Here is a 56,935-nt window from a genome sequence, read left to right as displayed (position 1 = left end):
TATCGATAGCGGAGCTAAAGGCGATACAGACATGTGAGCTTTACGCTGGCCAGCCCTTGAAGACCGGCTGCGTGATCAGGGCCGGCGCATGCTCCGGGCCAGGTCCAGCTGTCCCCGCTGCTCCAGGGCCTGGACTGCACCAAGCCGGTCGCGCTGCTGCTTGTTCTGGCTCAGCTTGAACTTGGCTTCCAGGCGGTCGACAGTAATTTCCAGGCCCACGATGGCGCCGAGCATGCGTTGCAGGTAGTCGGGCGGAGCGTCGCTCATCTTCCATGGGGCTTCGGCATTGTTGCTGGCCTCGTGGCGGCGGGTGAGCCGGCCCACCACGCCGCGCACGAACTTTTCATCGTCGCGCACGCTGATGCGGCCGTGCGCGTGGACCACACGGTAGTTCCAGGTCGGCACCTGCTCGTGGGTCTCGTGCTTGCTGGGATACCAGCTGGGAGAGATATAGGCCTGCTCGGCACGGAAGATCACCAGCACGGAGTTGTCGTCCCGGATCTGCTGCCACACAGGATTGGCGCGTGCCACGTGGGCGATCAGTCGCAGCATGCCATCCTCGTCCTGCAGCAACTCGAATGGCAGGTGATTGGCATCCAGCCCCGCATCGGACTGGGTGACCAGGCAACCCAGCGGGTGAGCCTGGATCAGGGCATGCAGGGCGGTGGGGTCGTCGACCTTGAAATGGCTGGGGTTGTACATGAAGGCTGCTGCAATGAGTGGTGCAAAAACGAATGAGCTTTTATGAGCTTGTTTATACCGTCATGCAGGCTGCGCGCCGAGAAGCCGCCTGCATGGCAGGCGGCATGGCACGAAGGCGAGTGGCGTTTCAGCGGTGCTCTCGATCCCCGCGCGAGCGGCCCTCGGAGCGCGCCGCTTGCATGCGAGCCTGTTGCTCGGCCTGGTGCTGCTGAGCCTGCTGGTGGCGTTGGGCCTGTTCCTGCGCCCGTTGTTGCTGCATCTGGGCTTGCTGCTGGCGTTGCTGCTGCTCACGAGCCTGTTGCTGCTGCATTTGCTGCTGGCGCTGAGCCTGCTCCTGGGCACGCTGTTGCTGCATTTGTGCTGGCGCTGAGCTTGTTCCTGGGCGTGCTGCTGTTGCATCTGCTGCATCTGGGCCTGCTGCTGGCGCTGCTGTTGTTCACGGGCCTGTTGCTGCTGGCGCTGAGCTTGCTCCTGAGCGCGCTGCTGTTGCATCTGGGCTTGCTGCTGGCGCTCCTGCTGCTCTCGGGCTTGCTGCATTTGCTGCTGGCGCTGGGCCTGCTCCTGGGCGTGCTGCTGTTGCATCTGGGTTTGCTGCCGATGCTCTTGCTGTTCACGGGCTTGCTGCTGCATTTGCTGCTGGCGCTCCTGCTGCTCTCGGGCTTGCTGCATTTGCTGCTGGCGCTGGGCCTGCTCATGGGCCCGCTGCTTTTGCATCTGCTGCATCTGGGCTTGCCGTCGCTCCTGTTGCTCGCGGGCTTGCTGCATTGGCTCCTTTGGGCGTTGCTGCAAGGCTTTCTCCGTCATGGCAGCCTGCATCTGTGGTGCCTGCGGCGGATGGCGATCATGTGGGGCTTGCGGTTGCATCAAGGCATTGCCATTGGATGCGCGCGGCCCGCCTGGAGCCTGGCTGGGGCCCTGGGCAAAGTCCGGCCGCCCCTGAGGCTGTGTCGCCAGGGGGCTTGATGCTGGTTGGCGCTGGTTCAGGACATGGCCGCCGGCTGCGAGGGCGGCGGCACCGACGGCTGCGCCCGCTGCTGCGCTCGCGGCCATCGTGCCAGGCCCAGTAAGCACGCCTGCTGCCTGGGGCTGCCCGGCCGGCTCGCGGCGCTCGCCTGAGGCATTTTCATGGATGTTGTTGATGTAGGTGTTGTCCGTGCGATGGATGTTCTGCACCACGGTTCGCGACTGGGATATATAGGTTGTGTTGTTGTAGACCACAGCCGGACGTGCCTGCGGGGGCGGGGGGCGCTCGCCGTGACGCCAGGGCCTTTCAGGATTGCCCCAGTGCATATTCCAGGCATTCCAGCCCCAGGACGGATGCCTGTCCATGGACCCGGCCAGCACGATGGCGGTGCCAAAGCCCAGCAGGCCGGCCATCACGGGCACGCCGGCCACGGGAGCCGGAGGCTGCACCTCCACATAACGGTAGCCGCCATATACGGGCAGCGGCTGACCGTAGACCGCAGCCGGGTCGTACTGAGGAACGTAGACCGTATCCACCTGGGAGGGGCTGATTTCAATGAACTGCTCCGGTGGCTCTATGACCGGGTCGGGCAGCGGTGTGACCACGGCTCCTGGCGTATAGGCCACGGCGGCGGGCGTGGACGCCAGGTTGACCTTGAGCTGGCTGGAGGTCTTGAGCGTGCCGGCCTTGTAGGCCCGGCTGCGCATGACCTGTATGGCGTTCATCACATCCGAGGGATCGTTGTAATAGGCCTTGCCTAGCGCCGTGGTCCAGGGCAGGTTGGAGGCCAGCTGTTCCAGCACGTTGGGAAACTGGGTCAATGATTTGACGGACGGGTCCCAGTTCTGGGCGTTGACGGCATTGCTCAGCGCCGTCCTCTGCAGACCGGGGTTTTGCCCCAGCCAGGTTTCGGCGGCGCTGATCTGGTCTGGATAGGTGGCACCGGCCAGGATCTGGGCCACCAGCTTGTCCGGGTAAAGCGCAATCGGCGCCACCATCCGGTAGAGCGCGTCTGCATCGGGTGGCACATATGCTGCGGGCTGAGGCTGTGCGGCATCGGGCATGGCAGCCGGTGCCAAGGCCGATGGCGCACTGTCCGCCTTGATCGGCGAATCCTTGTCGTTGCAGGCGCTCAGCGCCATGGCGGCGGCCAGGGCGATCACGCTCGGGTGCCATAGGCGGGCGACCGTGCTTGGCTGCTGTTCCGGCTGCTCAGGCCGGGTCCGGGGGAAATGCGACATCTGACGCTCCTTGCGCCGCACAGTGCAAGTCACGGTGCTATGGCGGATGCTGTTTTAACGCCAGTGTTGAGCCGTTGTTGACAGAGTGTTGTAAGCAAATAAAGCGTGTGGCGGCAGTCCGTGCTCAGAGAGGAACTGGTAAATTTTGATAGCTGTTATCGCAGTTTGAGTAATGCTTTGATGCTAAAAATAGTGAAAATTTAGGGCAGAAAATGCAAGGGTGGCTTCTCGGCTGAGTCACCAAGCTCGGGGCACTATCTCCCATGAAAAAGGCCTGCGCGAGGCAGGCCTTGGAGCTATCCGTGAAGCAGCACGCCGGTCACATTATTCGGTCATGGTGCCCATGAGCGTGCTCGTGCCCATAGCGTCCAGCGGCTTGCCGTTGACCTGGAATTCACCCTTGGCATAGACGATCTCGGTGCGCATCTTGCCGTCCTTGTCCTCGAAGATGCCTTGCTCCTTGAGCATGTCAAGGCTGGCTTGAGTCTGGGCCTTGGCAGTTTCCTCGATATCTTCGGGCTTGTACTCGTTCTCGCCTTCAAACACGGCCAGCAGGCTGGAGCGCCTGCGCGAGAGCATCATGTTTTCCATGAAAGGCTTGGGCATATCGGCCTTGAGGCTGACCTTCAGGTCCTGCAGCAGAGTGCCCATCTTCTGGCCATCGCCCAGATATTGAATGGCAGCCGCGAATTCGCTCACGCCATCGGGGGTGCGCATGGACAGGCGTTTGAGTTCGATCACGGGCTGGCGAGCCAGGGCCTGTGTGAGCGACTTGAGCATTTTCTCGCGCAGATCGCCGCTTTGCTGCTCGTCGGTGTCCTCACCGTCCCCAGCTTCGCCAGCAGCACCGAGCAGCGGGTTCTTGCGCTTGCTCATTTCCACAACCTGGTTGATCCAGTTGGCATCGACATTGTTGAACGCCATGTCCAGCACTAGGTCGTCAGCCTGCTTGTCTTCGAGTTTGGCGGTCTTGATGCCGGTCTTGAGCGTCATTTCCACGACCTCGCCCTTGAGGATGGTGTCCGAATCCATGGTGATGCCTTCGAAGTGGCTGGCAGAGCTCTTGCCTTCCTCTTCCTGCTTGGTGGCGGCAATCTTGGCAATCGTCATGGCAAACGGACCGGTCCAGAACTGCTGGCCCGAGGGCTGCTTCATGTCGAAACGCATATCGGCCTTGTCCAGCGTCACGCTGCCTTCCTCGTCCTTGAACTGCAGGCCGGCGAAGCTGCCCGTGCCCTTGGCGGCCTTCATGTCGGCGGGCATGTCCCAGACGATCTTCATGCCGCCCCAGTTCATTTCGCTGTCCTTGATCTTGCTGCTCACGGCCGGCGATGTCATGACGTTGGAGCTGCTGCGGCCCCAGCCGACCTTGGTGTCGACTTCCAGCGGAGAGCGGCCGTTGAGCGCAGTCTTCAGCTCCGGGTCTGCATTCTCGGGCAGATTGAAGCTGGTGTGAATCTCGGCGGCATGGCCCAGGGGGAGCGGTCCGTGGCTGATCTTGTGCTCTGCGGTGAACTGGACGGGCTCGTCGCCACTGTCCAGCGTCCATACCGTTTTGGCAGTGGAAGAAAAAGCACCGCGGTCATAGCTGGTGACCTGAATCTTCACGCCATGCTCGCTCCACTTGTCCAGACCTTCGGTAAAGCTTTGCTGCAGCTTGCCGCCCATGTAATAGCTGGTGCCCAGTGTTCCTGCCACGATCACGGCGACGGCCGCTGCAATGCCTGCTCCTGCTTTTCTGTTCATTATTGACCTTTGATGAAAATAAAAAATCCGCGAATGAATTGCGGATTGGTAATGTTGTGGTGAGCAGGATTCTAGAAAGAAAGTAATCAAATGCTCTGAATTTCAGAACATTTTATGCAAATGTTTATCGAGTATTGAAAATCAATACCGACGGTATTCATTTCAATATGTAACCGTGATTCAGGGGTGCTATCCATTTCTCGGTCGGAGAGCCGAATAGCTGTTCTCGGAATAAATGCCGCAGCGGTATGCGCAATAAAAAAGGCTGCCAGTGAATCCTGGCAGCCTTGCTGAAACCGACTGGAGCGTTTACTTGCCCCAGCTGTCCTTGAGTCCGGTGATCTTGTTGAACACGGGCTTGTCGCTGCGGTGATCCTTGCGGTCGGCCACAAAGTAGCCAAAGCGCTCGAACTGGAACTTGTCATCAGCCTGTGCCGCCTTGAGCGAAGGCTCCACATAGGCGGTGACGACCTTGAGGCTGTCGGGGTTCAACAGGCTCAGGAAATCCTTGCCGCCGGCATCGGGTTGCGGGTCGGTGAACAGACGGTCGTACATGCGCACTTCGGCCTGCAGGCCGTCGGCCACGCCCACCCAGGTGATGGCTGCCTTGACCTTGACGCTGTCGGCGCCCGGTGTGCCGCTCTTGGTGTCGGGCACCACGGTTGCCAGCACCTTGGTCACATTGCCGTCGGCATCCTTTTCGGCGCCCGTGCATTCGATCACATAGCCGCCCTTGAGACGGACCTTGTTGCCGGGGAACAGGCGCTTGTAGCCCTTGGGCGGCACTTCGGCAAAGTCTTCGCGCTCGATCCAGACTTCACGGCCAAGGGTGAAACGACGCTCCGGCACGGTTTCACCTTCTGCAGCGTGGGGCAGGGCGGGCAGGTGGCAGTCCTCCAGGTGTCCGGCGCTGCCAAAAACCTCGGCCCAGTTGCTGAGCTCGAGCTTGACCGGGTCCAGCACGACCATGGCGCGGTGTGCCTTGTTTTCCAGATCTTCACGCAGGCAGCCGTCCAGCGTGCCGTAGTCGATCCAGGCGTAGTCCTTGGTCACGCCGATGCGTTCGCAGAAGTTGCGAATGGACTCAGGCGTGTAGCCGCGGCGGCGCAGGCCGACCACGGTGGGCATGCGCGGGTCGTCCCAGCCTGTGACGAACTGGTTGTCCACCAAGTGCTTGAGCTTGCGCTTGCTGGTGATCACATAGGTCAGGTTCAGGCGCGAGAACTCGTACTGGCGGGGCTGAGGGGCATCGATCAGACCGCCTTCGCGCAGGTGGTTCAGCAGCCAGTCATAGAAAGGGCGCTGATCCTCGAACTCCAGTGTGCAGATGGAGTGGGTGATGTGCTCGTAGGCATCCTCGATGGGGTGCGCAAAGGTATACATCGGGTAGATGCACCACTGGTTGCCGGTGTTGTGGTGCTCGGCATGGCGCACACGATAGATGGCCGGGTCGCGCAGATTGATATTGGGTGCGGCCATGTCGATCTTTGCGCGCAGCACGGCAGCGCCATCGGCGAGCTTGCCGTCCTTCATGTCGGCAAAGCGCTGCAGGTTTTCGGCCACGGAGCGGTCGCGGAAGGGGCTGTTCACGCCGGGACGGGTGAAGTCACCGCGGTTGGCCTTCATCTCGTCGGCCGACTGCTCGTCCACATAGGCCAGACCTTGCTCGATCAGGTAGACCGCACAGCGGTACATGAAGTCGAAGTAATTGCTGGCGAAATAGAGGTTCTCGTGTCCGTCGGCATCCTTCCAGTCAAAGCCCAGCCAGCGCACGGCATCGATGATGCCGTCCACATATTCCTGATCTTCCTTTTCCGGATTGGTGTCGTCGAAGCGCAGATGGCAGACGCCGCCGAAATCGCGTGCCAGACCGAAGTTCAGGCAGATGGACTTGGCGTGGCCCACGTGAAGATAGCCGTTGGGCTCTGGCGGAAAGCGGGTGCGGATCTTGGCTTCGTCGACCTGGCCGCTCTGGTGATGCTGGGCATCGCCGGGCGCGCCGCCCCAGTGACGGGTGGCATAAGTGCCCTTGTCCAGATCCGATTCGATAATCTGGCGCAGGAAGTTGGTGGGCTTGACCGCTTCGGAGGCGGAGTCGTTGGATTTGGAGGCGTCAGCAGAGCTCATCGCACCATTTTAGGCCGGCTGCCATGACCTCATGTCGATCTGCGGACACTGCAGCTTTGCCTCGTGTGCATTTGGACACAATGTTTTTGAGGAATCATGCCATCCTGACGGGACTCTGAAACGTTATATCCCCAAGGGCCGAAGGCGCTGCACAGGTTTGCAAGCTTGCCCCCGGTGACTCATAAACAGAGGAGAGATTGTGATGTCCAGAACAACTTCCCCCCGCATGGCCAAGCTGCTTGCTGCTGGCTCTATCGTTGTGGCAGGCCTGATGGCTGCCGCAGGCGCCCAGGCGCATGGTGGCGTCAGCCTGTCGGTCGGTATCGGCGTGCCCGGCGTGGCCGTGGGTGTCGGCGCTCCCGTTTACGCTACGCCCTATGTGGCACCAGCTCCGGTCTACATGCCGCCACGCCCCGTCTACTATGCGCCTCCGGCACCGGTCTACTATGCGCCGCCGCCGCCCGTGTATCGTCCCGCACCCGTGATGGTTGTTCCCGGCCCGGTCTATTACGGTGGCGGCCCGCGCTGGCGTGGTCATCGCCATCATCATCACTATCGCTGATGGCATCGATGACAGAGCCCTGAAAGACTCTGCACCACAGACGGCTGCCCAGGCAGCCGTTTTTTATGCCTGCGGGTCGGGTGCCGCGCTCGCATAATCCGGGGCAGTCCTCAAAAACCAGGAGAGTGCTTCCGTGAAAACCGTCTATGTCCTCAATGGCCCGAATCTCAATCTGCTGGGCATGCGCGAACCCGCCATCTATGGCTCGGCCACGCTGGCCGATGTCCAGAAGCTCTGCGAGCAAGCTTGCGTGCGCCATGGCCTGAAGCTGGAGTTCCGTCAGAGCAACCATGAGGGCGAACTGGTGGACTGGATTCACGAGGCGGGCCGTCTGCACGCCAAGGGAGAGTTGCAGGCGCTGATCATGAACGCCGCAGCCTATACCCATACCAGTGTGGCAATTCTCGATGCCGTCAAGGGCACGGCCGTGCCGCTGGTGGAACTACACATCAGCAATGTCCATGCGCGCGAGAGCTTTCGGCACCATTCCTATTTGTCAGCCACGGCGCGCGCCGTGATGTGCGGCTTTGGTGTGGCCGGCTACGGCCTGGCCATCGATGCGGTGGCGCAGTGGTGACATCGGCGGTTGAAGCAGCCTGTTCCCTGGAGCAGGTCTCGCAGGAGCTGGGTGTCGACGTGCCACCAGCGATTGCCCGGCTGCAGGCCACGGCGCAGCGCGTGCAGACCCGGCTTGGCGAAGCCGCCGACAGCGGCGCGATGATCTGGCATGGCTGGCAGCCCCCGGCCGGGGTGGCGCAGCGTGGCTTGCCGCTGGTGCTGCTGCATGGCGGCAGCGGCAGCTGGACACATTGGTTGCGCGTGATCGAGCCACTGGCCGAGGCGGGCTACAGCATGTGGCTGGCCGATCTGCCGGGTTTTGGCGAATCCGATGGCGTGCCCGGGGGCATGGATGTGGACACCATGCTGGAGCCTCTGGCCTATGGCATCCGGCAACTGCTGGGCAATGCCGGTGCAGGCCCTGTCTGCGATCTGGTCGGTTTTTCCTTTGGCGGCATGACCGCCGGTCTGCTGGCCGCCGAGCATTCGGAGCTGGCCCGCAAGCTGGTGGTGGTCGGTGCTCCCGGCATGGGTATGACCGAAGGACGCAGCGTGCGCCTGCTGGGCTGGCGTCATCTGCCGGGGCTGGAGGCGCAGATGCAGGCCCATCGCCACAATATCACGGCCCTCATGCTGCATGACGCGGCGCTGATCGATGAAGAGACGCTGGCGCTGCATGCACTCAATGTGGCTCGTGACCGGCTGCCGCGCAGACGGCTGTCGCGCACCGATGTGCTGGCCCGGGCCCTGACCCGTATCAAGGTGCCGGTGGCGGCGATCTATGGTGAGCATGACCCTCTGTATGCGGGCTGCTTGGCAGATCTGCAACTGTTGATGCAGCAGCAGTGCCAAGGTGAGCTGGACTGGCAGGTGATGCGAGGTGTCGGCCATTGGGCCCAGCACGAGGACCCTACCGCCTTCTGCGCCGCGCTGCAGGAGGCTCTGTCGTGAGCAATGCTGCCACCTTCGAACTGACCGAGGCCGATGTGCAATGGAGCGCCGTGCGCTCTCAAGGCCCTGGTGGCCAGAATGTGAACAAGGTGGCCAGCGCCGTGCATCTGCGCTTTGATGTCCGGGCCTCGCGTCTGCCTGCCGATGTACAGCAGCGCCTGCTGGCGCTGGGCGATTCGCGCATCACCACCGACGGGGTGGTTGTCATCAAGGCGCAGAAGTACCGCACCCAGGAACACAATCTGTGGGATGCACTGCAGCGCCTCAATGCGCTGGTAGCGACGGTTGCCAGGCCGCCACGCCCGCGCAAGCCCACCAAGCCGACCTGGGGCTCGCAGCAAAGACGCTTGCAGGGCAAAAGCCTGCGCTCCGGCATCAAGGCCTTGCGCGGCCGGGTGCATGACTGAGCTTATGTAGCGGCAAAGCCACGCTCAGGCCAGTCAACTGTATCAAAAAGCATGTGCGTACCCTGTCGGGCCGGGTGCGGATCGGTCAGCCGGCTGCGGGTCTGCGCTATATTGTTTTGATAGCTGCAGTCGCAGAATGCAAAAGCGCTACAGCCTGTTTTCCCATCAAATTCCGTGCTGCCTTCGGGAGTTGTCCATGAGCACATTGCCTTTGACTTATCTGGAGCGGCCCGCGCAGCTTGCCGCCGATCAGCCTGCCTGGCTGCTGGTGCTCATGCATGGCGTGGGCAGCAACGAGCAGGACCTGTTCGGCCTGGTGGCCTATGTGCCGCCGCAGTTTCATGTGCTCAGTCTGCGCGCGCCCTTTGCCATGGGAATGGGCGCCTATGCCTGGTTTCAGTTCACTGTGGATGCCGATGGCACGCGCCATATCAATGTGCCGCAGGAGCAGCAGGCGCGCATCTTGCTGCAGCAGACGGTGGAGCAGGCCGCGCAGCAACTGGACATCCCGCCCGAGCGGGTGGTGCTGGGTGGCTTCAGCCAGGGCGGAATCATGAGTCTGAGCCAGTTGCTGACGCAGCCCCAGACCTTGCGTGCCGCACTGGTCTGGCACAGCCGTCTATTGCCCGAGATTGCTTCGCTGCATGCGCCCGCTGCTGCATTCGAGGGCAAGTCGGCCTGGGTCAGCCACGGTACTTATGACAATGTGATTCCGCTGACCAGCGCCCATGCCGTGCGTGACCGCCTGGCTTCCTTGCCCCTGCAACTGAGCTATCACGAGTATCCGGGCGCCCATGAGATCCGGCCCGAGGAGCTGCTTGCCAGCATGCAGTGGCTGCAGGATCTGACGCAGTCAGCGGAGTACTTCGGGGGCGAGGGCGATCAGTGACCGGCGGTCTTTGAAAACAGATTGATCACCAGCACGCCGCCGACAATCATGGCCATGCCGGCCAGGGCGGGGGCATCGAGCTTCTGGCCCTGCCAGAAATAGGCAACGGCAGAGACCAGCACGATGCCCACGCCGGACCAGATTGCATAGGCCACGCCCGTGGGAACGGTGCGCAGCGTCAGCGACAGCAGATAGAAAGAAATCGCATAGCCCACCAGGGAAACAGCAGTAGGGCCGAGCTTGGAGAAGCCTTCCGACCTGGCGAGGAAGGAAGTGGCAATCACCTCGCAGATGATAGCCAGGCCCAGATACAGGTAATTTGTCATGCCGGGCACTGTAGTGCGGCCTGGGCCGGGCTGTTTCCAGGCTGGCTCCAAGACCCCGGGCGGCTTCTGGCCGTTATTGCCAAAATCCAGCGGCTGTGCGCACATCGCCGAGGGCAATATGCGCGGCTTGCCGCGCTTGATCAGATGGCTGGGTACTCGCCTGTACCCTCTGGCCAGGGGGTCAGCACCTCAAATCCAGTCTCCGTCACCAGCACCATATGCTCCCACTGGGCAGAGAGCGATTTGTCGTTGGTGATCACGGTCCAGCCGTCAGACAGTTCGCGCGTGGCGGCCTTGCCGGCGTTGAGCATGGGCTCGATGGTGAAGATCATGCCAGGCTGCAGCATCAGTCCCTGGCCGGGCGTGCCGTAGTGCAGCACCTGGGGCTCGTCGTGATAGACCTTGCCGATGCCGTGACCGCAGTACTCGCGCACGATGGAAAAGCGCTCACGCTGGGCCACGGTCTGGATGGCATGGCCCACATCGCCCAGCGTGGCTCCAGGCTTGACTGCGCGGATGCCGGCCACCAGGGCTTCATAGGTGGTGTTGACCAGGCGCCTGGCCAGATTGCTGGGCTGGCCCACGTAGTACATGCGGCTGGTGTCGCCGATCCAGCCTTCGGGCGTGGTCACTGCGACGTCGACATTGACGATGTCTCCGTCCTTGAGGACCTGCTTGGCATCGGGGATGCCGTGGCAGACCACATGGTTGACGGAAGTGCATACGGTCTTGGGGAAGCCGTAGTAGCCCACATTGGTGGGCGTGCATTTCAGCTCGTTGACGATGTAGTCGTGACAGATCTTGTCCAGCTCCTCGGTGCTGACGCCGGGCTGCACATGGGGCGTGAGCATGGCTAGCACCTTGGCGGCCAGGCCGCCGGCCTTGCGCGAGAGGTAGATGTCGGTGGCGTCATGAATGGGCACGACTTTCTGCTTGCCGCGCTTCATTGCATGCCTCCCACAAGGCGCACCGGACGGGGGCGGCGCACGGCGGCCTCGGCTTCATGCGCGCTGACTAGCTGCAGCTCACGCTCGGCTTGCTGCAGCAGCAGGGCGCAGATGCCTTCGTAGTTGAGCTGGGGGTGATGCTCGGCCAGCTGGCCTACACGCAGCCAGTGCTCGGCCTGGGCATTGATGGAGCGGCCGAGGGCCGCGCTGGAGACACGAATCTGGTCGTGCAACTGGTCTGAAATTTTGACGATTCCCATGGCCGAGCATCATAAGGTCTGTATACGTTTCGTATATTGACAAACGCAAATTGCATGGTTGAAGCAGCGGTTTTGCCACTGCTTGACAAGCGCTGTTCGTCGAATGGGGTTTTAAGGCCACGTCGTACGACATGGCGCTCAAGAAGTTGATAGCGCTCTGTGCTTGATTGACATTGCTTGCAGCCATGGTTGTTCAGAAAATTGAAAGCTTTTAAGGCAGGCCTTGCATTCGTGCAGCTCAAGTCTTATAAAAGATATATATCATCAGTATTTGCCTTGTCCATATTGCGTTTCCTGCTATAAAAATTGAAGAACAATCAATGCGTGCCAGACATCTTGAGATGTTCTGGCGTCCGGTTACAACAGACGCAGAGTCAGGGTCGTTCATGGAAAACGCAGTCAACCAAGCAGAGCAGGGCGAGCAGCCCGTCACCGAATCCCAGGAGCCGCAAGCTCGAAAGCCACAGCATCCACGCAATGGGCATGCGGCCCGCATCGTGGTCGTGGGCGGCGGTGTGGCGGGGCTGGAGGTGGCCACTGCCCTGGGCAAGCTCAAGAGCGAGAGCATTGACACGGTGACGCTGGTGGACAGCGACTCCGCCCATGTCTGGAAGCCCATGCTGCACACGATTGCCGCCGGCACCCGCGATCTGGCTCAGCAGCAGACCACTTATCTTGCCCAGGCCACCGATGCCGACTTTGCCTACCAGCCCGGCGAGATGTGCGGCCTGGACCGCGAGGCACGCGAAATTCTGCTGGCCCCCATCTATGCCCCTGATGGTCGCGAGCTGGTGGCGGGGCGGCGCCTTGCGTATGACAAGCTGGTGATTGCGGTGGGCAGCGGTGCCAACGACTTCGGCACGCCCGGCGTGCACGAGCATTGCTTCATGATCGATTCGCGCCGCAAGGCCGATGCCTTCAACCAGGAAATCCGGCTGCGCATGGTGCGCTGCATGACCAGCGGCGAGCAGCTGCAGGTCGCCATCGTGGGCGGCGGCGCCACGGGGGTTGAGCTGGCGGCAGAGCTGGTTCAGCTCGCGGAAAGTGCCACGGCCTACGGCGCATTGGGCGAGGCGGCCAAGTTCCGCATCGTGCTGATCGAGGCAGGTTCGCGCCTGCTGCCCAGCTTTCCCGAAGAAATCTCCGAAGCCACGCGCGTGCGGCTGCAGGCCCTGGGCGTTTCCGTGATCGTCGGCGGCCGCGTCAGCCGTGCGACGGAGCAAGGTTTTGAGCTGGCCAATGGAGAGCTGGTTCCCGCCAGCCTGCGTGTCTGGGCGGCCGGGGTCAAGGCGCCGGAATTTCTGATGCAGCTGGGTTTGCAGACCACGCGCAGCAATCAGCTGCTGGTCAATGACGAGATGCAGACCAGCGACCCCGATATCTATGCCCTGGGCGACTGCGCCAGCTATACCTTGCCGGGCAAGCAGGAGGCCTTGCCTCCCACGGCCCAGGTCGCCCACCAGCAGGCCCGCTATCTGATCGAAACCCTGCCCCATGTGCTGGAGCGCCCCGGTGCCAAACCCGTAGGCTTTGCCTATCGCGACTTTGGCGCGCTGGTGTCCCTCGCGCATTACGACGCCTATGGCTCGCTGGGAAAATTCGGCCTGTTCAACGGTGGTGTGATCCGTGGCCGCATGGCCATGCTCAGCCACATCATGCTGTACCGCTCGCACCAGGCGCGGCTTTACGGCTTCTGGCGCGGTGGCCTACTGTGGCTGATCGATCTGATGAACGCGCGGCTGCGTCCCTCCATCCGTCTGGACTGAGCTACAAAAGCCCTTCGATGGGCAGCCAGCTCAACACCCGCACCATGAAGCGCTGCCACCAGCTGGTGCCGGGGTCGGCACTGAAGGTCTGGGTTTCATGGGGCGGCTGCGGATTCTGGCCCGTCCAGCTCAGCCTGCCCTGCGGGTCCAGTTGCACCTTGTAGGCCATGCGCGGCAGATGCTGGTCCAGGCTGGTGCTGACCTGCTGGCTCAGGGCCGGGTCTTGGATGACCACGCCCATTTCGGTATTGAGCATGGCCGAGCGCGGATCGAAGTTGAAGGAGCCGACAAACAGCTGCTTGCCGTCGACCGCGAAGGTCTTGGCGTGCAGGCTGGCGCCGGAGCTGCCCGTGGTGGCCGAGCTGCCGCTCAGCGCGGCGGGTGACGGGGCTTCGCGCTTGGGAGCCTTTTCGGCAGGATCGCTCTTCCGGGTCTTGTCTGGCTCGTTGGCTGCGGGCTGACTGCGCAGATCGATCTGGCGGCGCATTTCGTAGAGTTCCACACCCATCTTCAGCAGCGGCTTGCGGTATTTCTCGTAGCCTGCATGCACCACAGCCACATCGGTTGCCTCCAGGCTGTTGGTCAGAATGCGCACCCGCACCCCTTGCTGGCGCAGGTGAGCAAAGGCGTCGACTCCGGCCTGGGTTGGCACGAAATAGGGCGACACCACTTCCAGCAATTGCTGTGGCTGGCCAATCACCGGCTGGAGCTGGGACAGCAGCAAGTCCTCGGGCGCTGCTTCGCGCAGGACCTTGGCCGGGTCGTCGCTGACCTGGGTGGTCTCAGCCCATTGCAGCGGCAGCCGACCCGCCAGCAAGTCGGTGCTGAAGCGGCTGCGGCTAACGGCCTGCACATAGGCCTGGGACTCCTGGCGATTCACATCAGCGTGCAGGCTTGCATAGACCTTGTCCACGGCCTGCTGTGGCATGGCGGGCAGCAGGCTGGCTGCCGGGTAGGCGGAGGGGCTGCTCCAGTAACGGTCGAATTCCGCTGCAACCTCGCTCACCACCGAGCCTGTAGCCACCACATCGAGGTCGGCGAACAGTACGCCATCGGAGGCGGCAAAGTACTCATCACCGATATTGCGCCCGCCAACAATGGTGGCGGCGGAGTCGGCCGTGTAGCTCTTGTTGTGCATGCGCCGCTGGGTGCGCGCGAAGTCCGTTACATAGCCGATCGCCTTGGGTGTGCGCAAAGCGAAGGGGTTGAACAGCCGCACCTCGATTTGCGGATGTTGGTCCAGGGCTGCCAGCATGGCGTCCATGCCGCCGGTGCCGCCATCGTCCAAGAGCAGGCGTACGCGCACGCCGCGGTCTGCCGCGAGCAGCAACTCATCGAGCAGCAAATGGCCTGTGGTGTCGTTGCGCCAGATGTAGTACTGGACATCGAGCGTGCGCTGCGCAGCCCGGGCCAGCAGCGCACGGGCCGCATAGGCGTCATGGGCGTCGGCCAGCATATGGATGCCGCTTTGCCCGGGATGCGCCTGCTGTAGCGGCGCCAGCGCCTGGCCGAGCCGGGTTTGCAGGGCCTGCTCAGCGCTCAGGGCCTCGCTGGCCATGCGATCCGGCAGGGGAGGCAGACCGCAGCCCGACAGCAGTCCGGCGATCAGCAGGGCGGCCGCTGTACCGCGCCACAGGGGAAGTTCGGGTCTCGAGGCCTGTGTGTTTTGCATGATCCGAGTATGCCGCAGCGCATCAGGCGATCTTCACAGGGCCGGCTCGGCGATCTTCCACCACAAAACGTGCCAGCGTATAGAGGCTGCTGTCGGCCTGGAGCGGGTTGCTCACGGCGCGCAGCTCGGTGTTCATGGACTGCGGCGTGATCTCCACGAGGCTGTAGCCACGTTCCTCGCAGCGTGCGAAAACCACCTGGGGGTTGTGGGCCACGATGGCATCCACCCTGGCCTGTGTCGTGCCGCTGTGCGAGCTGATGGAGGTGCCGCAGAATTCGCTGGCAAGCACCGGATTGGCCTTGTCCGGGGCCTGGTCGGGCTGGGCCGAAATGGCGCAGACATAGTTTTGGTGAATGTCTCCACCGAGCAGCACGCTGTTGCGTGGCTGGCTCTCGGCAATCTGGCGCACCAGGCGCTGGCGGGCCTGAGGGTAGCCGTCCCAGCTGTCGGTCGACTGCCGGCCATTGGGATGCTTGCGGGCCGCGAACAAGGTGGTCTGCACCACGGTGCTCCAGCGGGTGGCGTCGACCCTCTCGCGTGCATCGCCCTGCAACTGCCGGGCCAGCCAGCGCTCCTGATCCCAGCCCAGAAAGCTGCGCGCCGGATCTTGCAGGGCAGGGCATTCGGCCGGGTCCACGGTGCCGGTGCTGGCCTTGCCCTCTGGGCGGCAGGCCTGCAGATCGCGGTACTGGCGGCCGTCCAGCAGATGCAGTCTGGCCAGCTTGCCCCATTGCAGGCTGCGGTACAGCGCCAGGCCTTGAAAGTTGCGCTGCAATGCGCTGCCACGCAGTGGCATGTTTTCATAAAAGGCCTGCCAGGCCGCCATGCGTCTTGCTAAGAAGTGAGCGCTGTCCCCTCGTCCGTACTGGGCCACATAATCGTTTTCAACTTCGTGGTCGTCCCAGATGACGGACCAGTTGCACACGGCATGGGCGGCCTGCAGATGGGGGTCGCTCTTGTGCAGTGCATAGCGGTCGCGGTAGTCCTGCAAGGTCTGGGCGGTACGCAGCGGCTGCGCACGCGCCAGTCCATCGGGCTTGGCCGGTTGCGCATATTCATAGATGTAGTCGCCGAGAAACAGCACCAGATCGGGCGAGGCCTGCGCGGTATCGGCCCAGGCGCTGTAGAAGCCATGCTCCCAGCGCTGGCAGGAGGCCACGGCCAGACGCAGCTTGCGCACATCGGCGCCGGCCGTCGGGGCGGTGCGGCAGCGTGCCGTGGTGCTGAAGGCGTCGCCACAGCGGAAACGGTAGAAATACCAGCGGTCAGGGCTCAGGCCGTTGACCTGCACGTGGACGGCATGGCCCCATTCGGCCCTGGCCTGAGCTTGGCCATAAGCCACGGGCTGGCGGAACTGGGCATCATGGGCCACTTCCCAATGCACGGTCTGTGCTGCCAGGTCGGGCGCGGCCGCTGTACCCAGATAGGTCAGAGGTGCTGTCAGCCGCGTCCAGATCAGGATATTGTCGGGTTCCGGGTCGCCGCTGGCCACCCCCAGTGTGAACGGATTGTGGGCCAGTGATTCCGTGGCGCGGGCCCAGGCCGGCAGGGCGCCTACGGCCGTGGCAAGGCTGGAGGCAATCAGAAAGCGCCGGCGATCCGGCGCGGGCGTGTGGACAGGAGAAAACATGGCGATGCTGTGGTGTCGGGGTTTTGTAGCCAGTGGCAGGAAGTATCTCCCCGACCTCACAGTCATCGCTGCGGTTTACTGCAGCTTTACGCGTTGACCAGCACCAGCTTGCCCTGCACCTGGCGCGAGCCCATGCGCTCATAGGCGGCGAATAGCTCGCTCATGGGCATGGTGCGGTCGATCACGGGCTTGATCCTGCCCTGGGCCCACCATTGCGACAGCTCCTGCATCATGGCAGCGTTGTTCTGCGGCTCGCGCTTGGCAAAATCGCCCCAGAACACGCCGACCAGGGAAGCGCCCTTGAGCAGCGGCAGATTCAGCGGCAGCGAAGGGATGGGGCCGGAGGCAAAGCCGATGATCAGATAGCGGCCGCGCCAGGCGATGGAGCGGAAGGCTGGCTCGGCGAACTCGCCGCCCACGGGATCGTAGATCACATCGGGGCCCTTGCCGTCGGTCGCCGCCTTGATGGCTTCCCGCAGATCGCCCTGGCTGTAGTTGATGGTGATGTCCGCACCCTGGGCCTTGCACAGCGCACATTTTTCGTCGGTGGAGGCCGCCGCAATCACCCGTGCGCCAGCCGCCTTGGCAATCTGTATGGCTGCCGTGCCAACGCCCCCAGCTGCGCCCAGCACGAGCACGGTCTCGCCGGTCTTGAGCTGACCGCGATCGATCAGCGCATGGTGGGAGGTGGCATAGGTCATGATGAAGGCGGCGGCATCGACAAAGGGGAAGTCGGCCGGAAGCGGCATGCACATGGCGGCAGGTGCCAGCGTATGCGTGGCGAACCCGCCCGTGCCCGAAAGACAGGCCACATGCTGGCCTGGCTTGAGATGTCTGACCCCTTCGCCCACGGCCTGCACCACGCCGGCGTATTCCGAACCCGGCACGAAGGGGAGGGCCGGTTTGATCTGGTATTTGTTCTGCACGATCAGCAGATCGGGAAAGTTCAGGCTGGCAGCCTTGACTTCCAGCAGCACCTGGCCGGGGCCAGGCTGCGGCGTTGGCTGCTCGGTCCATTTCAGGGTCTCGACGCCGGTGGGGGTGGTGCAAAGCCATGCGTGCATATCTTGTCTCCTGATCTTCTTGAGGTGAGATTGGGGGGAATCGGCTCGCAGATGATAGAAGTGTGGCGCGAATGCCGCGTGTCTCTGTCGTGACCTTGGAGCCGCCTACAATCCGCCTCATCCATGAAGATTCTTATTTGCAATGACGACGGCTTCCAGGCCCCAGGCATCGTGGCCCTGCACGATGCGCTGCGCACCGTAGCAGACGTCGAAGTGGTGGCGCCCGAGCACAACAACAGCGCCAAGTCCAATGCCTTGACGCTGAATGCACCGCTGTATGTGCACCAGGCCTATAACGGCTTTCGCTACGTGAACGGCACTCCCGCAGACTGCGTGCATATCGCGTTGACCGGCCTGCTTGGCTACCGGCCCGATCTGGTGGTTTCGGGCATCAACAACGGCGCCAATATGGGCGACGACACGATTTACTCGGGCACCGTGGGCGCGGCAATGGAAGGCTATCTGTTCGGTATTCCCTCGATTGCCTTCTCGCAGGTGGACAAGGGCTGGGCCGAACTGGAGGCGGCGGCTGCCACCGCCCGTCAGATGGTTCAGGAGATGCTGGCCCAGCAGTTGATCGGTACGGCTCCCTGGCTGTTGAACGTGAATATTCCCAATATGCCGCTGCATGCACTCAAAAGCGTCAAGCTGTGTCGCCTGGGACGCCGTCATGCGGCCGAGCAGGCTATTCAGCAGCAAAGTCCGCGTGGCGAGACCATGTACTGGATCGGCAGTGCCGGCGCAGCAAAGGACGACTCCGAAGGCACGGACTTCCATGCCACGGCTCACGGCCATGTCTCCATGACGCCGCTCAAGGTGGATCTGACTGATCATGAAAACCTGGGCTATTGGGCGCAGACGGCCAGCAAGCTGGCAGGTCCATCCACTACGCCGGCGGCCGCATCGTGAGCGAGCGTCGTCCGCCTCAGGTCCCGGGCTGGATTGCACGTTCCGTGCAGACGGGCACCAGCGCGGTGCGGCCGCCCGTTGCTCCCAAGCCCATCAATCCGCTGCGCGTGGCCGCTTCGCCCGTGGGCGTGGGGCTGGACTCATCCACGGTGCGCTCCCGCATGGCCCAGCGCATCGGTGCGGCCGGCGTCAGCAACACTGCCGTGCTGCAGGCCATGGCCACGGTGGAGCGTCACCGCTTTGTCGACAGTGCTCTGGTCAACCAGGCCTATGAAGACACCAGTCTGCCTATCGGCCTGGGTCAGACCATCTCCAAGCCCAGCATCGTGGCCCGCATGATCGAGCTGCTGCTCGACTCCGATGCGGCCCGCAACGGGCAAGGGCGCGTGCTGGAGATCGGTACAGGCTGCGGCTATCAGGCCGCCGTGCTGTCCATGCTTACCAAAGAGGTTTATTCGATAGAGCGGCTGCGCGGGCTGCATGAGAAAGCACGCGGTCATTTACGTCCCATGCGCTTGTCCAATGTGCATCTGATTCTCGGTGACGGCATGGTGGGCTTTGCCAGTGGCGCGCCCTATGCGGGCATCATCTCTGCTGCCGGCGGCGATGTGGTTCCGCAGGAGTGGTGCGATCAACTGGCAGTGGGCGGACGTCTGGTGGCTCCCGTCGTGGTTGGCGCGGGTAAGCAGGCACTGTTGGTGATTGACAAGAGTTCACACGGTTTTACTCAGACAGTTTTGGAAGCAGTCAACTTTGTCCCTCTAAAATCGGGGATCGCCTAGAAGGGAATAGCTTATGTTGGTATCGCGAAGTCTTGGTGCATGGGGAACGGCCGTGCTGGCAGGTGTCATCCTGGCCGGTTGTGCTGCCCAGGCAAACAGGGCTCCTGTGGAGGATCGCGGACAGTCGGCCTCCTCGTCTTCAACTGTGGACGTCAAGTCGCTGCCCGGCGCTGAAAATGCCGGCAAACCCGGTTACTACACCATCAAGCCTGGCGACACTCTGATCAGGATTGGTCTGGAGCACGGCCAGAGCTGGAAGGACATTGCTCGCTGGAGCAATCTGGACAACCCCAATGTGATTGAAGTCGGTCAGGTGGTGCGTGTGGTGCCGCCCGGACGCGAGGCGCCTGTCGCTTCGTCCGGCTCGGGTCGCGGTGTCGCGCCCGTGATCGTGGGCGGTGGCAGTACTGCAACGACGACTTCCCCTGCGACTCCCCCGGCTGCAACCGCAACGCCAGTGCCATCCACGCCTGCAACAACCCCGCCGCCTGTTGCCAAGGGAGCCGATGATGTGAACTTCATCTGGCCTGCCAGCGGCTCGCTGATTGCCGGCTTCGACGAGCAGCGCAACAAGGGCTACGACATCAGCGGCAAGGCTGGTGATCCCGTGGTGGCTGCCGCCGATGGCCGTGTGGTGTATGCCGGTGCCGGCCTGCGTGGCTATGGCAACCTCATCATCCTCAAGCACAACAACACCTATCTGACGGCCTACGCCCACAACCAGTCGCTGCTGGTCAAGGAAGATCAGGCCGTGAAGAAGGGGCAGAAGATCGCCGAGATGGGCAGCACCGATGCCGATCGCGTCAAGCTGCACTTCGAGGTGCGTCGCCAGGGCAAGCCTGTCGATCCTTCGCGCTATCTGCCTTCGCGCTGAGCATGGTCACGCAACGCAAGCAAGCCGCACAAGCCCCTGCCCAGCAGGGGCTTGTGCCTTCTGACGCGGTAGAGCAGAGCTGGGACGAAGCAGCCGAAGACGGCATTGCCTCGGCCGAGGTCGAGAACCGCGAACTCACGGTCGGCACCGAGCATCACGGTCAGCGTGTAGACAAGGTGCTGGCGCTGGGGGTGTCCGAGTTCTCGCGCAGCTATCTGCAGCAGTTGCTGGCCGATGGTGCGGTCACTCTCAACGGCAAGGTTCTGCTCAAGCCCTCGGTCAAGGTGGCAGTGGGGGATCGCCTGCGCGTGGAGATGCGGCCCACCCAGCAGAGCATGGCCTTCCAGCCCGAGGCCATGGATCTGCAGGTGGTCTATGAGGACGAGGATCTGCTGGTCATCAACAAGCCTGCAGGTCTGGTGGTGCATCCGGCGCCCGGCAACTGGACCGGCACATTGCTCAACGGCCTGCTGGCGCGTGACGAAAAAGCGCGCCAGGTGCCGCGCGCCGGCATTGTTCACCGGCTGGACAAGGACACCAGCGGTTTGATGGTGGTGGCGCGCAATCGCAGCACCATGGATGCGCTCATCAAGATGATTGCTGCGCGCGATGTGAGCCGTCAGTATCTGGCGCTTGCCCACAAGCAATGGGGCAGCCGCAAGCGCCGCGAGGTCGATGCGCCGATTGGACGCGACCCGCGCAACCGCCTGCGCATGGCTGTGGTGGATCTGAATCTGCATCCCGGCAAGCAGGCGCGTACCGACTTCGATCTGCTCGATGGCGATACAGCGCACAGCCTGGTGCGCTGCACGCTGCATACCGGCCGCACGCACCAGATCCGGGTGCACATGGCTTCGCTTGGTCATCCGCTGATAGGCGATACGCTGTATGGCGGCCAGCCCGAGGGCGGGCTGGAGCGTCAGGCACTGCATGCCTTCAGACTGGCCTTCGAGCACCCTGTGACGAAAAAGCCGCTGGTCCACTATGCGCCGCTGCCACAAGACATGGCCGGTGCACTGGATTTATGGGGTCTGCGTTACAATCTGCCGGAAAGCCTCTGACCATCACTCGCATGGCATCTTTGGGGCGCTTCCCTCTCTTCTTAGAATCAGGCGTCCCACCGCAGTCGGTGCGACAGCCGCTCCCGAAACGCTGCGCCCATGAATACGGTAGATGCCAAGCGGGTTCTTGAAACAGCATTGATTTGTGCCCCGCAGCCTGTAACACTGCGGGAATTGCGCTCACTTTTTGATGATGTGCTGGGCTCGGACACGGTTAAGGATTTGCTGCTGGACCTGCAAAAGGACTGGGCCCTCAAGGGCGTGGAACTGGTGCAGGTGGCTTCTGGCTGGCGTTTTCAGAGCCGGCCGGAGATGCGGGTCTATCTGGACAAGCTTCACCCCGAGAAGCCGCCCAAGTACACGCGGGCGACGCTGGAGACGCTGGCCATCATTGCCTACCGTCAGCCCGTCACGCGGGGTGATATTGAGGACATTCGCGGTGTGACCGTGAACAGCTTGATCATCAAGCAGCTGGAAGATCGAGGCTGGATCGAGGTCATTGGCCACCGTGAAACTGTGGGGCGGCCTGCCCTGTTTGCCACCACGCGCCAGTTTCTCGATGATCTGGGCTTGCAGTCGCTGGATCAGCTGCCCATGCTGGAGGAAACCCAGGCCCAGCAAAGTCTGTTCAAGGCGCTGGATGGGGAGGACGGTGAGCCAGCCGCTGTGCCGGAGGCCGGTGCCGAGGAGGCCCCGCACCAGGAAGGCGTGGAGGCTGCAGAGCCGGCCGAGGTCGCTGCGGATACGGATGCCGTGACAGAGTCCGATGCGGCGGAGAGTGAGATCCTGCGTGCCCCGGATGAGGAGGATGGCGCCGAGGAGCTGCCGGATACCGATGCCGACCCAGTGGCGCAAGCGCCTGAGGCGCTTGTGTCGGAACTTCAGCATGAGGCTGATGCCTCTGGATTGGAGTCATATCCGGACCAAATGCATGGTGGTATTGCGCAAGATGCTACTGAAAGGGTGGCGGCTGAGCTGCCGGATTCGGAACCAGGGCCTGCCGTGGAGCAGCCCTCCGTGAGCAAGCCCAAAGCGGCCAGGCCCGCCAGAGCTGTCAAGGCGGCAGAGTCGGAGCCCAAGCCGGCGGCCAAGAAAACAGGCCGTACCGAGTGGGTGGGGCTGAAGGCGTTTCTCGAGGATGACTACGGCAGCGATGACGACGAGGCCGAGGACGCAAAGACGAAAGCGCGGGCCGACGATGCCGTCGAGTCGGCAGAACAACGAATTGTGGAGGATGACGATGGCGTCATCCCCGAAGGAAAACTGGAATGAACAACGAGACATCGAACCCGATGCCCGAGTCCGCAGCCGCTTCGCCCGAAGCCGAGCCGGTCAAGAAGACTCGCAAGCCCCGCGCAGCCAAGGCCGATGGTGCCAAGGATGCCGCCGAGGCCAAGAAGCCTGCCGCACCGCGCAAGCGCGCTGGCGTCAAAAAGGATGCTGCTGCCGAGGTCAAGCCTGCGCGCAAGCGAGTGACCAAGCCCCGGGCCGAAGAACCCGTGGCTGTCGAGGAGCCGACTCAGCCCGTGGCCGAGCAGGAGGCGCAGTCCCAGGACCATGACGCAGCAGATGCCGTCGTCGTGGACGTGGCCGTGGACAGTGCTGCCGCTCCCCGTGAGCCCAAGGGACGCAAGGGTCAGAACATCGACTTTGCCGATGTGATCTCGGGCGACTTCGATGACGAGGAAGCAAACGGCAGCGCCATGCCCGCCAAGCGCGTGCTTGCGCCCCAGGTCGACTCTCCCAAGCTGCACAAGGTGCTGGCCCAGGCCGGCATGGGTTCGCGCCTGGAGATGGAGCAACTGATCCTGGAAGGACGCATCTCGGTCAACAACGAGCCTGCCCACGTCGGCCAGCGCATTCAGTTCGGCGATATCGTCAAGGTCAACGGCCAGCCCATCCGCTTCCGTATCGATCCGCCGCCCGCACGCGTGATTGCCTATCACAAGCCCGTGGGTGAAGTGGTGACGCATGACGATCCGCAAAATCGCCCCACGGTGTTCCGCAAGCTTCCCAAGCTGCAGCATGGCAAGTGGCAGTCGGTGGGTCGCCTGGACCTGAACACCGAGGGGCTGCTGCTGTTCACCAGCTCGGGCGAGCTGGCGAACTCGCTGATGCACCCTCGCTTCGGTCTGGAGCGTGAATACGCGGCCCGCGTGCTGGGCGCGCTGAGCAAGGAAGAAAAGCAGCGTCTGCTGGACGGCGTGCAGCTCGAAGATGGCGAAGCCAGCTTTGGTGCCGTGGAAGATGGCGGCGGCGAAGGTGCCAACTGCTGGTATCGCGTGACCATCTCCGAAGGGCGCAACCGCGAAGTGCGTCGCATGTTCGAGGCCGTGGGTCATGCTGTCAGCCGTCTGATCCGCATTCGCTACGGCGCCATGATGCTGCCGCGCGGTCTCAAGCGCGGCGCCTGGGTGGAGCTCGATCAGGCCGATATCCAGGCGCTGATGTCGGCAGCCGGCGTCAAGGAGCGTGCTCCCGTCGAGCGCAACAACAATGGCGCCCGTGGTGCCAACAACCGTGGCGGCCGCAACAGTCGCAGCGGCGGTCGCGGCAACGGCATGAATGCCGATCGCGCACCCCAGGGTCGCCGTGAAGGCGGTGGTCAGCGCCGTGGCGAGTGGGACGGCAATCGTCCGGCGCCTAGCGGCATGCTGGGTGACAACCCGCGGAGCAAGTCCGGCGGCCGCTCCGGTGGCTCGGGCCGCTCGCAGGGGGGCGCTCAGCCCGACCCCATGCGCACCTCGGTGGGCTATATCGGCAGCGACAGCCTGTCGCGTGCCCGTCAGAACGCCAAGCGCCGCCCTGGTGGCGGCGGTGGTGGTGGTCGCCGCGGCGGCCGCTAAAAAGGCGTCCGTAAGGAATTGAGTGCTGTCTGGACTTCAAGGTCTATGGCGGCACCGCTAAAATCAACTGTTTTGCTTTTTCGGCAAAAACCCATAGTAACCCTGATTAGGAAATAATCATCATGGCTATCGAACGTACCCTCTCCATCATCAAGCCCGACGCAGTTGCCAAGAACGTGATCGGCCAAATCTACGCCCGCTTCGAAGCTGCTGGCCTGAAGATTGTGGCTGCCAAGCTGGTGCACCTGTCGCGCGGCGAAGCCGAGCAGTTCTACGCTGTGCACGCTGCCCGTCCTTTCTTCAAGGATCTGGTGGACTTCATGGTCTCCGGCCCCGTGATGATTCAAGCTCTGGAAGGCGAGAACGCCATCCTGAAGAACCGTGAGCTGATGGGCGCCACCGACCCCAAGAAGGCAGAGAAGGGCACTATCCGCGCCGACTTCGCCGACAGCATCGATGCCAACGCCGTGCACGGCTCCGACGCTGCTGAAACCGCTGCTGTGGAAGTTGCCTTCTTCTTCCCCGGCATGAACGTGTACTCGCGTTAATCCACGCTAGCTTTACAGCATGCTCTCGCTGACGCCAGCGCTTTGCATTTGTGCAAAGCGGGTGTCAGCACTTGAAGATGCTGGCCACGGCGTGGCAAATCCCGTTCGCAAGACGCCTCGCCACATGCCGATATGACTACTAATTTGCTTGATTTTGACCTCGAAGGACTGACCGCTTATTGCGAGCAGCTCGGGGAGAAGCGTTTCCGTGCGACGCAGCTGTTCCGCTGGATTCACCAGCGTGGTGCATCCGATTTCGACCAGATGACAGATCTGGCCAAGTCCCTGCGCGAAAAGCTCAAGAGCCGGGCCCACATTACCGCTTTGCCTGTGGTGACGGAGCATGTCTCTGCCGATGGCACCGTGAAGTGGCTGTTCGATGTGGGTGACGGCAATGCCGTTGAATCCGTTTTCATTCCTGAGGACGACCGTGGCACGTTGTGTGTATCGTCCCAGGCCGGTTGCGCCGTAGGCTGCCGCTTTTGCTCAACGGGGCATCAGGGCTTCAGTCGCAACCTCAATACCGGCGAAATCCTTGCTCAGCTCTGGTATGCGGAGCATTCGCTGCGCAAGCGCTTCGGTACCGAAGATCGCATCATCTCCAACGTGGTGATGATGGGCATGGGCGAGCCGCTGCAGAACTACAGTGCGCTGGTGCCCGCGCTGCGCGTGATGCTGGACGACCATGGCTACGGCCTGTCGCGTCGCCGCGTGACGGTGTCCACCTCGGGCGTGGTGCCCATGATGGATCGACTGTCGCAGGACTGCGCGGTGGCGCTGGCGGTGTCGCTGCACGCGCCCAATGATCCGTTGCGTGACAACCTGGTGCCGCTGAACAAGAAGTACCCGATTGCCGAGCTGCTGGACGCCTGCGAGCGCTATCTGGAGTTCGCGCCGCGTGACTTCATCACCTTTGAATATTGCATGCTCGACGGCGTTAACGATCAGCCTGAGCATGCGCGCCAGCTGATAGAGTTGGTGCGCGCGCGCGGCGATGGCAGGAGCTGGTGCAAGTTCAATCTGATCCCGTTCAATCCTTTCCCCGCTTCGGGTCTGTTGCGCTCGCCTTCGGCCCGTGTGACCGAGTTCGCAGCGTTGCTGAGCAATGCCGGCATCGTGACCACGGTGCGCAAGACCCGCGGTGACGATATCGATGCGGCCTGTGGTCAGCTCGCAGGCGATGTGAAGGACAGAACTCGCGCTGCTGAGCGTATGGCCAAGCAGCGTACTATCCCGCTCAAGCAGGTGTCTTGACGGAGTTTTGAATAAAGGACAATCAATGAGGGCAGTGGTACAGCGACCGGTTTGGCAACATTGGGGCTTGTTGGCCCGGTGGGGGGTACCGGTTGCGGTCGCGGCACTTGTGGGTTGTACTTCGACAACGACCACCACCACTTCCTCTACGTCCGTACCCCAGACTTCAGTGGTTGGCACGGGCGGGGCCCAGGTCGCCGATGCCAATCGCCGTGCACAGATTCGCCTGGAGTTGGCTGCCAATTACTTTCAGGCTGGGCGCCTGGATGTGGCCATGGATGAGGTGGGGCAGGCCTTGGCTGCCAAGCCCGATTACGCCGATGCATACGGCCTGCTGGGCCTGATCCTCATGCAGAACCAGGACTGGACGCAGGCCGAGATCGCCATGCGCAAGGCCGTGGATCTCAATCCGCGCGACGGCAACCAGATTCACAATTACGGCTGGATGCAATGCCAGCAAAAGCATTTCGACGTAGCCCAGCAGTGGTTTGATAGAGCCTTGCAGGCTCCGGGCTACCGTGAGCAGCCCAGGACTTTGCTGGCCAAGGGCATGTGCTACCAGCAGGCAGGACAGCTGGAGCAGGCCTACCAGAACATGTTTCGTGCCTACGAGATGGATGTGGGCAACCCCGCTGCAGGCTACAACCTGGCAAATGTGCTTTGGCTCAAAGGTGATCTGAAGAAGGCACAGTTCTACATCCGGCGCTTGAATAACAATAGCAATCAGGCCAGTGCGGAAAGCCTCTGGCTGGGGATCAAAATAGACAGGGCACTGCACGACGACATTGGAGTGCGTCAACAGGCCGATCAGTTGCGCGAGCGTTTTCCTCAATCGCGTCAGTGGCTGGCCTATGAACGTGGAGCTTTCAATGAATGAGGCTGCGGTGGAAGAGGAAACTATGCAAAGCGAAGAGCAGGTGCCAACTCAGGGGCAGGCCACGGCCGGGGTCTTGTTGCGTCAGGCGCGGGAAGCAGCCAGGATGCAGTTGCCCGTGATGGCTGCGACATTGAAGGTACCGCAGCACAAGCTGGAGGCGCTGGAGGCCGATGACTATGCGGCCTTTCCCGATCATGTGTTCATGCGTGCTCTGGCCATGGGAATGTGCCGGACCTTGCATATCGATGCCGAATCGGTGCTGGCTAAGCTGCCACGTACCGAGATCAAAAGCCTTGCCAAAACAGGTCCTGGCATCAACGAGGCCGTCAAGGTGCGCAGCAGCTTCAAGGTCACGGGTACACCGCTGGACTCCGGCAACAGCAGCTCTCGCAAGATTGCGGCAGGTGTGCTGATTCTGCTGGCGGCAGCCGCTGCCGTGTACTTTGTGCCATTCCAGCAGATGGTGGACGGCGCCGATGGGCCAGGCGCGCCAGCGCCGGCTCAGGCCCAGTCTGGCCAGGCGGCAGTGGTGAGCGCTCCGGCTGCTGAACCGCTTGCCCAGGCTGAGGGCGGCGCACAAGCCAGTTCCGCCACACCTGCGGCGCCGGTGACAGAGCCTGTGTCGGCTGCTGCTGCCGGCATGCCAGGCGACGGCACTGCAGCAAGCGCTCCCGCATCTGCGGCAGCTGCCCAAACCGCAGCCCCGGCCGCCGAGGCAGCCACGCCCGCAACCGGCACTGGCGGCCTGCTGGTGCTGAAGGTGAATACCGGCCAGTCCTGGGTCAAGGTCAAGGACGCAACTGGCAAGGTAGTGCTGGAAAAGACCCTGTCCAAGGATGAATCTGCGACTGCCGAAGGCCAGTTGCCCCTGTCGGTGATCGTGGGCAATGCCAAGGGCACGCAGGTGACGGTACGTGGCGAACCCTTCGATATCTCGAGCACACGCGACAATGTGGCTCGCTTCGAGGTGAAGTAACCGTTCGAGGTAAACAAGAGTGCAAGATTCTCAAAGCTCGCAGCAGCTCAGCCAGGCGATAGCCATCGCCAGCCCGCTGCCGCGCAAATCGCGTCAGGCCCGTGTGGTGTGGCGCAACAACGTGGTCACCGTGGGGGGCGATGCGCCCGTGCGCGTGCAGTCCATGACCAATACCGACACCGTGGATGCCGTGGAGACCGCCATCCAGGTGCGCCAGCTGGCCCAGGCCGGCTCGGAGATGGTGCGCATCACCGTCAACACGCCCGAGGCCGCAGCCGCCGTGCCCTATATCCGCGAGCAGCTCGACCGCATGGGCGAGTATGTGCCGCTGGTGGGGGACTTTCACTACAACGGCCACCGTCTGCTGACTGATTACCCCGACTGCGCCCAGGCGCTGTCCAAGTACCGCATCAACCCTGGCAACGTGGGCAAGGGCGACAAAAAGGACAAGCAGTTCGGTCAGATGATCGAGATTGCGGCCAAATACGACAAGGCCGTGCGCATCGGCGTGAACTGGGGCTCGCTCGATCAGGAAATCATGGCCGAGCTGATGGACCAGAACAGCAAGCGTGCCCAGCCCTGGGAAACGCGCCAGGTCATGTACGAGGCACTGATCACATCGGCCATCAGCTCGGCTGAGCTGGCCAGGAATATCGGCCTGAACCCCGACAACATCATCCTGTCCTGCAAGGTCAGCGGTGTGCAGGATCTGATCTCGGTCTACCGCGAGCTGGCACGCCGCTGCGACTATGCGCTGCACCTGGGCCTGACCGAGGCCGGCATGGGCACCAAGGGTACGGTGGCATCCACCGCGGCACTGTCGGTGCTGCTGCAAGAAGGCATCGGTGACACGATTCGCGTCTCGCTCACGCCCCAACCCGGTGAAGCACGCACGCAGGAGGTCGTTGTGGCCTCCGAAATCCTGCAGGCCCTGGGTCTGCGCGTGTTCGTGCCCAGCGTCACCGCCTGCCCGGGCTGTGGCCGCACCACCAGCACCACCTTCCAGGAGCTGGCTAAGAAGATCGACGATTTCCTGCGCGGTGAAATGCCGGTCTGGCGCACCCAGTTCCCCGGCGTGGAAGCCATGAAGGTGGCCGTGATGGGTTGCATCGTCAACGGCCCCGGCGAGAGTAAGCATGCCGATATCGGCATCAGCCTGCCCGGCAATGGCGAGGCACCTGCGGCGCCTGTGTTCATCGACGGCGAGAAAGCCTTGACGCTGCGCGGCGAGCATATCGCCGAGGAGTTCCAGACCCTGGTGCTGGAATATGTGCAGCGCCGCTACGGCCAGAAGGCCTGAGCGACTCGAGCGCTTGCAGCGGCCCGGCATGCGGGTGGTGATTGCGCTTGCTGGCACAATGCCGGCGAGCCAAGACTTTGGAATTGATAGCTGCTTGCGCACTATCTGTATGGATTTGAATTAGGTTTCTAGTTGAGAAGCATGATTGACGTGTGCAATATGCTCTTGTTTTGCTAGTAACCCAAGTGTGAGACTTCACGTGGCCAAGAACGAAAAACTGACCGCCGTCAAAGGCATGAACGACATTCTCCCCCCCGACTCGGCGCGCTGGGAGTGGTTTGAAGCCAAGGTGCGCGATCTGATGGGCCGCTTTGCCTATCGCAATATGCGCACCCCCATCGTCGAGCCCACGGCACTATTTGTGCGCGGCCTGGGCGAGGTGACCGATATCGTCGAAAAGGAGATGTACTCCTTCGAGGACCGGGCGGATAAGCATGGCCAGGCAGAGCATCTGACCCTTCGTCCTGAAGGTACGGCCGGCGTGGTGCGTTCGGTGGTGGAAAACAATCTGCTGTATGAGGGCGGCAAGCGTCTGTTCTACATCGGTCAGATGTTTCGGCGCGAAAAACCCCAGCGCGGCCGCTATCGCCAGTTCCACCAGGTCGGTGTGGAAGCCATGGGTTTTGCCGGTCCCGAGCTGGATGCCGAAGTGATTTTGCTGGCCGCTCAACTTTGGAAAGAGCTGGGCATTGAAGGTGTGCGTCTGGAGCTCAACAGCCTGGGTCAGCCCGAGGAGCGCAAGATCCACCGCGAGGCGTTGATTGCCTACTTCGAGCAGCACACCGATGTGATGGACGAGGAAGCCAGGCGCCGCATGTACAGCAACCCGCTGCGCGTGCTGGACACCAAGAACCCTGCCATGCAGGAAATGGTCAACGCAGCTCCCAGGCTGATGGACTATCTGGGCGATGCATCAAAGGCGCATCTGAAGGCTGTGCAGGACATTCTGGATGCCAACGATGTGGCGTGGAGCCTGAACCCGCGTCTGGTGCGCGGCATGGACTACTACAACCTCACGGTGTTCGAGTTCATTACCGACAAGCTGGGTTCGCAGAGCACAATCTGCGGCGGTGGTCGTTACGACTATCTCATCGAGGAAATCGGCGGCAAACCCGCTCCGGCCGTGGGCTGGGGCATGGGTGTGGAGCGCGTGCTCGAAGTGCTCAAGGAAGTGGGTGTAGAGATTCCCCAGCCCGCAGCCGATGTCTACGCCATCATTCCCGATGCCTCGGCGCTGCCCCAGGTCTTCAAGACCGTGCAGCAGCTGCGTGCAGCCGGTGTGGCGGTGCAGATGCATGCCGCCGCCGGTGGCTCGGCCGAGGGCATGGGCTCGATGAAGTCCCAGTTCAAGAAGGCCGATGGCTCGGGTGCACGCTTTGCCCTGATCTTCGGCTCCGACGAGCTGGCCCAGGGCAAGGTGACCGTGAAGTCGCTGCGCGACGGCGAAGGCCAGCAACAGCAGCAAGCTCTGGCGGACGTGGCCCTGTGGGCCGGCAGCCTAAAATCGGCGGTTTGATTTTCCGCACCTCGTTTTCCGACCAGCGTTCCACCCAATCTAAGTAGCCATGGCAAATCATCTCGATCTTGAAGAACAAGAGCAAATTGAGCAGCTCAAGCATTTCTGGAATTCCTGGGGAACTCTGATCACCAGCGTGCTGGTCGTGGTCTTTCTCGGACTGGCCGGCTGGAACGGCTGGCAGTACTGGCAAAAGCGTCAGGCGACCCAGGCCTCGGCTCTGGAGTTCGCTGTGGATGAAGCGCTGACGGCCAAGGATGCGGCGCGCGCCGATCTGGCTTTCAGTGAGCTCAAGGATAAGTACTCGGGCACGGCACAGGCCGCACAGACCGCTTTGCTGATGGCCAAGGCCTCGGTGGATGCCGGCAAGCTCGACGACGCCAAGGCTCAGCTGAGCTGGGTGGCCGACAAGGGCGATGAAAGCTTCAAGGCCCTCGCTCGCATTCGTCTGTCTTCAGTGCTGGAGCAGCAAAAAAGCTATGACGAAGGCCTGAAGGTGCTTGAGGCGGCCATGCCCGAGTCCTATGCCGGTCTGCAGGCTGATCGCCGTGGCGATCTGTATGTGGCGCTGGGCAAGCAAGCTGAGGCGGTTGCCCAGTACCAGGCTGCCTACAAGGCACTGGACAAGGATCTGGACTACCGCCATCTGGTGGAATTCAAGCTGAACGCGCTGGGCGTGGCTCCTGAAGCCGCAACCCTGGTCAAGACAACGCCGTCGGAGAAATAATCTTGAAGACTTTTGCCCATCAAGTGAAGTCCGCTGCCCCTGCAGCGCAATCCGCAGCCCGTGTGCTGGTGCTGACTGCTGTGGCCGCGTCGCTGGCTGCCTGCTCCATGTTTGGCGGCAAGGACAAGCCCAAGCCTCTGGACCTGGGGCCCAATCCCGGCAAGATTGCGGTGCATCAGGCTTGGTCTGCCAAGCTCGGCAGCGAAGTGCCTCTGGCCATGCCTGCGCTGGTGCAGGGCAATACGGTCACCGTGGTCACCAAGGATGGCAGCGTGACCACGCTTGATGGCAATACCGGCAGCCAACTGGGCAAGTTCAGCGTGGGCGAGCCGCTGACCACTGGCGTGGGCAGCGACGGCCAGCGCACAGCGGTGGTTACACGCAGCAACCAGCTCATGGTGTTTGCCGAAGGCAAGCAGCTGTGGAAGAGCAATCTGACCGCAGCGGTCTATACGCCGCCTCTGGTGGCTGGCGGCCGCGTGTTCGTGATGGCGGCTGATCGTTCTCTGGCGGCCTTCGATGCCAATACGGGTCGTGAGCTGTGGTCGGTTGAAGGCCCCAGCAATGAACCGCTTATTTTGCGACAGCCAGGCGTTTTGCAGGCCGTTGGTAATAATCTGGTGGTAGGCGTGTCCGGACGTCTGGCGGGTGTTGATCCTGACAATGGCTCGGTGCGCTGGATGGCTCCTCTGGCCGCACCGCGCGGGACCAACGATGTGGAGCGACTGGTGGATCTGGTTGGTCCCGTCAGCCGTGTGGGCAGCAGTGTCTGCGCGCGTGCGTTCCAGGCCTCGGTGGGGTGCGTGGATGTGAGCACGGCCAATGTGCGCTGGACGCAGACCTCCAAGGGCAGCGATGGCGTGGCCGGTGACGAGCAGGCCGTGTTCGGCGCCGAAAGCAACGGCACGGTACAGGCATGGAATCGTGCAGACGGTCAGCGTCTGTGGTCCATCGACAAGCTGCAGTACCGCAGGCTGACGGCGCCTCTGGTGCTGGGCCGCTCCGTGGTGCTGGCCGATGATTTGGGGACAGTGCATATGCTCTCGCGTGAAGACGGCTCTGCACTGGCCCGTTTGGAAACTGACAAGGCAGGAGTTGCCACTTCCCCGGTTGTTGCCGCCAATACTCTGGTGGTCGTCAGCCGAAGCGGAACTGTGTATGGCTTCAAGCCGGATTGATAGGTTGTTTTTGGAATGAAGCCAGTTATTGCCCTGGTAGGGCGCCCCAATGTGGGCAAGTCGACGCTGTTCAATCGACTCACGAAGTCGAGGGATGCCATCGTCGCCGACTTTGCAGGGTTGACGCGTGACCGCCATTACGGCCAGGGCCGTCAGGGCAAGCATGAGTACATCGTCATCGATACGGGCGGCTTCGAGCCGGACGCATCGCGCGGCATCTTCAAGGAGATGGCCAAGCAGACGCAGCAAGCCGTGGCGGAAGCCGATGTCGTGATCTTCGTGCTGGATGCGCGTGCCGGTCTGTCCGGTCAGGATCACGAGATCGGCAACTACCTGCGCCGTCTGGGCAAGCCCACCATTCTGGTGGCCAACAAGGCTGAAGGCATGAAGGATGGTGCGCAGCTGTCCGAGTTCTATGAGCTGGGTCTTGGCGAGGTCGTGCCCGTGTCTGCAGCCCACGGTCAGGGTGTGCGCAGCCTGGTCGATGCAGCCCTGGGTCTGCTGAATCTGCCCGAGCCCGAAGAGGAAACTTTTGGCGAGGAAGACCAGAAGCCCGTTCGTCTGGCGGTGGCAGGTCGCCCCAATGCCGGCAAGTCCACACTGATCAATACCTGGCTGGGTGAAGAACGTCTGGTGGCTTTTGACATGCCAGGCACCACGCGCGATGCGATCACGGTGCCTTTCGAGCGCAATGGTCAGAAGTTCGAGCTGATCGACACTGCTGGTCTGCGCCGCAAGGGCAAGGTGTTCGAAGCCATCGAGAAATTCTCGGTGGTCAAGACACTGCAGGCCATCGAAGGCGCCAACGTCGTGCTGTTGCTGATCGATGCCACGCAAGGCGTGACCGACCAAGATGCCCATATCGCGGGCTATATCCTGGAGAGCGGCCGCTCGGTCGTGCTGGGCATCAACAAATGGGATGCCGTGGATGACTACCAGCGCCAGATGCTGGAGCGTTCCATCGAAACACGTCTGTCCTTCCTGAAGTTTGCGCCGCTGCACTTCATCTCGGCACAAAAGCGCCAGGGTCTCGAGCCGCTGTGGAAATCCATCATCCAGGCCCATCGTGCAGCCACCTGCAAGATGCCTACGCCGGTGCTGACGCGCATTCTGATGGAGTCGATCCAGTTCCAGACGCCCAAGAAGGTGGGAGCCTATCGTCCCAAGATGCGCTATGCCCACCAAGGCGGCATGAACCCGCCCATCATCGTGATCCATGGCAACTCGCTGGAGCTGGTCACCGATGCGTACAAGCGCTTTCTGGAAGGTCGTTTCCGCAAGGAGTTCAATCTTGTCGGTACCCCGTTGCGCATCGACTTGAAAACCTCCCATAATCCTTACGCCGACAAGGATTAATAGCTGTCTGCTGGTGCCTACGGGAAAACCCTTTTTGCTGTTTTTCCCGGGGCCTGTGGTAATGTGTCGGTTTACAACAACACTCTTCGAACACGGAGAATATCGTGAGCAATAAAGGTCAACTCCTCCAAGATCCGTTCCTGAACGCACTGCGTCGTGAACATGTGCCGGTCTCCATCTATCTGGTCAACGGCATCAAGCTGCAGGGCCAAATCGAGTCGTTCGACCAATATGTGGTGCTTCTGCGCAACACTGTGACCCAGATGGTTTACAAGCACGCCATCTCCACCATCGTTCCCGGTCGCGCCGTGAACTTCTCGGCCGCTACTCCGGCTGACAACGACGCCGCTGCAGCCTAAGCTTTCTTGCGTCAACGCCCGCCGGCTAGCCCGGCGCGGCTCTTACCCTACGGGACAGGTATTTGAGTTCTGAATCCTTTGAACGCTCCGCGTCTGCGCCAGTGCTGCTGGTGGGCGTGGATTTTGGTGTTCCCCATTTCGACGACGAGCTGGAAGAGCTGGGCCTGCTGGCACAGACCGCTGGCTTGCAACCCGTGGCGCGCTTGACCTGCAAGCGCAAAGCCCCCGATCCCGCGTTGTTCGTGGGCAGTGGCAAGGCGGATGAGATCCGCATGCTGGCCCAGATGCACGGCGCCAAGGAAGTCTGGTTCGACCAGGCCCTGAGTCCGGCGCAGCAGCGCAATCTGGAGCGCCACATCCAGATGCCGGTCAACGACCGGACCATGCTGATTCTGGAAATCTTCGCCCAGCGCGCACGCAGCCATGAAGGCAAGCTGCAGGTGGAGCTGGCTCGCCTGCAATACATCAGCACACGCCTTGTGCGCCGCTGGAGTCACCTGGAGCGTCAGGCCGGCGGTATCGGCGGCCGAGGCGGCCCGGGTGAAAAGCAGATCGAGCTGGATCGCCGCATGATTGACGATGCCATCAAGCGCACCAAGGAGCGCCTGAAAAAGGTCAAGAAGCAGCGTTCTACGCAGAGGCGTCAGCGCTCGCGTCGCGAAGTTTTCAATATTTCCCTGGTTGGCTATACCAATGCCGGCAAATCCACGCTGTTCAATGCCATGGTGAAGGCTCGCGCCTATGCCGCAGATCAGCTGTTTGCCACGTTGGATACCACCACCCGGCAGATGTATCTGGCGGAGGCCGAGGAATCGGTTTCCCTGTCCGATACCGTCGGTTTTATTCGTGACTTGCCGCACGGTCTGGTGGATGCTTTCCAGGCGACCTTGCAGGAGGCGATTGACGCCGATCTGCTGCTGCATGTCGTGGATGCATCGAATCCCGGATTCCCCGAACAAATACAACAAGTCCAAAAAGTTCTGGGTGAAATCGGGGCCGATGATGTGCCCCAGATTCTGGTTTTCAACAAGCTGGATGCCATTGAGCCCGAGCGTCAGCCTGCCATGCTGCAGGATATGTATGAGCTCGATGGCATGCCGGTGCCGCGTGTGTTTGTCAGTGCTCGCTCGGGGCAGGGGCTGGCGCAGCTGCGGCAGATGTTGGCTGACCGGGTTTTGCAGGTACGTGAAGAGGCGGCACGCGAAGAAGTCGAGGGGCAGGACGATACGTACTGGATGTCCCCTGATGACGACGCGCAATACTAGGGGCTTGCGTTCCTATTGGGCACAATGCTTGCCATGGTCCATGTCTTTTTGAAAACACAGAGACGTCTCGCATGAATTTTTCACAACGCGTCCATCGCCTGGCGGTGCTGCCGCAACGCATTCGCGGGATGTTCAATTTGAACGATCCGCGCTGGGGTCGTGGCGACAACAACAACGAAGATGGCTCCAAGCCGGACGGCTCGGCACCCGAAGGGGAGCGTCCTCCGATGCCGCCCGCACCCGAGCAGCGACCCCGTCCTTCCTCTCCTCAGCAAGGCCAGCCGCCTGATCTGGAAGAGGTGTGGCGTGATCTCAATCGCAAGCTTTCCGGCCTGTTCGGTGGAGGCTCCGGCAACGGCCGTGGTGCGCCACCCAGCCGCAGCGGCGGTCAACCTGGCGAGCCTTTCAACCCCGGCAAAGGAATTTTCCTGATTGCCGGCGTGGCCGTGCTGATCTGGCTGGGTACGGGCTTTTTCATCGTGCAGGAAGGCCAACAGGCCGTCATCACGCAGTTCGGAAAGTACAAGAGCACCGTGGGCGCGGGCTTCAACTGGCGCCTGCCTTATCCCGTTCAAAAGCATGAGCTGGTCTATGTTTCGCAGATTCGCTCGGCTGAGGTGGGCAGCGACAACATCGTGCGCAGCACGGGGCTGCGTGAATCGGCAATGCTCACCGAGGACGAGAACATCGTCGAGATCAAGTTTGCCGTGCAGTACCGCCTGAGCGATGCGCGAGCCTGGCTGTTCGAAAGCCGCAGTCCTTCCGAGGCCGTGATCCAGGTGGCAGAGTCCGCCGTGCGTGAAGTCGTCGGCAAGATGAAGATGGACGCAGCTCTGGCTGAGGAGCGTGATCAGATCGCGCCGCGAGTGCGCGATCTGATGCAGTCCATTCTGGATCGCTACAAGGTGGGCGTTGAAGTGGTGGGCATCAATATGCAGCAAGGCGGCGTGCGGCCGCCCGAGCAGGTGCAGGCCTCGTTTGACGATGTGCTCAAGGCCGGTCAGGAGCGTGAGCGTGCCAAGAATGAGGCCCAGGCTTATGCCAACGATGTGGTGCCCCGTGCTGCGGGTGCGGCGGCGCGTCTGGGTGAGGAGGCTGCAGCCTACAAGTCCAAGATCGTGGCCCAGGCCCAGGGTGATGCCGGACGCTTCAGTTCGCTGTATTCCGAGTACCAGAAGGCTCCTCAGGTCACACGCGACCGTCTCTACATCGATGCGATGCAGCAGGTCTACACCAGCGTGACCAAGGTTCTGGTGGAGTCGCGTCAGGGCTCCAATCTGCTGTATCTGCCTCTGGACAAGATCATGCAGAACGTGGGTGGCAGCTCGGCTGCTCCCGCTGCGTCGGGTGATGCAGCTGCCGGCGGCGCAGCTTCGGCTCCAGCCAACGTACGTGTAGTACCCAATCCCGCCGGTGATGCTCGCAGCCGCGATGCGCGCAGCCGTGACCGTGACGCACGCTAGGAGAGAATGCAGTGAATCGAATCGGATTTTTTGTCACCAGCATTCTCGTGGTGCTGGCCTTGCTGAGCTCGACCCTGTTTGTCGTGGATCAGCGTCAGTTCGGTGTGGTCTATGCGCTGGGTCAGATCAAGGAAGTGATCACCGAGCCCGGGCTTAACTTCAAGCTGCCGCCACCGCTGCAGAACGTGCGCTATATCGACAAGCGTCTGCTGACGCTCGACAGCACCGATACCGAGCCCATGCTCACGGCTGAAAAGCAGCGCGTGGTCATCGACTGGTATGTGCGCTGGCGCATCTCCGAGCCTTCGGAATACATCCGTAACGTGGGTCTGGATGAATCTGCCGGTGCCATGCAGCTCAACCGTGTGGTGCGCAATGCCTTTCAGGAAGAGATCAACCGCCGCACCGTGCGTGAGTTGCTGTCTTCCAAGCGTGAAACGCTGATGGCCGACGTCAAGCGTGAAGTGCTGGAAACCGTGCGCGGCTCCAAGCCCTGGGGTGTCGACATCGTCGATGTGCGCATCACTCGCGTGGACTATGCCGAGACCATCACCGAGTCCGTCTATCGCCGTATGGAGGCCGAACGCAAGCGCGTGGCCAACGAGCTGCGCTCCACAGGCGCGGCGGAGGGTGAAAAGATTCGCGCCGAGGCCGACCGTCAACGTGACATCACCATTGCCAATGCCTACCGCGATGCCCAGAAGATCAAGGGTGAGGGCGATGCTGAAGCAGCACGTGTCTACGCAGAGTCCTTTGGTAAGGATCCGCAGTTTGCGCAGTTCTATCGCAGTCTGGATGCTTACAAGGAGAGCTTCTCCAAGAAGAGCGATGTGCTGGTGCTCGATCCCTCGCAAAGCGACTTCTTCAAGGCTTATCGCAGTGGCGGCTCTGCTGGCAAATAAGCCCAGGCTTGCGCAAATTCGGATCAGGCATGGTGTTTTGCCGATAGCAATGCCTGTTGTGCATCCTTGTTTGCGCAAGTTCGGAAAGCTTTGACAGCGATACAAGCAATGGCCCCTTGAGGGCCATTGCCTATTGGGGGATGGCAATGGATTGGTGGGAGATCCTGGGGCTGGCGATTGCCATGCTGCTGGTGTTGGAGGGGCTGCTGCCCCTGTTCGCGCCCGGGCTGTGGCGCCAGCTGTTTGCCCAGCTGCTGCAACTCAGGGATGGGCAGCTGCGCTTTTGCGGATTGCTCTGTATCGCAGCAGGCGCCATCATGCTGATGCTGCTTTGAATACTGCCGATACTGGCTAGGCCTTAGCGGTCAAATTGGGCAGGGCTGGCAAAGCCGGTAGAATCGCATTTTTAACAGCCTCCCCATTTCTCCATGTCTGCTTGGGTCCTGCCGGATCACATTGCCGATGTTTTGCCCTCCGAGGCACGGCACATCGAAGAATTGCGTCGAGGATTGCTCGATACTGCGCGCAGCTATGGCTATGAACTTGTCATGCCACCCATGCTGGAGTATCTGGAGTCCTTGCTGACGGGTACAGGCGAAGCTCTTGCCCTTCAAACCTCCAAACTGATTGACCAGCTCTCCGGTCGAACCATGGGTCTGCGCGCCGACATGACGCAGCAGGTGGCCCGTATCGATGCGCATCTGCTCAATCGCAAGGGCGTGACCCGTCTGTGCTATTGCGGCCCCGTGGTCCATGCGCGCCCCGATCGTCCGCGTGCCACACGTGAGCCGTTCCAGTTCGGTGCCGAAATCTACGGTCATGAAGGCCTGGAAGCCGACCTCGAAGCCCTGCATCTGGCTCTGGACTGCCTCAAGGGCGCGGGCGTCAAGGACGTCATCGTGGACCTGGCCGATGTGCGCATCGTGCGCAGCCTGCTGGCCGGCGTGATGGTGGACGAGCAAGTGCTGCGAGGCGTTCATGCAGCCCTGGCTTCCAAGGATGCAACCGAGCTGGCCCAGCTGACCCGCGACTTCCCCGAAGCCTCGCGTGAAGGCCTGATGGCGCTGCTGCAGCTGTACGGCGGCATGGAAGTGCTCGATCAAGCTGAAAAGCTGCTGGAGCGCACTGCCGGCGTGCGCAATGTGCTGTCACATTTGCGCTGGCTGGTGCAGCATCTGGATGGCGTCAAGGTCAGCTTCGACCTGGCCGATCTGCGTGGCTACTCCTACTACAGCGGCACTCGCTTTGCGATCTATGTGCCCGGCGGCAGCGATGCCCTGGTGCGCGGTGGCCGTTACGACGAAGTCGGTGCAGTGTTCGGACGCAACCGTCCCGCTGCCGGCTTCAGTCTCGATATCAAACAACTGGTGGCTGTCGTGCCCGAGCGTCCGCTCAAGGCTGCCATCCGCGCTCCCTGGGGCGATGACGCGCAAGTGGCTGCTGCCATTGCCGCATTGCGCCAGCAGGGCGAGACGGTGGTCTGCGTGCTGCCAGGGCATGAAAGCGAAGTGGACGAGTTCCACTGCGACCGTGAGCTTGCCAATGTTGGCGGGCAATGGGTCGTGCAAGCCATTTAAGGCATTTGACTAATTCTTCGATTTATCGGATTGGAATATGAATACATCCAAAGGTCGCAATGTGGTCGTCGTCGGCACCCAGTGGGGTGATGAGGGCAAGGGCAAGCTGGTTGACTGGCTGACCGAAAGCGCCAACGGCGTCGTGCGTTTCCAGGGCGGCCACAACGCTGGTCACACACTGGTCATCAATGGCGTGAAGACGGCTCTGCACCTGATTCCCAGCGGCATCATGCGTCCCGGCGTGAAGTGCTATATCGGCAACGGTGTGGTGCTCTCCGTGGGCAAGCTGTTTGAAGAAATCGAAGGCCTGGAGAAGGCCGGCGTGCAAGTGCGTGAGCGTCTGCGCGTGTCCGAAGCCTGCCCGCTGATCCTGCCTTTCCACCAGGCACTGGACGTGGCCCGTGAGGCGGCCCGTGAAAAGGGTGGCGTGCAGAAGATCGGCACCACCGGCAAGGGCATCGGCCCTTCCTACGAAGACAAGATCGCCCGCCGCGCCCTGCGCGTGCAGGATCTGAAGCACCCCGAGCGCTTCGCCACCAAGCTGCGCGAGCTGCTGAGCCTGCACAACCACATTCTGGTGAATGTGCTGGGTTCCAAGAACTTCGACTTCGGCGCCGGCCTGGCTCCCTACATGAAGGACGGCGAAGTGCAATTCGACGCCGTGTATGAAGAAGCCCTGCGTCATGCCGAGCTGATCAAGCCCATGATTGCCGATGTTTCGCGCGAGCTCAACGCTGTGCACGCCGAAGGCGGCAACCTGCTGTTCGAAGGCGCGCAAGGCACGCTGCTGGACGTGGATCACGGCACCTACCCCTATGTCACCTCGTCCAACTGCGTGGCCGGCAATGCCGCCGCAGGCGCCGGCGTGGGCCCAGGTCTGCTGCACTACATCCTGGGTATCACCAAGGCTTACTGCACCCGCGTGGGCGGCGGTCCCTTCCCCACCGAGCTGGAATGGGAAAAGGAAGGCACTCCCGGCTGGGTCATGTCCACCGTGGGCGCTGAGAAGGGCGTGACCACCGGCCGCTCGCGCCGCTGCGGCTGGTTCGATGCTGCGCTGCTCAAGCGTTCGGCCCAGATCAACGGTCTGTCCGGTCTGTGCATCACCAAGCTGGACGTGCTGGACGGCATCGAAGAGCTGCAACTGTGCGTGGGCTATGAGCTCGACGGCGAGAAGATCGATCTGCTGCCTCTGGGTGCGGACGATATCGAGCGCTGCAAGCCCATCTACGAATCCATCCCCGGCTGGACAGACTCCACCGTGGGCGTGACCGAGTACGACAAGCTGCCCGTGAATGCTCGCCGTTATCTGGACCGTATCGCTGAAGTGACTGGTGTGCCCATTGCCATGGTGTCCACCAGCCCCGATCGCGATCACACCATCCTGATGCACAACCCGTACAGCGCCGCCTGATCGGGCCGGGTTTTACTGAACTTTCAAAGGAACTGTGCCCATGCTGACAGAAGACGGTAAGCACCTGTATGTGAGCTACGACGAGTACCACGGTCTCATCGAAAAGCTCGCCATCAAGATCCACCAGTCCGGCTGGGAATTCGACACCATCCTGTGCCTGGCACGCGGTGGTCTGCGTCCCGGCGACATCCTGAGCCGCATTTTCGACAAGCCCCTGGCCATCATGTCCACCAGCTCCTACCGCGCCGAAGCCGGCACGGTGCAGGGCCATCTGGACATCGGCCGCTTCATCGCGACGCCCAAGGGCGACATTTCCGGCCGCGTGCTGCTGGTGGACGATCTGGCGGACTCGGGCGCCACGCTCAAGGCCGTGATCGCCATGCTCAAGACCAACTACGCACCCATTACGGAGCTGCGCAGCGCCGTGATCTGGACCAAGGGCGTGTCGACCTTCGAGCCTGACTATTCGGTGGACTTCCTGGCCACCAACCCCTGGATTCACCAGCCTTTCGAAGGCTATGACACGCTGAATCCCGAAAAGCTGGCGGAGAAGTGGAAGGTCTGAGGACCCGTCACCGACGTTGGCAAAGGAGCCCTTTTGGGGCTCCTTTTTTTATAGAGCAATGATGTTCATCAATAAATGAGCGTCATGTGCCTTTATTACAACGGATTCAAGCTTTTTTAAAGCTGTACCGTAATAAAAACAGGAGCTAGCTGCTCCTGTTTTTGAATTGTTGTCATGATGCGGCCTGCGCCGATCAGGCAAGGTTGGCGTGGCATTTCAACAAGCTTTGTAAACCAGAAGGCTTGTGTTGGCAGCGGCTGCATTGACGCAGCTACACTGCATGGATTCTGAGAAGGTGGTGGTTGTGGGACGTCTTTCTATTGGGCGCACTGGCGCTGCTGTGGCATTGGTCGTGGGCGTGGGCGCTGCGGCATGGTTGGGGGCTTCGGCATTGCCCGGTTTCAAGTCTGCCAAGGCAGCCGCACCGGTGGCCGCTGCCGCTTCTGCGGTTGCTCCTGCGGCCACGCCCGCAGCGCCGCCTGCAAGCAGCGCTGCGCCTGCGTCGCCTGCTGCCGTCAAGCCGGCACAGGCAGCGCGTGCCGTTCAAGGCCCCACGCCCATCTTTGTGCTGAACTCTCTGGATGCGTCCATCAGCGTGATCGATCCGCTCAGCTGGAAGGAGCAGTCGCGCATTCCCACGGGCAAAGAGCCTCATCACCTGTACCTGACGCCGGACGAGAGGTCGCTGGTGGTGGCCAATGCACTGGGCGATTCGCTGACTCTGGTGGATCCGCGCACGGGTGCCGTGCAGCGCGTGATCCGCGATATCGTGGACCCGTACCATCTGCGCTTTTCGCCGGACATGAAGTGGTTCGTCACGGCAGCCAACCGGCTCAATCACATCGATTTTTACCGCTGGGACGCGGCCACGCAGACGCCGACCCTGGTCAAGCGTGTCTCCACCGGCAAGACGCCCAGCCATCTGTTCATCGACGCGCAGAGCAAGACGCTGTACTCCACCATGCAGGACAGCGATGCCCTGGTGGCCATCGATATCGCCACCCAGACCATCAAGGCTCGCGTGCCCACTGGCCCCATGCCTGCGGACGTCTACGGCAGCCCTGACGGCAAGAAGCTGTTTGTCGGCCTGACCGGCGGCGATGGCGTCGAGGTGTTCGACATCACCGGCGCTGAGCCCCGCAGCCTGGGCCAGATCAAGACGGCTGCCGGTGCACACGCCTTCCGCGCCGCTGGCGATGACCGCCATCTGTACGTGAGCAACCGCGTGGCCAATACCATCAGCAAGATCGATATGGTCAGCAGCCAGGTCGTAGCCAATTACCCGGCCCCTGGCGGCCCCGACTGCATGGATGTCTCGGCCGACGGCCGCTACATCTTCGTGGCCTCGCGCTGGGCACGCAAGCTGTCGGTGATCGACACGGTGGAGAAGAAGGTGGTCAATCAGGTCAATGTGGGCAAGTCGCCCCACGGGGTCTGGACGCTGTCCCACGCTGCGCGCTAAGGTGCTTGTCCCTGCTGCATCGAAGCGGCAGGTGCGGCTTGGTCTCCGTGTTGACCACCTCAAGGAGGGTGGATGCAAAGACGTTGTTTCATGCTCGGCTCGCTGGCCGGCGGCCTGTCTGCCGCACCTGCCTTCGCTGCCGAAACTTCAAAAAAGATAGCTTCAGGCACATGCTCCAAGGCGGTTTACCTGACTTTTGATACCGGGCATATGGGCATAGCCCAGTGGGTCGCCCAGGTTCTGCAAAAGCACAAGGTTCCCGTCACATTCTTTGCGGCCAATGAGGCCACGAAGGAGGGGGGCAGCAGTCTGGGCGACTTCTGGGCACCCTGGTGGAAGGCCCGTGCCGACGAAGGTCACCAGCTCGCATCCCATACCTTTGACCATATGTACTGGCTGGCCGATATTCGCGACAAGGCCACGGGCCAGGTCACACATTTCAAGGTCAAGCCCTCGGCCGGACCCAGAGCCGGTCAGAGCTATGTGGTGTCTGCTGATGAATACCACCAGGAGATTGCCCGCTCCGCTCAGCGGCTGGCGCAGATCACGGGCCGCAAGACCTTGCCGCTGTATCGTGCGCCCGGCGGCAAGACATCGCCCGCGCTGATTGCCGCAGCGCAGCAGGGCGGCTTTCAGCATGTGGGCTGGGCGCCGGCAGGCTTTCTGGGCGATGAGCTGCCCAGCGACAAATATCCGAATGAACGCTTGCTGGCCCAGGCACTCAAAAACATAGGCAGCGGCGATATCTTGCTGGCCCACCTCGGCATCTGGTCGCGCCAGGATCCCTGGGCTCCGGCGGTGCTGGAGCCGCTGATCGTCGGTCTGCTGGATAAGGGTTTTTGCTTTCGTACGCTGGCCGAGCATCCGGCGTATCAGGGCTGGATTGCGCAGCACCGCTGAGTGCTGCAAGAGGAGTGAGTTGTGGATTGGTTGGTTCAGATGTTTGGTGAGGCGCAGCAACGTCTGTTCGAAGGCGTGGTGCAGCCGTTTCTGTTTCATTTCGGCATGGCGAACCTGCTCGAAGATGGCTACACGGCCACCGGCTGGCTGTTGGTGGGGCTGCTGCAGATAGCGGTCATGGTCGCGGTGATCGTGCCGCTGCAGCGCTGGCGGCCGGTCGAGCCTGTGGTGGACCGCCAGGCGATTCGTGTGGACATCCTCTACACGCTGATTCACCGGCTGGGAATTTTCCGGCTGGCATTGTTCTTCACGATCGATCCCTTGTGGGATGCCCTCATGGGCAGGCTTCATGTTTGGGGCATGCCCGGCTTTCATCTAGACGATATCTGGCCGGGCGTGACGGACAATGCCTGGGTCAGTCTGTTGATGTATCTGGTCGTCTTCGATCTGGTCGAGTACTGGATTCATCGCGGTCAGCACGGTTTTACCTGGTGGTGGAAGCTGCATGCCGTGCACCACTCGCAGCGCCAGATGACGGTGTGGAGCGACAACCGCAATCACCTGCTCGACGACGTGATCCATGATGCGATCATCGTGCTGGTAGCACAGCTGATTGGCGTGGCTCCGGGGCAGTTCGTGGCCATCGTGGCCCTGACCCAGCTCAGCGAGAGCTTTCAGCATGCCAATGTGCGCATCTGGTTTGGCCAATTGGGCGAGCGCCTGTGGATCAGTCCGCGCTTTCACCGCCGTCATCACGCCATCGGTATTGGTCACGAACCCATGGCGCCTGTGCGCAACAAGAAGGTGCACGGCAACAACTTCGGCGTATTGTTGCCCTGGTGGGACATATTGTTTGGTACGGCCAACTTTGATCTGCGCTATGACCCCACTGGCATTCGCGATCAGGTGCAAGCGAATGCAAAAGGACAATTGCGCGACTATGGCCGTGGCTTCTGGGCGCAGCAGTGGCTGGCAGTCCTGCGATTGATGGGTCGCGCATAAGTCAATCCTTGAGTATGCTTGCCAGCATGAGCTTGCTACTCGACTCTTTTTGGCGTGCCCTGGCGTATTGCCTGCATAAGCGGGTCATTGTCTGGTCACTCTTGCCGCTTCTGGCCATGGCCTTGATGGCCTGGCTTTTGGGTTACTTCTTCTGGGCCGATGCGGTTCTCAAGGTGCAAAGCCTGCTGGACGGGGTTGGCTGGCTGCATTCCCTGTGGCTATGGCTGCAAGGGCTGGGCCTTGGGTACGCCTCGGAGGTGGTGGCTTCCATTTTTGTGGTGTTGGGAGCAATGCCGGTACTCGTGGTACTGGTGTTGCTGCTGGTGGGCCTGTTCATGGCACCAGTGCTCACGCAACTGGTGGCCGAGAAGCGCTTTGTCGGGCTGGAGAAAAAGCATGGCGGCTCTACTGTCGCCAGCCTGGTCTGGTCGGGCGGCTCCACGCTGATTGCGCTGCTGGCCTTGTTTGTCACTTTGCCGCTATGGGTGTTCCCGCCGCTGATGCTGGTGGTGGCGCCCCTGATCTGGGGATGGCTCACCTACAGGGTCATGGCATTTGACGCCTTGTCCGAGCATGCCAGCAAGGATGAGCGCCGGGCCCTGTTTGCCCGTCACCGCATGTCGCTCATTCTGATGGGGGTGATCTGCGGCTATCTGGGCGCAGCACCCGGTGTGGTCTGGATTTCCGGGCTGCTGTTCCTGGCCGCTTTCTGGATTCTGGTTCCGATTGCGATCTGGATTTATGCGCTGGTGTTTGCCTTCTCTGCACTGTGGTTTGCCCACTTCTGTCTGGCGGCGCTGGAGCAGATGAGGGCGCAGACCCTGCCGAGTGCTGCCGACCCACAGGTCCCGTTTGCACCTGGTGCAGAAAATTCGGATGGTGCAGCTTCGGTGGCTCGCTGAAAAGCGTCTGCAGCAGGTTGGATCAGGTGTCATGCACCAAAAACAATCCCATTTCAGAATTGCACCATCTTGGTGCAAGTAAATTCACCAATATGGTGCAATTGTGCTGCGTGCTCTGGCAGTGCGACAATGCGCGTCTGTTTGGTGCAGTTTGCAGATGCAGCTTTGGTAAGTGCTTATGTCTTGTGCCGAATGTCTTTACACCAAGGCTCGGTTTCGGTGCGCAGATGTTGTTGTGAGGCGCCAAGGTCGAGTTGGCACGCAAACTGCTAGATACTATTCATTCTTTATTTGATCAGCCAAAGTTGGCAGGAGAGATCTAATGGCGAAGACCGTTGCAGACGTGATGCAGATGGTGCAGGATAACGAGGTCAAGTTCGTGGACCTGCGCTTTACCGATACCCGCGGCAAGGAACAGCACGTGACCGTGCCCGTGTCGCACTTCGACGAGGACAAGTTCACCTCGGGCCATGCTTTCGACGGTTCTTCCGTTGCCGGCTGGAAGGGTATCGAAGCCTCGGACATGCAGCTGGTTCCCGATCCCAACACTGCCAATATCGATCCCTTCTTCGAAGAAACCACACTGATTCTGCAGTGCGATGTGATCGAACCCGGTGATGGCAAGGCCTATGATCGCGATCCCCGCTCCATCGCCAAGCGTGCCGAAGCCTACCTGAAGGCCTCCGGCCTGGGCGATACCGCTTACTTCGGTCCCGAACCCGAATTCTTCATCTTCGACGGCGTGCGTTGGGGCACGGAGCCTCACAACCCCTTCTTCGAAATCGAAGAATACGAGGCTCCCTGGAACACCGGCACCAAGTTCGAGACCGGTAACCGTGGTCACCGTCCTCGCGTCAAGGGTGGCTACTTCCCCGTGCCTCCCGTTGACAGCACCCAGGACATGCGTGCAGAGATGTCGCTGCTGCTGGAAGCGGTCGGTATTCCCGTCGAAGTGTTCCACCATGAAGTGGCTGGTGCCGGTCAGAACGAAATCGGCACACGCTTCTCGACCCTGGTCGAGCGTGCCGACTGGACACAGCTGCAGAAGTACATCATCTGGAACGTGGCCAACACCTACGGCAAGACGGCAACCTTCATGCCCAAGCCCTACGCTGGCGATAACGGCTCCGGCATGCACGTGCACCAGTCCGTGTGGAAGGATGGCAAGAACCTGTTCGCCGGCGACGGCTATGCCGGTCTGTCCGACTTCGCCCTGTACTACATTGGCGGCATCATCAAGCACGCTCGTGCGCTGAATGCCATCACCAACCCCGGCACCAACAGCTACAAGCGTCTGGTTCCCGGCTTCGAAGCGCCCGTGAAGCTGGCTTACTCGGCCAAGAACCGCTCGGCCTCCATCCGTATTCCTTACGTCAGCAACCCCAAGGCTCGCCGCGTGGAAGCCCGCTTCCCCGATCCTCTGATGAACCCCTACCTGGGTTTCGCAGCTCTGCTGATGGCCGGCCTGGACGGCGTGGAAAACAAGATCCATCCCGGCGAAGCCGCGACCAAGGATCTCTACCACCTGCCTCCCGAGGAAGACAAGCTGGTGCCTACCGTCTGCCACAGCCTGGATCAGGCTCTGGAAGCTCTGGACGCCGACCGTGCGTTCCTGACCAAGGGCGGTGTGTTCTCCGACAGCATGCTGGATGCCTACATCGAGCTGAAGATGGGCGAAGTGACTCGCTATCGCCAGTCGGTGCACCCTGTCGAATACGATATGTACTTCTCGCTGTAAAGCAGAGGTCAAAAAAGGCGGCGCAAGCCGCCTTTTTTATTGAGCGCCCGCTACGGCGGGCGTGGGAGCAAAGGAACCAAACGGGTTGGTGGCGGTCAAGTAGTCAATAAAAGCCGCAGGCTTGGAGCGATACTCAGGGTATTGCGGACTTGCGGCCGCCGTCTGCCTGAGAGGACCGAATGAAGAAGTTTTATGTGTTGTCGTTGCTGTGTCTTGCATCCGGGCTGGTTTCTGCCCAGGATGTGATCTACCGCTGCGGCAATGAGTACACCAACAATGTTTCGCAGGCCAAGGCCAAAGGGTGCAAGCCGGTCGATGGCAGTGGCGTGACGGTGATTCACGGCACCAGACCCTCGGGTAGCAATGCCGCAGCGGCACCGGCCAAGCCCAAGCCGGCAAGTGGCTCTGCATCGAGCGCACCGGCCCCGGCCCGCAGCGACAGTGCCGCTCAGAAAGCGCGTGACTCCGATGCGCGAGCCATCCTGCAAGGCGAGCTGAACAAGGCCCAGGCCAGACTGGCCGAGCTGAAGGCAGAGTACAACGATGGCAACCCCGTGCGTACGGCGCTGGAGTTGCGCAATCCTCAGGGCTACCCGGAGCGGGTGGCCAAGCTCAAGGCCGATATCACACGCCAGGAAAGTGATATCGCAGGCATCAAGCGAGAGCTGGACCGGCTGCCTGCGGTCAATTAATCCGCCCCCTGGGGCTGGTCATTTTTGGTCTATCGCATGAGTCCCACTGCAGCCCCGCTCCCTGATATCTCCAGGCCTGATACGGATCAGGCCAATGCCAACGGCTACCAATCGCTGGACTGGCTTTGCACCTTGATTGCCGTGCTTGACGAGTACGGCATGGTGCGCTTTGTCAATGCGGCGCTGGAAAACGCCCTGGGTCAGTCGCGCCGCATCATGGTGGGCAGTGACTTTGCTACCTGCTTTGCCGAGCCTGCCTTGCTGGACAAGGCGCTCAGCGGCGCCCGTTCCAACGACTTTGCTGCACTGCGCTTCGAGGCCAGCCTGCTGCGCCTGGGGCAGGAGCCCTTGCCGATTCACGCGGCCGTTTCACTGGCCGAGAAGGCCGGCCATGTCATGGTGGAGATGTGGCCGCTGGAGCAGCAGGCCCGTCAGGACCGCGAGGAACGCATCCGAGAGCAGGCGCTGGCGAACAAGGAGCTGATTCGCAATCTGGCGCACGAGATCAAGAATCCGCTGGGCGGCATCCGCGGCGCAGCCCAGCTGCTGCAGATGGATCTGGTCACGCCCGAGCTGCTGGAATACACCACGGTCATCATTCACGAGGCCGATCGCCTGCAGGCGCTGGTGGACAGGTTGCTGGCCCCGCATCGCCACCCGCATGAGGTGGGCGACGTCAACATCCACGAGGTCTGCGAGCGCGTGCGTTCGCTGGTGCTGGTCGAGCACCCCCAGGGACTCAAGATCACGCGTGACTATGACATCTCCATTCCCGAGTTCAGAGGCGACAGCGCACAGCTGATACAGGCACTGCTCAATATCGTCCAGAACGCGGCCCAGGCGCTGGGGCGGCGCATTGCAGAGGGCGATGCCGAGATCATTCTGAGGACGCGTGTGGCCAGACAGGTCACTCTGGGGCGCGAGCGCTACAGATTGGCACTGGAATTGCATGTAATCGACAACGGGTCAGGCGTGCCAGATGCCATCAAGGAACGGATTTTCTATCCTTTGGTCTCGGGCAGAGACGGCGGATCCGGCCTGGGGTTGACGCTGGCTCAGACCTTTGTGCAGCGTCACCATGGCCTGATCGAATGCGAGAGCCAGCCGGGGAGGACGGATTTCCGAATCCTGATACCGCTGCCATAAAGCCTGACATTATCAATATGCAGAAGAAGGGAAGGATGTTGCACGAATGAAGCCAATCTGGATTGTGGACGACGACCCTTCCATCCGCTTTGTGCTTGAAAAAGCATTGGGGCGTGAAGGCTGGCCCATTCGCAGCTTTACCCAGCCGCGCGATGTGCTCAAGGCCCTGGCTGATGTGGACAACAGCGATCCCGAGCGTCAGGCTCCACAGGTGCTGGTCAGCGATATACGCATGCCTGGCGGCTCGGGCCTTGAGCTGCTGGAGCAGGTAAGGGCGCAGCAGCCCGGGCTGCCGATGATCATCATGACGGCCTATTCCGATCTGGACAGTGCAGTCTCGGCATTTCAGCGCGGAGCTTTCGAGTATCTGCCCAAGCCATTTGATGTACCCAAGGCCGTGGAGCTGATCCGGCGCGCCGTGGAGGAAAGCCAGCGCGAGGAGGTGGCCGATGTGCAGGCACCGGTGCAGGCGGAAATGCTGGGCCAGGCACCTGCCATGCAGGACGTGTTTCGTGCCATCGGCAGACTGAGCCAGAGTCATGTCACGGTGCTGATCACCGGGGAGTCCGGTGCCGGCAAGGAACTGGTAGCACGAGCGCTGCACAAGCATTCTCCCGTTGCTGGTGGACCGTTTGTGGCCATCAATACCGCCGCCATTCCGAAAGACCTGCTGGAGTCCGAACTGTTCGGTCACGAGCGCGGCGCCTTTACCGGCGCGCAGACCCAGCGCAGGGGGCGTTTCGAGCAGGCCGAAGGCGGTACGCTGTTTCTCGATGAAATTGGCGACATGCCGTTCGAGCTGCAGACGCGTCTGCTGCGGGTGCTCTCCGACGGTCATTTCTACCGGGTTGGCGGACATCAGGCCGTCAAGGCCCATGTTCGCGTGATTGCCGCGACCCACCAGGACCTGGAGCTGCGCGTCAAGGACGGCGCTTTCCGCGAGGACTTGTTCCATCGTCTGAATGTGATCCGCCTGCGCCTGCCCGCGCTGCGCGAGCGCAAGGAGGACGTGCCCATGCTGACCCAGCATTTCCTGCAGCAAAGCGCGCGTCAGCTGGGGGTGGAGCCCAAGCGCATGAGCACGGCCGCCATGAGCCGTCTGCAGGCCTTCAACTTTCCGGGCAATGTGCGCCAGCTGGAAAACATCTGTCACTGGTTGACCGTCATGGCGCCGGCCCAGCAGATTGCACTCAAGGACTTGCCGCCCGAAGTGCTGGGCAGCCCTGCATCGGTGAACACGGCAGTCTTTGCCGGCGCATTGAGCAGTGGTGTGGGCCTGGACCAGTCCAGGGCAAACCTGCCTGAGGCGGCGGCCATGTCCGTGCCAGGCGCTGCGGCAACGCCGTTGGCCGAAGCTCCGGCATTGACCGAGGGCTGGCTGCAAGGGCTTGGCAAGCAGGCTGAGGAACTGTTGTCGCAGGGTCACCACGATGTATGGGATCAGCTGTCCCATCAGTTCGAGGCGCAGTTGCTGCGAACGGCTCTGGCCGCCACGCATGGCCGCAGAGTGGAGGCTGCCAGCCGACTGGGGATTGGTCGCAACACCATTACCCGAAAGCTGCAGGAGCTGGGGCTGGAAAACGAGAATTTCGACTGAAACAGTGCAGTGGCTACTCGCTCTCGCGGTGAGATTTATCCGTCCTACATGGTGCAATCACGGTTGACGACATGAGGCAGATGGCGCAGGGATAACAATCAACAGGCCTTTTGTTGATTGGACTGTTTGCGTTGTCTGCCTTGCCTTTATCCATCTCTTTCCCGCCTGCACCGGGGTCTTTCCCGCAGGATGCGAGCGCCTTGTCGCCGTTGCTGCAGATGCCGGAGGCCGAGGAGGCCTTCTGGCACGAGCGCTATATGTGCGAGCCTTACTTCGTTCCGGGGCGTGGCTTTGACCAGTATTACCCCGCCTATCTGCTGGGCTGGCAGGCCGGCAGATATCGGGCTCGGCAGACGGCTTCGGGGGGGAGAAGGAGTTTCGAATCCCTGGAGGCCGAGTTGCGCCAGCAGTGGTCGCTGCATTGCGGGGGCAGTCTGCTGGACTGGTCTCAGGTCAGAGCAGCCGTCAAGGCAGCCTGGCGCCGCGCGATTGTTCCACCCGCGTCCAAGCCTTGCGCGGAGGCCGTATTGGGCCAGATGGCGAAGAACAGTCTTGCTCTGGCGTTACAGGCAGGACTGCGCTTTGCGCAAAGCTCCAGGCTGTTTCTGACGACCGCGGACTCCAGCATGGCTGTCGATGCCCTGCGCCGTTTCTCGCAGGATTCACGCAAGCTGGTTTCCGAACTGGAGGAGCTGCTTGATGGTGTTGCGGCGGCCCCGCTACCCATGGCCTTGGATGAGGGCGGTCTGCTGCAGCGAGTGCGCAGGACCTGGCTCGACTACCTGGGAGAGGCGGCGGCCGAAACCTGGCTGGATGTGCTGCGTCGCTTGCAGACCTGGCTGGAGCGCACCGAGCACACTGTTCAGCTGGATTTGCCGGTCAAAGTCGCCAAGCTGCTCAAACGCCATGTGATGCTGCTGCGCGGCCAGTTGCAGGCCTTGCAGTGGCTCAGCCACGGCGCGGCCTGAGCCGCATCCTGCCTCAGTCCAGTGTGACAACCACGGGGGCGTGGTCGCTGGGCTGCTTGTTCTTGCGCGGAGCGCGATCCACGCTGCAGGCGCTGACCTTGCTCTTGAGAGCCTCGCTGACCAGAATATGGTCGATGCGCAGGCCGCGATTCTTCTGAAAGCCCAGCATGCGGTAATCCCACCAGGAGTAGCTTTTCTCCGGTTGCTCGAACATGCGGAAGGCATCGCTCAGGCCCAGTTGCAGCAGGCGCTGGAAATGGTCGCGCTCTTGCACCGTATGGTGGATCGTGTCCTTGAGGCCGACGGGGTCGTAGGAGTCGCGATCTTCGGGAGCCACGTTGAAGTCCCCCACCAGCACCAGGCGCGGATGCAGGGTCATCTGGTTCTGGATCCAATCGTGCAGTGCCTGCAACCAGCGCATCTTGTAGGCAAATTTTTCCGAGCCGGGTTCCTGGCCGTTGACGAAGTAGCCGTTGATCAGGCGAATCTCGCCGTTCGGCGAGTCTATGGTCGTGGCAATGATGCGGGCCTGTTCGTCGTCAAGCCCCGGGATGTTGCGCACCACATCACGGCCCGTCTCGCGCGTGATCCAGGCCACGCCGTTATAGGTCTTCTGGCCGTGGCTGACGGCCTTGTAGCCGGCTTCCTCGAACGCCATGTGCGGGAACTTGTCGTCGGTGAGCTTGAGCTCTTGCAGTCCCAGCGCATCGACGGGGTTGGCGGCAAGCCAGTCCAGTACCTGCGGCAGCCGTACGGACAAGGAGTTCACATTCCAGGTGGCAATTTTCATCTTCTTCAACTTTCCTTATTTCATGCGGGTTCCAAGGGGGCGGCTGCCGGTAAAAGGCCTCCAGCTACCAGTCTGGCTACCCAAACAGAGCCCTTGGCGGGCATCTTTCTCGCAGTGGCTGACAGCATAGCAAGCCTGGCCTTCTCTGAAGCCGGCAAGGCTGTCCGCCATGATCCCTTCAGTGGCGGACCCTGGCATTTGCGACTTTGAAGCCCCATGCGCATGGGCCGGCGTGCAGGGGTTTGCTACATTGAGCCCATGAAACATGCTTCAAGCCTGGCAGGGATGATGATCGTCGTGGCGGCAGTCAGCGGCTGCGCGCAATCGGTTTCGGTCAATTTTGGCAACCCCTCTGAGGCCAACTGCAAGAAACAGGGCGGCGTGCTGCGCACCGAGAAGGGGGCGGATGCTGATCGAAATACCTGCGTGCTGCCTGACGGCTCTGCTTTTGAGGAGTGGGTGCAGCACGCGCGGCAGTCGCCCGCGAAATAGGTCTAGGCCCAGACCTGGATTCAGGCAGCGGCTGTCTTGATGCCGCGAGGGCCGGCAGGCGTGGAGGATGGCTTCAATCGCGCAGCGCCACGGAGTGCTCGAAATTTTCCGATATGGCCTGTGTGCCGTCGTCAAAGACCAGTACGCGCTCGGGCCAGCGCATGGCGGCGAGCTTGCTGCGCTGCACGGGGTTGTGGCCGCGCAGGCGGTCCAGCCAGCGCGCTCCTACCGAATAGTCCACACAGAACACATTGCCGCGCAGGCCGTGCCATGAAAGCGGGGGCGTTGCGCCAAACAGGTTTTCAAACTGCGAGCCATGCGCCGGGGCGTCGGCCGGGCGCAGGCGGCGCCAGTAGTGGCCGACGATGACGGCGGGCGCTTCTTCATATTCATTCCACCAGCCCACGCGTTCGACAAAACGCCATTTGCCGCCTGCGTAAAAGGGGTTGCGGCATTCGCGCTCCACGCCGGCCGTCAGCACCTTCAGAGGGTTGACCATGGCCTTGTTGAGTTCGTTTTCGCTATGGGCCGGCAGAAACGGCGGCTCATGGCGATAGTCTTCGAGGCTGTAAGGCCAGCTCTGCTCTTCCTGGCGCATGCGCTCGGCCACGCATTGGGCGATGGACTGTTCTTCGGCAATCGTCTCGAAGTGGTCGTAGGCGGCGCGTGCGCTGCCGCTGGGCAGCTGGCGAATCATGGCGATCTGTTCGGGCCGCCAGGCGGCATGAACAATGCGCAGATCCTCGCGCTCCAGCGCAATCGGCAATTGGCCGAGCTGCTCGAGCATGGCGGGAATCTGCTCGGCCGGCATGCGCGCGAAAGGCGCGTACTTGGGCTGATCGGAGTCGATGCGGCTGTCGAAGAACCAGCCCGATCCATCCTTGGCATCTTCGCGCAGCAGATTGATTTCGTGGTTGCCCAGCACCGCATGGGCCGTGCCCGAGGCCAGCATGGCGCCGACCAGCGCGAGCACCGAAGGGCTGTCCGGTCCGCGGTCGCAGAAGTCGCCGACAAACACCAGTCGCCGCCCTTCAGGGTGATGGCCCTGCAGGTCATAACCCAGGTGACCCAGCAATTGCACCAGCGCGGCGTATTCGCCATGGATATCGCCAACGATATCGAGGGCGCCAGGAGGCAGGGGCTGGACTAGGCTCATGATGAAAGGGCGATAGGCTTGCGGGGTTGGAGGGCTCAGGCTGCAGCAGGCTGCCTTGCCATTGTCATACGGCAGTCATGCAGTGAAGCTGACAATTGTTGCAATGCAACACCGCGAGGGCAAGAGAGTTTTGTCTCATGCCGGACTGCCGGCCGATGCCGATGCGATACCGCATGGCATGAACCCGGAGCAAGGGTCAGCCCTGGCGCTCGAAGCGCACAAAGCTGTAGGGCAGGCCATTGGCAGAGACATGCTCGCTGCGGCTCACGGCCTGCCACTGCTTGCCCAGTTCGGGGGCAAAGGCATCGCCTTCGAAGTCGCGGCCGATTTCGGTCACTTCCACGGCATCGGCCAGCGGCAGGGCCTGGGCATAGATCTGCGCGCCGCCGATGACCCAGACGTCTTGCGAGAGCTTGCGACCCAGCTCCAGTGCTTCGGGCAGGCTGGCGGCGCGCAGGACCTGTTCGGATGCCGGCTCGGCTTGCCAGTCGGCCTGGCGAGTGACGACGATATTGCTGCGGCCCGGCAGGGGGCGGAAGCGCACAGGCAGCGAGTCCCAGGTCTTGCGGCCCATGATGACGGCGCAGCCCCGGGTCAGCTCCTTGAAGTGCGCCATGTCTTCCGGCAGGTGCCAGGGCATGGTGTTGTCCTTGCCGATGACGCCGTTGGCTGCGCGAGCGTAGATGAGTTGAATGGCCATAGCTATCAATAAAGAAGCTGCTGGCGCCTGTCAGTTATGGATTTCAGGTATGAAAATACTTGAAATCGTTTGCAGTCAAACGATGGCAGCTTTGATTTTTATAGTGATCCGAGAGGCAGTAGTCAGACCGCCACAGGCGCCTTGATGCCGGCATGGTGCTGATAGTCCAGCACTTCGAAGTCTTCGTACTCGTAGCCGAAGATGGAGTCGGGCTTGCGCTTGATGTTCAGCGTCGGATAGGCGAAGGGCTGTCGAGACAGCTGGGTCTGCACCTGTTCGAAGTGGTTGTTGTAGATGTGGCAGTCGCCGCCAGTCCAGATGAAGTCGCCCACTTCCAGGCCGCATTGCTGGGCCAGCATATGGGTCAGCAGCGCGTAGCTGGCGATGTTGAAGGGTACGCCCAGGAAGATGTCGGCGCTGCGCTGGTAGAGCTGGCAGCTGAGCTTGCCGTCGGCCACATAGAACTGGAAGAAGGAGTGGCAGGGCATGAGGGCCATCTGGTCCAGCTCGGCCACGTTCCAGGCGCTGACGATGATGCGGCGGCTGTCGGGATTGCTCTGGAGCTGCTTGACGACTTCGGCAATCTGGTCGACATGCGTGCCGTCGGCCTTGGGCCAGCTGCGCCATTGCACGCCATACACCGGGCCCAGGTCGCCGGTTTGCTTGTCGGCCCATTCGTCCCAGATGGTGCAGCCGCGCTCCTGCAGCCACTTCACATTGCTGTCGCCGCGCAGAAACCACAGCAACTCCAGAATGATGGACTTCAGGTGCACCTTCTTGGTGGTGACCAGGGGGAAGCCTTCATTGAGGTTGAAGCGCATCTGGTAGCCGAACACACTGCGCGTTCCCGTGCCCGTGCGGTCGGTTTTGGACGCGCCGTGCTCGAACACATGGCGCATAAAGGTTTCGTACTGGCAGCGCACGGGGCGCAGGGTGCAGGTGCTGGAGTTCATGGTGCAAAAAGCGGTCAAAGACTTGCAAAGACTGGCTGTGCTGGCAGCGTACACAAGGTGCCGCTGCTCTTGAAGAGGGTGGGCCCGCAGGGCCGCGATAGCCCGAGTGTGCCACGGGCCGGGGCATGCCGAGCCGCCTGCAGTCAATGACCCGCTCTGTCGCCCTGTAAGCCTCGAATCTGCCGCAGCTGGATTCACAATGTCATGGAAAACAACCGAGCCGAACAAGGAGAGTGAGTTCATGTCACGCAATTTTGTGAGCACCGCGGCGGTTGCGCTGGCCGCTGCGGCCTTGCTGGTCGCCTGCGATAAGACCAAGGCCCCGTCTCCCACCGCCGCTGCAGAGGATGTCCGGGCAGCGGCTGCTGCGGCGGCGGCTCCGCCCGCTGCCACGGCGCAGATCGAGGAGGCGGCTACGGCCCCCGTCGAGGAAGTGCGCGTTCCCCATGTGGCCAAGGACGGCGAGCCAGGCCTGGACAGCCTCAAGCCGCTGCAGGGCAAGTACCGCTGGGATGGAGTGGACTATGTGAAGGATGGCGTGCTGGCCCAGCGGCTGAAGACGCTGATGGGCCCTCAGTACGACACGCTGCTCAAGAACCTGCAGGCCTTGGGTCCGCTGGAGCCTTCCGCAGCGCTGCTGTACGTGATGGGCAACCGCCAGCATCAGGGCGGCGAGGAAATGGCCGCCGTGGTGATCGACCCGGTGCGCAACGGCCTGCGCGTCTGGCTGCTCAGCGAGGGCAGGCAGACCGTGTTCACCGATGTGGACGGCGCAGATATCCCCTGGCCCAGTGCGGTGCAGAGCATGCTGCGCAATATCGTGGCCACCCAATGAAGCCTTGGCTGCGGCCAGAAAAAAAAGCCCTGCCGATCATG

The 56,935-nt window shown here is 61.8% G+C and carries 54 protein-coding genes; 40 read left to right on the top strand and 14 right to left on the bottom strand.

Annotated elements, in window-relative coordinates; genetic code table 11:
* Positions 1–75: 75 nt before the first annotated feature.
* From CTATCC11996_RS14925 to CTATCC11996_RS14910, 4 genes are all read right to left on the bottom strand, one after another.
* Entirely contained in the window at positions 76–702 is a 627-nt protein-coding gene (locus tag CTATCC11996_RS14925; RefSeq protein ID WP_003077610.1) for an FMN-binding negative transcriptional regulator, read from the bottom strand.
* Positions 703–762: 60 nt separating this feature from the next.
* Positions 763–2,907, bottom strand: coding sequence for a DUF3300 domain-containing protein (locus CTATCC11996_RS14920; RefSeq protein ID WP_238532418.1), 2,145 nt, complete (start codon positions 2,905–2,907; stop codon positions 763–765).
* Positions 2,908–3,231: 324 nt separating this feature from the next.
* Positions 3,232–4,653, bottom strand: a complete 1,422-nt coding sequence (locus CTATCC11996_RS14915) for a YdgA family protein (RefSeq protein ID WP_003077606.1) — start codon at positions 4,651–4,653, stop codon at positions 3,232–3,234.
* 309 nt (positions 4,654–4,962) lie between these two features.
* On the bottom strand, positions 4,963–6,780 hold the full coding sequence (locus tag CTATCC11996_RS14910; protein ID WP_003077604.1) for a glutamine--tRNA ligase/YqeY domain fusion protein: 1,818 nt from the start codon (positions 6,778–6,780) through the stop codon (positions 4,963–4,965).
* A 226-nt stretch (positions 6,781–7,006) separates the two neighbouring features.
* Here CTATCC11996_RS14910 and CTATCC11996_RS14905 point away from each other — a divergent pair, with 226 nt between their 5' ends.
* From CTATCC11996_RS14905 to CTATCC11996_RS14885, 5 genes are all read left to right on the top strand, one after another.
* Positions 7,007–7,342, top strand: coding sequence for a hypothetical protein (locus CTATCC11996_RS14905; protein WP_003077602.1), 336 nt, complete (start codon positions 7,007–7,009; stop codon positions 7,340–7,342).
* A 133-nt stretch (positions 7,343–7,475) separates the two neighbouring features.
* The gene (gene aroQ / locus CTATCC11996_RS14900) at positions 7,476–7,919 is read left to right on the top strand and encodes a type II 3-dehydroquinate dehydratase (RefSeq protein WP_003077599.1); all 444 of its coding nucleotides are present in this window, start codon (positions 7,476–7,478) and stop codon (positions 7,917–7,919) included.
* Positions 7,913–8,851: an alpha/beta fold hydrolase gene (locus CTATCC11996_RS14895; protein WP_003077596.1), complete on the top strand. Its 939-nt coding sequence runs from the start codon at positions 7,913–7,915 to the stop codon at positions 8,849–8,851. Before aroQ ends, CTATCC11996_RS14895 begins: the two co-directional genes overlap by 7 nt.
* Positions 8,848–9,258: an alternative ribosome rescue aminoacyl-tRNA hydrolase ArfB gene (arfB, locus tag CTATCC11996_RS14890; protein ID WP_003077593.1), complete on the top strand. Its 411-nt coding sequence runs from the start codon at positions 8,848–8,850 to the stop codon at positions 9,256–9,258. The genes CTATCC11996_RS14895 and arfB overlap by 4 nt, the downstream gene beginning before the upstream one ends.
* 196 nt (positions 9,259–9,454) lie before the next feature.
* Positions 9,455–10,147 (top strand): alpha/beta hydrolase, encoded by a 693-nt coding sequence (locus CTATCC11996_RS14885; protein ID WP_003077591.1) that lies wholly within the window; start codon positions 9,455–9,457, stop codon positions 10,145–10,147.
* Here CTATCC11996_RS14885 and CTATCC11996_RS14880 read toward each other — a convergent pair.
* The 3 genes from CTATCC11996_RS14880 to CTATCC11996_RS14870 all read right to left on the bottom strand — a co-directional run bounded on the left by CTATCC11996_RS14880 (position 10,141) and on the right by CTATCC11996_RS14870 (position 11,680).
* Positions 10,141–10,473 carry an SMR family transporter gene (locus tag CTATCC11996_RS14880; protein ID WP_003077588.1) on the bottom strand — a complete coding sequence of 111 codons (333 nt, stop codon included), beginning with the start codon at positions 10,471–10,473 and terminating at the stop codon, positions 10,141–10,143. The two genes, CTATCC11996_RS14885 and CTATCC11996_RS14880, sit on opposite strands and share 7 nt — an antisense overlap.
* Before the next feature lie 140 nt (positions 10,474–10,613).
* Positions 10,614–11,420 (bottom strand): type I methionyl aminopeptidase, encoded by an 807-nt coding sequence (gene map, locus CTATCC11996_RS14875; protein WP_003077586.1) that lies wholly within the window; start codon positions 11,418–11,420, stop codon positions 10,614–10,616.
* The gene (locus CTATCC11996_RS14870; RefSeq protein WP_003077582.1) at positions 11,417–11,680 is read right to left on the bottom strand and encodes a ParD-like family protein; all 264 of its coding nucleotides are present in this window, start codon (positions 11,678–11,680) and stop codon (positions 11,417–11,419) included. The genes map and CTATCC11996_RS14870 overlap by 4 nt, the downstream gene beginning before the upstream one ends.
* 386 nt (positions 11,681–12,066) lie before the next feature.
* Between CTATCC11996_RS14870 and CTATCC11996_RS14865 the strand changes: the two genes are divergently transcribed.
* On the top strand, positions 12,067–13,446 hold the full coding sequence (locus CTATCC11996_RS14865; protein ID WP_003077580.1) for an NAD(P)/FAD-dependent oxidoreductase: 1,380 nt from the start codon (positions 12,067–12,069) through the stop codon (positions 13,444–13,446).
* Position 13,447: 1 nt separating this feature from the next.
* On the opposite strand, the gene CTATCC11996_RS14860 is transcribed toward CTATCC11996_RS14865, so the two are convergent.
* From CTATCC11996_RS14860 to CTATCC11996_RS14850, 3 genes are all read right to left on the bottom strand, one after another.
* Positions 13,448–15,118, bottom strand: coding sequence for a phospholipase D family protein (locus CTATCC11996_RS14860; RefSeq protein WP_003077578.1), 1,671 nt, complete (start codon positions 15,116–15,118; stop codon positions 13,448–13,450).
* 22 nt (positions 15,119–15,140) lie between these two features.
* Positions 15,141–16,748: an alkaline phosphatase D family protein gene (locus CTATCC11996_RS14855; protein ID WP_003077576.1), complete on the bottom strand. Its 1,608-nt coding sequence runs from the start codon at positions 16,746–16,748 to the stop codon at positions 15,141–15,143.
* 86 nt (positions 16,749–16,834) lie between these two features.
* Positions 16,835–17,812: an NADPH:quinone oxidoreductase family protein gene (locus tag CTATCC11996_RS14850; RefSeq protein WP_003077574.1), complete on the bottom strand. Its 978-nt coding sequence runs from the start codon at positions 17,810–17,812 to the stop codon at positions 16,835–16,837.
* A 123-nt stretch (positions 17,813–17,935) separates the two neighbouring features.
* On the opposite strand from CTATCC11996_RS14850, the gene surE reads away from it, so the two are divergent.
* The 32 genes from surE (at position 17,936) to CTATCC11996_RS14690 (ending at position 51,968) form a co-directional block, all read left to right on the top strand.
* The gene (gene surE / locus CTATCC11996_RS14845; RefSeq protein WP_003077571.1) at positions 17,936–18,721 is read left to right on the top strand and encodes a 5'/3'-nucleotidase SurE; all 786 of its coding nucleotides are present in this window, start codon (positions 17,936–17,938) and stop codon (positions 18,719–18,721) included.
* Positions 18,718–19,503, top strand: a complete 786-nt coding sequence (locus tag CTATCC11996_RS14840) for a protein-L-isoaspartate(D-aspartate) O-methyltransferase (protein WP_034349268.1) — start codon at positions 18,718–18,720, stop codon at positions 19,501–19,503. Before surE ends, CTATCC11996_RS14840 begins: the two co-directional genes overlap by 4 nt.
* A gap of 13 nt (positions 19,504–19,516) precedes the next feature.
* Positions 19,517–20,377, top strand: coding sequence for a peptidoglycan DD-metalloendopeptidase family protein (locus CTATCC11996_RS14835; RefSeq protein ID WP_034349252.1), 861 nt, complete (start codon positions 19,517–19,519; stop codon positions 20,375–20,377).
* 2 nt (positions 20,378–20,379) lie between these two features.
* Positions 20,380–21,438 (top strand): RluA family pseudouridine synthase, encoded by a 1,059-nt coding sequence (locus CTATCC11996_RS14830; protein ID WP_003077566.1) that lies wholly within the window; start codon positions 20,380–20,382, stop codon positions 21,436–21,438.
* 99 nt (positions 21,439–21,537) lie between these two features.
* Positions 21,538–22,710, top strand: coding sequence for an SMC-Scp complex subunit ScpB (scpB, locus tag CTATCC11996_RS14825; protein ID WP_034349249.1), 1,173 nt, complete (start codon positions 21,538–21,540; stop codon positions 22,708–22,710).
* A complete protein-coding gene (locus tag CTATCC11996_RS14820; protein WP_003077562.1) occupies positions 22,707–24,284 on the top strand; it encodes a pseudouridine synthase in 1,578 nt (525 codons plus the stop codon). The genes scpB and CTATCC11996_RS14820 overlap by 4 nt, the downstream gene beginning before the upstream one ends.
* A gap of 122 nt (positions 24,285–24,406) precedes the next feature.
* A complete protein-coding gene (ndk, locus tag CTATCC11996_RS14815) occupies positions 24,407–24,832 on the top strand; it encodes a nucleoside-diphosphate kinase (RefSeq protein WP_003053316.1) in 426 nt (141 codons plus the stop codon).
* 132 nt (positions 24,833–24,964) lie between these two features.
* Positions 24,965–26,086 carry a dual-specificity RNA methyltransferase RlmN gene (gene rlmN / locus CTATCC11996_RS14810; protein WP_003077560.1) on the top strand — a complete coding sequence of 374 codons (1,122 nt, stop codon included), beginning with the start codon at positions 24,965–24,967 and terminating at the stop codon, positions 26,084–26,086.
* A gap of 25 nt (positions 26,087–26,111) precedes the next feature.
* A complete protein-coding gene (gene pilW, locus CTATCC11996_RS14805) occupies positions 26,112–26,963 on the top strand; it encodes a type IV pilus biogenesis/stability protein PilW (protein ID WP_233506472.1) in 852 nt (283 codons plus the stop codon).
* Entirely contained in the window at positions 26,956–27,939 is a 984-nt protein-coding gene (locus tag CTATCC11996_RS14800) for a helix-turn-helix domain-containing protein (RefSeq protein ID WP_003077555.1), read from the top strand. The genes pilW and CTATCC11996_RS14800 overlap by 8 nt, the downstream gene beginning before the upstream one ends.
* Positions 27,940–27,958: 19 nt before the next feature.
* On the top strand, positions 27,959–29,239 hold the full coding sequence (gene ispG, locus CTATCC11996_RS14795) for a flavodoxin-dependent (E)-4-hydroxy-3-methylbut-2-enyl-diphosphate synthase (RefSeq protein WP_003077553.1): 1,281 nt from the start codon (positions 27,959–27,961) through the stop codon (positions 29,237–29,239).
* A gap of 235 nt (positions 29,240–29,474) precedes the next feature.
* Entirely contained in the window at positions 29,475–30,755 is a 1,281-nt protein-coding gene (gene hisS, locus CTATCC11996_RS14790; protein ID WP_218568235.1) for a histidine--tRNA ligase, read from the top strand.
* A gap of 49 nt (positions 30,756–30,804) precedes the next feature.
* Positions 30,805–31,482, top strand: coding sequence for a YfgM family protein (locus tag CTATCC11996_RS14785; protein WP_003077545.1), 678 nt, complete (start codon positions 30,805–30,807; stop codon positions 31,480–31,482).
* Between the two features lie 2 nt (positions 31,483–31,484).
* Positions 31,485–32,660 carry an outer membrane protein assembly factor BamB gene (bamB, locus tag CTATCC11996_RS14780; protein WP_003077543.1) on the top strand — a complete coding sequence of 392 codons (1,176 nt, stop codon included), beginning with the start codon at positions 31,485–31,487 and terminating at the stop codon, positions 32,658–32,660.
* 15 nt (positions 32,661–32,675) lie between these two features.
* Complete coding sequence (gene der / locus CTATCC11996_RS14775) at positions 32,676–34,016, top strand: ribosome biogenesis GTPase Der (RefSeq protein ID WP_003077541.1); 1,341 nt, start codon at positions 32,676–32,678, stop codon at positions 34,014–34,016.
* 104 nt (positions 34,017–34,120) lie between these two features.
* A complete protein-coding gene (gene hfq / locus CTATCC11996_RS14770) occupies positions 34,121–34,375 on the top strand; it encodes an RNA chaperone Hfq (RefSeq protein WP_012839170.1) in 255 nt (84 codons plus the stop codon).
* Positions 34,376–34,476: 101 nt separating this feature from the next.
* Positions 34,477–35,640 carry a GTPase HflX gene (gene hflX / locus CTATCC11996_RS14765; RefSeq protein WP_003077539.1) on the top strand — a complete coding sequence of 388 codons (1,164 nt, stop codon included), beginning with the start codon at positions 34,477–34,479 and terminating at the stop codon, positions 35,638–35,640.
* A 71-nt stretch (positions 35,641–35,711) separates the two neighbouring features.
* A complete protein-coding gene (gene hflK / locus CTATCC11996_RS14760; RefSeq protein WP_003077537.1) occupies positions 35,712–37,103 on the top strand; it encodes an FtsH protease activity modulator HflK in 1,392 nt (463 codons plus the stop codon).
* 11 nt (positions 37,104–37,114) lie between these two features.
* Positions 37,115–38,005, top strand: a complete 891-nt coding sequence (gene hflC / locus CTATCC11996_RS14755) for a protease modulator HflC (protein WP_003077535.1) — start codon at positions 37,115–37,117, stop codon at positions 38,003–38,005.
* A gap of 146 nt (positions 38,006–38,151) precedes the next feature.
* Positions 38,152–38,340, top strand: a complete 189-nt coding sequence (locus tag CTATCC11996_RS14750) for a DUF2065 family protein (RefSeq protein WP_034349243.1) — start codon at positions 38,152–38,154, stop codon at positions 38,338–38,340.
* A gap of 93 nt (positions 38,341–38,433) precedes the next feature.
* The gene (locus CTATCC11996_RS14745) at positions 38,434–39,582 is read left to right on the top strand and encodes an ATP phosphoribosyltransferase regulatory subunit (RefSeq protein ID WP_003063798.1); all 1,149 of its coding nucleotides are present in this window, start codon (positions 38,434–38,436) and stop codon (positions 39,580–39,582) included.
* A 37-nt stretch (positions 39,583–39,619) separates the two neighbouring features.
* Positions 39,620–40,996, top strand: coding sequence for an adenylosuccinate synthase (locus tag CTATCC11996_RS14740; RefSeq protein ID WP_003077528.1), 1,377 nt, complete (start codon positions 39,620–39,622; stop codon positions 40,994–40,996).
* A gap of 40 nt (positions 40,997–41,036) precedes the next feature.
* Complete coding sequence (locus CTATCC11996_RS14735) at positions 41,037–41,561, top strand: phosphoribosyltransferase (protein WP_003063794.1); 525 nt, start codon at positions 41,037–41,039, stop codon at positions 41,559–41,561.
* A gap of 280 nt (positions 41,562–41,841) precedes the next feature.
* On the top strand, positions 41,842–43,023 hold the full coding sequence (locus CTATCC11996_RS14730; protein ID WP_003077526.1) for a YncE family protein: 1,182 nt from the start codon (positions 41,842–41,844) through the stop codon (positions 43,021–43,023).
* 72 nt (positions 43,024–43,095) lie between these two features.
* Positions 43,096–43,923, top strand: coding sequence for a polysaccharide deacetylase family protein (locus CTATCC11996_RS14725; protein ID WP_034349241.1), 828 nt, complete (start codon positions 43,096–43,098; stop codon positions 43,921–43,923).
* Positions 43,924–43,944: 21 nt separating this feature from the next.
* Positions 43,945–44,925 (top strand): sterol desaturase family protein, encoded by a 981-nt coding sequence (locus CTATCC11996_RS14720; protein ID WP_003077523.1) that lies wholly within the window; start codon positions 43,945–43,947, stop codon positions 44,923–44,925.
* Between the two features lie 14 nt (positions 44,926–44,939).
* Complete coding sequence (locus tag CTATCC11996_RS14715; RefSeq protein ID WP_003077521.1) at positions 44,940–45,827, top strand: EI24 domain-containing protein; 888 nt, start codon at positions 44,940–44,942, stop codon at positions 45,825–45,827.
* A 322-nt stretch (positions 45,828–46,149) separates the two neighbouring features.
* Positions 46,150–47,565 (top strand): type I glutamate--ammonia ligase, encoded by a 1,416-nt coding sequence (glnA, locus tag CTATCC11996_RS14710; protein WP_003077519.1) that lies wholly within the window; start codon positions 46,150–46,152, stop codon positions 47,563–47,565.
* Positions 47,566–47,744: 179 nt separating this feature from the next.
* Entirely contained in the window at positions 47,745–48,257 is a 513-nt protein-coding gene (locus tag CTATCC11996_RS14705) for a hypothetical protein (protein WP_003077517.1), read from the top strand.
* Between the two features lie 36 nt (positions 48,258–48,293).
* Positions 48,294–49,403, top strand: coding sequence for a nitrogen regulation protein NR(II) (glnL, locus tag CTATCC11996_RS14700; protein WP_034349238.1), 1,110 nt, complete (start codon positions 48,294–48,296; stop codon positions 49,401–49,403).
* Between the two features lie 46 nt (positions 49,404–49,449).
* A complete protein-coding gene (gene ntrC, locus CTATCC11996_RS14695) occupies positions 49,450–51,000 on the top strand; it encodes a nitrogen regulation protein NR(I) (protein ID WP_003077513.1) in 1,551 nt (516 codons plus the stop codon).
* Positions 51,001–51,200: 200 nt separating this feature from the next.
* Positions 51,201–51,968 carry a hypothetical protein gene (locus tag CTATCC11996_RS14690; protein ID WP_236597806.1) on the top strand — a complete coding sequence of 256 codons (768 nt, stop codon included), beginning with the start codon at positions 51,201–51,203 and terminating at the stop codon, positions 51,966–51,968.
* A gap of 13 nt (positions 51,969–51,981) precedes the next feature.
* On the opposite strand, the gene xth is transcribed toward CTATCC11996_RS14690, so the two are convergent.
* A complete protein-coding gene (xth, locus tag CTATCC11996_RS14685; protein WP_003077509.1) occupies positions 51,982–52,758 on the bottom strand; it encodes an exodeoxyribonuclease III in 777 nt (258 codons plus the stop codon).
* A 258-nt stretch (positions 52,759–53,016) separates the two neighbouring features.
* Between xth and CTATCC11996_RS14680 the strand changes: the two genes are divergently transcribed.
* Positions 53,017–53,250, top strand: coding sequence for a putative hemolysin (locus CTATCC11996_RS14680; protein WP_233506474.1), 234 nt, complete (start codon positions 53,017–53,019; stop codon positions 53,248–53,250).
* A gap of 73 nt (positions 53,251–53,323) precedes the next feature.
* On the opposite strand, the gene CTATCC11996_RS14675 is transcribed toward CTATCC11996_RS14680, so the two are convergent.
* The 3 genes from CTATCC11996_RS14675 to CTATCC11996_RS14665 all read right to left on the bottom strand — a co-directional run bounded on the left by CTATCC11996_RS14675 (position 53,324) and on the right by CTATCC11996_RS14665 (position 56,059).
* Entirely contained in the window at positions 53,324–54,406 is a 1,083-nt protein-coding gene (locus tag CTATCC11996_RS14675; protein ID WP_003077505.1) for a metallophosphoesterase, read from the bottom strand.
* A gap of 196 nt (positions 54,407–54,602) precedes the next feature.
* Positions 54,603–55,106: a dihydrofolate reductase gene (locus tag CTATCC11996_RS14670; RefSeq protein ID WP_003077504.1), complete on the bottom strand. Its 504-nt coding sequence runs from the start codon at positions 55,104–55,106 to the stop codon at positions 54,603–54,605.
* 122 nt (positions 55,107–55,228) lie between these two features.
* Entirely contained in the window at positions 55,229–56,059 is an 831-nt protein-coding gene (locus tag CTATCC11996_RS14665) for a thymidylate synthase (protein WP_003077501.1), read from the bottom strand.
* Between the two features lie 241 nt (positions 56,060–56,300).
* On the opposite strand from CTATCC11996_RS14665, the gene CTATCC11996_RS14660 reads away from it, so the two are divergent.
* Positions 56,301–56,894 (top strand): hypothetical protein, encoded by a 594-nt coding sequence (locus CTATCC11996_RS14660; RefSeq protein ID WP_003077495.1) that lies wholly within the window; start codon positions 56,301–56,303, stop codon positions 56,892–56,894.
* Positions 56,895–56,935: the final 41 nt, after the last annotated feature.

It is taken from the genome of Comamonas testosteroni ATCC 11996, from assembly GCF_000241525.1.
In the GTDB taxonomy this organism is placed as follows: Bacteria; Pseudomonadota; Gammaproteobacteria; order Burkholderiales; family Burkholderiaceae_C; genus Comamonas; species Comamonas testosteroni.
The sequence above is the reverse complement of the archived record's forward strand: the minus strand, read 5'-3'. Positions and strand labels throughout refer to the sequence as shown.

Coding starts and splice junctions, on each gene's coding strand:
- CTATCC11996_RS14925 (WP_003077610.1), bottom strand. CDS start 702: ATGTACAACCCCAGCCATTTCAAGGTCGACGACCCCACCGCCCTGCAT.
- CTATCC11996_RS14920 (WP_238532418.1), bottom strand. CDS start 2,907: ATGTCGCATTTCCCCCGGACCCGGCCTGAGCAGCCGGAACAGCAGCCA.
- CTATCC11996_RS14915 (WP_003077606.1), bottom strand. CDS start 4,653: ATGAACAGAAAAGCAGGAGCAGGCATTGCAGCGGCCGTCGCCGTGATC.
- CTATCC11996_RS14910 (WP_003077604.1), bottom strand. CDS start 6,780: ATGAGCTCTGCTGACGCCTCCAAATCCAACGACTCCGCCTCCGAAGCG.
- CTATCC11996_RS14905 (WP_003077602.1), top strand. CDS start 7,007: ATGGCCAAGCTGCTTGCTGCTGGCTCTATCGTTGTGGCAGGCCTGATG.
- CTATCC11996_RS14885 (WP_003077591.1), top strand. CDS start 9,455: ATGAGCACATTGCCTTTGACTTATCTGGAGCGGCCCGCGCAGCTTGCC.
- CTATCC11996_RS14880 (WP_003077588.1), bottom strand. CDS start 10,473: ATGACAAATTACCTGTATCTGGGCCTGGCTATCATCTGCGAGGTGATT.
- map (WP_003077586.1), bottom strand. CDS start 11,420: ATGAAGCGCGGCAAGCAGAAAGTCGTGCCCATTCATGACGCCACCGAC.
- CTATCC11996_RS14870 (WP_003077582.1), bottom strand. CDS start 11,680: ATGGGAATCGTCAAAATTTCAGACCAGTTGCACGACCAGATTCGTGTC.
- CTATCC11996_RS14865 (WP_003077580.1), top strand. CDS start 12,067: ATGGAAAACGCAGTCAACCAAGCAGAGCAGGGCGAGCAGCCCGTCACC.
- CTATCC11996_RS14860 (WP_003077578.1), bottom strand. CDS start 15,118: ATGCAAAACACACAGGCCTCGAGACCCGAACTTCCCCTGTGGCGCGGT.
- CTATCC11996_RS14855 (WP_003077576.1), bottom strand. CDS start 16,748: ATGTTTTCTCCTGTCCACACGCCCGCGCCGGATCGCCGGCGCTTTCTG.
- CTATCC11996_RS14850 (WP_003077574.1), bottom strand. CDS start 17,812: ATGCACGCATGGCTTTGCACCACCCCCACCGGCGTCGAGACCCTGAAA.
- surE (WP_003077571.1), top strand. CDS start 17,936: ATGAAGATTCTTATTTGCAATGACGACGGCTTCCAGGCCCCAGGCATC.
- CTATCC11996_RS14835 (WP_034349252.1), top strand. CDS start 19,517: ATGTTGGTATCGCGAAGTCTTGGTGCATGGGGAACGGCCGTGCTGGCA.
- CTATCC11996_RS14830 (WP_003077566.1), top strand. CDS start 20,380: ATGGTCACGCAACGCAAGCAAGCCGCACAAGCCCCTGCCCAGCAGGGG.
- scpB (WP_034349249.1), top strand. CDS start 21,538: ATGAATACGGTAGATGCCAAGCGGGTTCTTGAAACAGCATTGATTTGT.
- CTATCC11996_RS14820 (WP_003077562.1), top strand. CDS start 22,707: ATGAACAACGAGACATCGAACCCGATGCCCGAGTCCGCAGCCGCTTCG.
- ndk (WP_003053316.1), top strand. CDS start 24,407: ATGGCTATCGAACGTACCCTCTCCATCATCAAGCCCGACGCAGTTGCC.
- rlmN (WP_003077560.1), top strand. CDS start 24,965: ATGACTACTAATTTGCTTGATTTTGACCTCGAAGGACTGACCGCTTAT.
- pilW (WP_233506472.1), top strand. CDS start 26,112: ATGAGGGCAGTGGTACAGCGACCGGTTTGGCAACATTGGGGCTTGTTG.
- CTATCC11996_RS14800 (WP_003077555.1), top strand. CDS start 26,956: ATGAATGAGGCTGCGGTGGAAGAGGAAACTATGCAAAGCGAAGAGCAG.
- hisS (WP_218568235.1), top strand. CDS start 29,475: ATGAACGACATTCTCCCCCCCGACTCGGCGCGCTGGGAGTGGTTTGAA.
- CTATCC11996_RS14785 (WP_003077545.1), top strand. CDS start 30,805: ATGGCAAATCATCTCGATCTTGAAGAACAAGAGCAAATTGAGCAGCTC.
- der (WP_003077541.1), top strand. CDS start 32,676: ATGAAGCCAGTTATTGCCCTGGTAGGGCGCCCCAATGTGGGCAAGTCG.
- hflK (WP_003077537.1), top strand. CDS start 35,712: ATGAATTTTTCACAACGCGTCCATCGCCTGGCGGTGCTGCCGCAACGC.
- CTATCC11996_RS14750 (WP_034349243.1), top strand. CDS start 38,152: ATGGATTGGTGGGAGATCCTGGGGCTGGCGATTGCCATGCTGCTGGTG.
- CTATCC11996_RS14745 (WP_003063798.1), top strand. CDS start 38,434: ATGTCTGCTTGGGTCCTGCCGGATCACATTGCCGATGTTTTGCCCTCC.
- CTATCC11996_RS14740 (WP_003077528.1), top strand. CDS start 39,620: ATGAATACATCCAAAGGTCGCAATGTGGTCGTCGTCGGCACCCAGTGG.
- CTATCC11996_RS14735 (WP_003063794.1), top strand. CDS start 41,037: ATGCTGACAGAAGACGGTAAGCACCTGTATGTGAGCTACGACGAGTAC.
- CTATCC11996_RS14730 (WP_003077526.1), top strand. CDS start 41,842: ATGGATTCTGAGAAGGTGGTGGTTGTGGGACGTCTTTCTATTGGGCGC.
- CTATCC11996_RS14725 (WP_034349241.1), top strand. CDS start 43,096: ATGCAAAGACGTTGTTTCATGCTCGGCTCGCTGGCCGGCGGCCTGTCT.
- CTATCC11996_RS14715 (WP_003077521.1), top strand. CDS start 44,940: ATGCTTGCCAGCATGAGCTTGCTACTCGACTCTTTTTGGCGTGCCCTG.
- glnA (WP_003077519.1), top strand. CDS start 46,150: ATGGCGAAGACCGTTGCAGACGTGATGCAGATGGTGCAGGATAACGAG.
- CTATCC11996_RS14705 (WP_003077517.1), top strand. CDS start 47,745: ATGAAGAAGTTTTATGTGTTGTCGTTGCTGTGTCTTGCATCCGGGCTG.
- glnL (WP_034349238.1), top strand. CDS start 48,294: ATGAGTCCCACTGCAGCCCCGCTCCCTGATATCTCCAGGCCTGATACG.
- ntrC (WP_003077513.1), top strand. CDS start 49,450: ATGAAGCCAATCTGGATTGTGGACGACGACCCTTCCATCCGCTTTGTG.
- xth (WP_003077509.1), bottom strand. CDS start 52,758: ATGAAAATTGCCACCTGGAATGTGAACTCCTTGTCCGTACGGCTGCCG.
- CTATCC11996_RS14680 (WP_233506474.1), top strand. CDS start 53,017: ATGAAACATGCTTCAAGCCTGGCAGGGATGATGATCGTCGTGGCGGCA.
- CTATCC11996_RS14675 (WP_003077505.1), bottom strand. CDS start 54,406: ATGAGCCTAGTCCAGCCCCTGCCTCCTGGCGCCCTCGATATCGTTGGC.
- CTATCC11996_RS14670 (WP_003077504.1), bottom strand. CDS start 55,106: ATGGCCATTCAACTCATCTACGCTCGCGCAGCCAACGGCGTCATCGGC.
- CTATCC11996_RS14665 (WP_003077501.1), bottom strand. CDS start 56,059: ATGAACTCCAGCACCTGCACCCTGCGCCCCGTGCGCTGCCAGTACGAA.
- CTATCC11996_RS14660 (WP_003077495.1), top strand. CDS start 56,301: ATGTCACGCAATTTTGTGAGCACCGCGGCGGTTGCGCTGGCCGCTGCG.